The following is a 52,174-nucleotide window of genomic DNA, read 5'->3' as shown; positions in this document are numbered from 1 at the left end:
CCACGTGTTACTGAGCCGTACGCCACGAGCCTAAACTCGTTCGACTTGCATGGCTTAATCGAATCCCAATAGCAGTAGCATCTGCCAGGATCAAACAGAATTGAACACATAACAGAACATAATAAGTATAAAGTATTATGAAGTACGCTAAAAAATATAGACGAGAATACACAAACTAGTTTGTAACTAATTCACCACATCTACAAAACCAACATCATACTTGAGAAAATTCAAGTACTCACGAATGTATAGCTACGTGCGGAAAAGCAACCATCATAGTTAAAATTGTTCCATACAATAAAACTTAGGTCATCGCCATAAAACACATAGCACATCTAATAGGCAAAGAAATTTTATTAACAAAATCAATTAAAAAATATTGCAAAAAATATTAAAAAATTATAAAAATGAATATTAATAGTTATTATTTAAAAATAAACTTTTATAATCTTAAATTTATAAAAAAATAAAATTATATTAAATATTATAAAAAAAATTTTTTAAAACTTAAAAAAACAAAATAAAAAAAAGTTTTTGAAGAAATAAATAAATTAAAAAATAATTCTTAAGTATTGGGGCAATTTAGAGGCAAGTTTTATGTTCTCATATATAAATGTAACTGTTGACTATATATTAATCCAACTTTTTTCTTATGACAGAAATAATTCTAGTTAAACTTCTATGCATCTTAATACCATACTGTTCAACTATCTCAAAGCCCACTTCATCAACCATTGGTTTTAAATCTATAAAGTGAGGGCTCGCCATGCATAAATAGGCATCATCTTTCATGTTATCATATATTGCCTTATAGAATTCTTTGATAATATTCTCCCCATCAACATCACCGGTGGTGGTGGAAATTCCATAAGGGGGATCAGTAACAACTGCAGCCACTTTTTCATACATTTTAAGCTCGCGAACATCAAGATTAAATGTCCTATAATCTGTAATTCCATAGTGCTCCAAATTAATGGCTGTTCCATTTTTCATTTTCCAATAAATATCAGACCCGACAACCCTACATCCTATAAGTCCGGCCTCAATCAGTATTCCTCCGGTTCCGCAAAACGGATCAAGAACAAGTTGCCCCTCTTTAACCCTAGCTAGATTAACCATGCACCTTGCCAGTTTTGGGCTCATTGAACCTGGATAGAAAAACGGCCTTTTGTGAGGCTTTGTCTCTTCAAAATGTTTTTTGTTCAGTTTAATCCTTTCAATAGCCACATATACAATATCTTCAAATGCAACAACCCGAACTAAAGATTTTGGATTTTTAAGATTGACTTTAATGTTACTGCAGTTTTCTAAAATCAGAGAACCAATCTTTCGCTCTGTTGCAACGGTGTCTATTCTTGAATGGAATCTCTTAACCCTCACGGCAAAAGTCTCATCAATATACTCCGACCAGTCAATTGAGGATACATCCTCATCCAATCGGTCTATTGCTGAAGTAGTTATTATTTCATGAACTTCATGGGTATAACCTAACCTTTTAGTTAGAATCCTATAATAATCCCCACATTTTTTAAAGTCGATGCCCTTTAATAAAACTAATCCCTCTGTGATGATGTCGATATCTGCATCAATATTTTCACAGTCCATAACTGCCCTTAGTTCTGCTATAGGTAATTGAGGGTGTTCTTGAGATTGTATACATAATAATTCCATTATAGTCACCTAAAATCCAAAAATTTTTCCTACTTTCTTAAATAAAAATGATGGAATGACCTTAAAGACCAATCCCCTTTTGACTGATTCTTTTATTAGGACTGATTGGGTGTCCATATCCCCATATTCTGAAATTAGTTTTTCACCATCATTTTCCTTAAGTTTCATATATAAATAATCCAAATCATCGTTTGTCAACATCTGAAGCGTTTTTTGAACCTTGATTTGATAGCTGAACTCCTTTTGATATTTGTCTAGGAATTCTTCGTGATATTTTTCCAGAATCGAAAAATCATTTTTCTCGATTGCCTGAACTATATATTCGCTTGCAAATCTGCAGGCATCAAAAGCTATCATCAATCCTCCGCCGGATGTTGGCTTGACTTGTCCTGCCGCGTCTCCAATGAGAACCGCCCTTGATTTGGCCAATTTGTTATTTTTATTGAATATCGGTATAAAACCCTTATATTTTTCGATTATTTCAAATTTCAAATTGTTTTTATTTAAATAGTCCATTAATATATCAGCTTGTCTTTTGTGAGAATCTTTGGAAAACAAACCCGCTCTGTAGAGGTCTTCTCCGACAGGTATAAGCCATAAAAATCCTGGCAATGCTTCTTCTAAAAGGCAAGCATCAACATAATCCGAAATATTTTCACTGTCTTTTCTATATTCATAGATATCATTTGCGGATATTTTAACAAGCATCTGTGAAGCCGGATAATTGTCCTGGTCATTTCCAATATATTTAGATAAATCCGAGTTATACCCATCGCAGCCGACTATAACTTTTGATTTTATTTTTTCATTGTTCTGAAGTGTTGTCAAACCTTCATCAATGTTAAAGTCAACTGCCTTTTGAGTGATTAATTTGACGCCACTGCCAGTAGCTCGGTTTAATAAGAATTGATCATAGGCGACCCTATCTATGATATACGCCACATCACTATCCTTTTTGACATTTAAAATGTGATTTGGGGAATGCAGGAATGCACCTTTAACCTTATTTAGTATGATATCCTCTGGAAGTTCATTAAATTCATCAATATGATAACTTAAAATTCCCGCGCATTGCAAAGGAAATCCTATTTTTGTTTTTTTGTCAAGCAATACGACTGACAATCCTTTTAAAGACAAATAATAAGAAATTGTTGAACCAACAGGACCTGCACCTACTACACATACATCATAATCAAAATTCATTATATGACCTTATTTTTTAAACTTATCAAAATGTCTTCTGATGACCTTTTCACTTGAATCATCCATATCCATTGGTTCATCATGCACATCATTTTCAGCATTTTCATTATAATGAGCTTCGAAGCCGTTATTCCGATAGTGTTGTCCATCATTTCCGGAATATTCATCGGCTACCTGATTATAATAGCTATCATTTTGATAGGAATTTGAAGCCCCCTCAAATCTTATAGCATTATCATCATAAGGTTCATATTCATACCTGTTGTAGCGTTCATCATTGTAGCCTAAATCTTCTGGATAATACTCATATTCCCTTCTTAAATTATCCTTTTCATGGCCGATAGGAGTGATAGGTTCAAACTCATCATAATAATCATCTGCTCCCAAATAATCATCGCTTGATTGGAAATTTCTTTCAGCATAGTGATTGTTTCTGGGAAATCTGGCTTGCGGCTCACTGTACACACGGGAGTTAACCATATGTGAAAAAATAATCTCCTCAACTTGGGAAGGATTGCTTATATTGGTCAGTTCCATCTGATTATTGTCATAGGCACTGAACAGATATATTGATCCTATTCTAAATAATCTTGCAATAATGCTTTGAGAAGTATTTATATCCTGAATTCTGGCATAAGGCATATAATTTTTCTTGGTGGACAATACTCCTGATTTGATAATAACCCTAGTATCAGTTAAAGTATATTCCTTTGAATACCATCCCAAAAGTTGCCAAATTATGTAAATTACAATAATAAGAATGACGACAAAAAATGCTATTGCTACATATCTTGTTAATGGAAGGTCAATGCGAGATATCAAATAGACTTGCATTTCACCGACAAATTTGATTGCCATAGGCGAAAGCATTAAGACAATACCTAACAGAACAAGACCATAAATAGCTTTCTTACATCCGAAAAGCATATTCGGCTTTGTTTGATAAAGAATTCTCTCATTTCTTATATCATCATTTTTATCAAATAACATAATTTATATTATTAGAATTTCTTTTAAATAAAGTTTTACAAAAAAAGATTAAAAAAATAAGCCTCAGCTCGCCCATCATTCATCACTAATCAGAGCTCATAGGGTTCATCATTGGCTTATTTATATATTATAATTAACCGAACATTACTCCGGCTTCTGTTTTGAACAATTCGTCCTCTTTGGTTTTGCTCATTACCTTATCTATAGCATCCATAAAGTCTGCTACAGTAATCTTATCACGCTTGTCACGAATCGCAAACATACCCGCTTCAGTGCAAACAGCTTTTAAATCTGCTCCTGAAAGGCCATCAGTCAAATCGGCGAGAATTTCAATATCCGCTTCCTCATCCAATGACATGTTTCTGGTATGGATTTTGAGAATTTCTTTTCTTCCGTCAATATTTGGAAGAGGAACTTCGATGAATCTGTCGAAACGGCCTGGACGCAACAATGCAGGGTCGAGTATGTCCGGCCTATTGGTTGCTCCAATTATTCCAATGTCTCCCCTTGATTCAAAACCGTCAAGTTCCGCAAGCAATTGCATTAAAGTACGTTGAACTTCCCTGTCCCCGCTGGTGGAACTTTTAAGCCTTTTGGCTGCAACAGCATCAAGTTCATCTATGAATATGATAGCCGGAGCCTTTTCCTTAGCCAATTCAAATACTTCACGAACTAGCCTTGCACCTTCACCAATGTATTTTTTAACGAATTCGGATGCTACAATCTTAATGAAAGTTGCATTGGTTTCATTAGCCACAGCCTTTGCAAGCAAAGTTTTACCGGTTCCCGGAGGACCATATAGCAATATTCCCTTAGGCGGTTCAATACCAACCCTTTCAAATAATTCCGGTTCGGTCAATGGCAACTCGACAGTTTCCTTAACTTCAATAATTTGCTCTTCCAAACCACCGATTTTATCATATGTTATATCAGGTTTGGTTTCTATTTCCATTCCTGAAACATTTGCATCTTTTTCTGATGGCAAAACTTCCACAATACCAAAGGTTTGTTGGTTTAAGGCCACTCTAGAGCCAGGAACTAATAATTTTTCATCTAAGAATTTTGAATAGTTAACAAGAAAGCTTGGACCGGTACTGCTTTTTACAGTCATTCTATAATCATCTAAAACTTCAGTGATTGTTGCTAATACTAAAGGAGGAGATCTGAATCTATCCACCTCGGAACGTAGAGATTTAGTTTCTCTTTCTAATCTAATCTTTTCATTTTCAATTAGGACTTTATCCTTTTCTAATTTCCTAACTTTCCACATTAGGTTGCTTTTTGCTTTGGATTTTTCTTCTTTTAATTGAATAACCTCTTCTTTAAGAGATTCAACTTTTTCAATCAATTGTTCTTTTGAAGAGTTTTCCAAATCGTCAAAATTATCCATGTGAATCAACTCCAGTTAGTTTTGAATTTTACATTTTTGTTACTTTAATAACAATTAGTAACTTTAAATATTTAAATGTATTCATTTGTATTGAAACCAACAAATATTATTTAAAGTATTATATGTATATAATTAATTAATTGAATAAGGAAACCTGATTAATATGGAATGCGAAATTTGTGGTAAAGAAGTACCGGAACATAATCCAATCAGAGCAAAAATTGAAGGATCAGTTATGGTTGTATGTAAAGAGTGCTCAAAGCTTGGAACAATACAAAAAGCACCCCCTAAACCAAAATTTAGAAAACAAAGCAACCCTAAAAAGTCAAACAATACTAGAAATAGAAGTTATTCTAGAAATGATGAACCTAGCGAAGAATTGATTGAAGACTATGAAATAGCTATAAGAAACGCGAGAGAAGCAAGGGATTGGTCTAGAGAGGATTTAGGTAAAAAAATCAATGAAAGGGTTTCAGTCATTACCAGAATTGAAACCGGAAAAATGACACCTGACATCAAGCTTACAAAAAAACTAGAAAAAACCTTAAACATAAAATTGCTTGAAAAAGTTAATAATGTTGACTTAAATCAGTTTATTAATACCTCATCAGGTGAACGCACATTAGGAAATGTAATGAAAATCAAAAGGAAATAGCTATTTTTTTATATAGCTATTTAATTTCTCATTTTTTATATGTCTTTGCTTGCCTTTAATTGTATAATCAATCATCCCATCGTTTTTAGCCTTGTTAGAGCGATATCCTTGAAAATCAGGAGCATTCTCCAATAAATTTTCCAATTTAGCATATCCGTCGTATTCATCGCTTACTACTACAACATGGGCTGGAGGATGGATTTTTTTTACTTGAAGAATACTTAATGTAGTGTCTTCCTTTACAAAGAATGCTGTTGCAACATTAGATTTTGTTTTAAGCTTTGAGTTTAAAATACTTTCAACCAATGAATCCGCAAAGCTAGCATCAACAACTTTAGGCTTAGTATCCAAATTCAAATTGCCATGCTTTTCAATATCTGATATTGCACTAAGTAATTTTGAATTGTTTTCTCCCCTTACTAAAATTAATGCCATAATAATCCCCAATAAAAAAAATAGGTGAAAAGTCACCTGCTTTGGAAAGATTTTAATAACCTGCTTCTAAATACGACTAATAGAATCAGGATAATTCCAATTACTGTCTGTATACTTCCTAAAATGTTCAGGATATTTCCATCAATAGGCAAATCCCATGAAGGAGATGTTTTTTCACCAGGAAGTGCATTATAATAAACACCTACTGCCTTTGAACTTTGCTTTACATTCAAATCCTTAGATTCGACATGGTCAACACCTATCAGCAATCCATTGTCGATAGCTCTATTAATTGAACCGGCAATTGCAGATGAATCATAACCGTTTTTAGCAACAGACGCTTCAACAATTTCTTTTGTAGTTGATGCGACACCCGGCCTGTCGGTTCCATAAACGGAAACACTGACCGCGTCTGAACTAACAGTTAATGCATTTCCTAAAGCCTCATACGCATAAATTGTCTTTAATTCTCCGCCACAGACAGGACATCTGCTATATGCTTCAGATGACGGATATCCTCTTGACCAGCCACAATCCTGACAAGCTTTGGAATATTGCTCATTCATTGCATAACCAGTCTTGTTCATGTCTTGAGGAGTAAACATGTCACCGGTTGAAATTCCGGAAATTAGATTCACTCCACCTCCACCATATTTCTCACCTGATTCGTTTGCAACCTGACCTAATGCTTCAGATAAGATAGTGGTTGCAGGATAGCCATCCCTAATCATTTTTCCAATGTTCATGGCAACCTCTTTACGTGCACTGTCTGCGGTACCATACATCGGATTTCCGTTTGTATTTCTCAGGTGAATAATGGCTCCTTTTTGTCCAGGTTCTAAAGTAGCAACACCGCTACTGTATGGAGTAACCTTAATTTCATTGCTCGCATCATCAACTGTAATTACATAAGCATCAAATGATCCACCTATTGCGGCTCCAATATTGGGACCTCCAACAAGAAGACGAGCCCCCTCATATTGGGATGCAATGGATGCGGCAGAAGCCGCAGATACATTATTATTTAAACTAGCAATAGCATCAATAATGGAATCCAACCTGGTATCGGAACTACCGGTACCCCCTGATAGCACTGCAAACTGATTGTTCTTAGACATTACAAATGTTGATTGGAACATGTTCTCTGCAAAGGACATACTTCCTGCAGCAGCACCATTCGGGTCTTTACCAGATGGATCTGTAATGATTAAAATGTTACAGGTAGCTGCAACGCTACTCATTGTCATTAAAAATATAATTAAAAAAACTATTGAAACCTTAAGTTTATCCATTTATCCACCCACACCAGTAACTGATTTGTTTTCAAGCTCAACAGATGAAAAGTCTTCAATAACTGTTACAGTAACAACACCAGTATTTTTATCTACTTGCACATCAGCGGCAGTAATAGGTGTAATAGAAGTACCTGGAACTGTTGATTCCTTAGCGAATTCTTGTGCCGTTTGAATAGCATCTTGCAGCGAAACTTCTCTTATGGATGTTTTTAAGATATCTCCATAAATTACACTACCATCTCTAAATCCCGCTTGCATAACATTAGCTCTGATTGTATCTATAGGAACAATGTCATTTCCTTTAATAATTATTCCGGAAATAGGTATCCCATTATCCATTTCATCAGATGATGCGAATGCCACATAAGTGACTAAACGACCACAAACAATTAAAATAAACGCCAATAATAAAATAATTAATGTGTCTCTTCTAATTTTTATAAACATTTTTTATCCTCTTTGTCGAAAATTCAATTAAGATAAATTATACATTTATTATATTGAACTAATATGATATTTAAATTTATATAATATCTTTTAACAATGATTCGGCAGGGTCCATTCCTTGAGCCCCAATCAATAAAATAATATCTTTTTGACTGGCTTTTTTATAGGTTTCAGATAAACACTCTTTAAGATTGTCATAATGAACGAATTCAACATTATTCTCATTTAACGTATTGAAGAATACTTCTCTTTCTTCCGGCACAACAAAGTTCAAATCATTGACAACATCATTGCTTGAAGACAACACTAATTCAATTCTCTCATCCATTGATTCGACAAGTGCCTCTACATTTAACTTGTTTATTTCAACACCTCTTGAACCCCTTATGGAACATACGACATATAATGTCTGATTTTCAGGAAGTAATTTAATGGTTTCTCCAATAGTCGCTTTAATTCCATCAGGATTGTGCGCAAAATCATCAAAAATTAAAGGTTCTTCATTTAACTTGGCAAAACGCCTGTTTAATGCCTTATACGATTTGACGCCCTCTATTATATCCAACATGTTCACTCCAAGTGAAATACATGCCCCCATAGCAGATAAGATATTTTGAATAAAATGATAACCGCTAAATGGCAATTCATTATTTCTTAAGATAATGTCCCCACGATAAACAATGGATTCGCCGTCATAGTAAATCGAATTTTCCTCATCGATTTTTGACATTGATGTAAAAAATGGGTTTTGAGCATCCAATTTCATTACTAATTCATCATCATGATTCAATACGCAAATTCCATCACCAATTGCCTTCGGAACTGCTTTGATTTCATCATAAACATCTTCAATTGAGTTAACAAGACCAATATGATCCATTGCAATATTTGTTATAACTCCGACTTTAGGTTTTACTGCCTCACTCATCAATGCGGCATGATTTTCCATGAGATTGCCTAACCATCCCTGAACTTCAGATACTTCAATGACCAAATAATCCAGCTCGCCATTAGCCAATACCTCATCCGATATCAGTTTAGAAACCATCGGATCTATCAATGTATTGAATTCCGATTCACTGTCTGTATTTGTAAGTACGTGATATCCTGCAGTTTTTAAAATATGATAAATTAAATGAGATGTTGTAGACTTGCCGTTGGTTCCTGTGATTACAACATTAGTGGAATCTGGAGAATATTTTTCAATGGTATGTGAAAGTGCATATGCATTTGCCAGCTCTATCTTATCTGTGATTATCAACGGGAAATTCAATTTTTCGGCCATTTCAATTGCACCATCTTTTGGAGTTTGGGTAATTAAGCATGCTATATTCTTGTCAAAGGCTATTTCAACACCAATATCATTTACCCAATGCCTTATAACTATATCTCCGGTATGCGCCTCATTTAAAAATGTAAACTTGCCTGTGAATCCATCAATAGAGAAAAATTCATCATTGCCAATAAGTTTTCCATTAATAGATTTTGCCAAATCTTGTATACTCATATAATCACCCGAAAAAATAGAATTTAAAATATGTACATCTTAGCCAGAATGCCTATGATACATAACAATACTGTAAATCCCCAATAACTTAACACTATTCTTGTCTCAGACATCCCATAATGATTTAAAGTGTGATGCAGTGGTTCAACAGGCAATTTGATAATGTGTGCCCTGTGCAATAAGCTAACAACGACTGAAATAATAGGAACTCCCAATGCAAGAACGCCGAAGTATGGAATATCACCGACTACAACCGCAGCAGCATAACCTGTTCCCAAAACAAATGAACCTGTATCTCCCATAAATATTGAAGCGGGATACTTGTTGAAAACCAAAAATCCGAAACATAACCCAGATAATATTAAAAATGGAGGCATTATTGCAGTTGGTCCAAACAGATCTCCATATATACAGCATGCAATTGAAGCAATACCTACAATACCTGCAGCAAGACCATCCATACCATCAATTAAATTGACTGAATTTATACAGCCTAAAATGGCAATAATAACAACTGGAATAGCCAATATGCCTAATTGAAAACCTCCAATAGTTGTTACAACACCGGTCAATCCTAAAAATAATCCTAAAACAATTTGGCAAATAATTTTTTCAAGTTCACCAGGTTCAGTTTTGATTGGAACTTCACCAATGACTTCAACTTTGCCTGCATTAAGCAAATCATCCACTTCCGCTTTTGCTTTTGGGGTTGCAACACGAACCTCTTCACCAGGCTGAACATCCAATCTTCCAAGAGTTATGACATCATCAGAAGTATTTACAACAATTTTTTGAACTTCTTTGACTTTAAGACCGATTAAATCATCCACCAAGCCCACAATACCTCCTGTAAGCATAATGAATGAAACAATCAATATTGGTGTATTCTGATAATAAAGAGCTATGATTAAAGAAATTGTAAATAGGAAAGCAATACCTCCCATTGTAGGAGTACCGCTCTTATGTCTATGTTCACTTACTATAGGATTATCAGCAATCCTTGCTTTAATTAATATCCTTCTAATATAATATGTAAAGAATATTGTAGCACATAATGTTATTAAAAAAAGAATTAACATATCTGTATTATTCATCATACCACACAATAAATCTAGATTTCACTACTATTTTTATTGATAATAGTATATAATTATAACTTATAAGACAGACTACATCAATTTTTCAACTAATTTTTCAAGACCTTCTTTTGAAGAAGCTCTTGCAGTAACCCTCTGATAGCCTTCAGGACCATGGACAACAAAATCATTGGCTTCAAAAGACTTTATAGGTTCGTTTGGGGTAGGACCATTATAATTACCTATTGGAATTTCTGTAGAATAGTGATACTCTAGCCTGTCTGAAATATCCGACAGTGAAAATTCGCCAATTGCCATATTGACCAGTTCACATAACGAATTAATGCCACAAGTCGCTGTTGTTAGGTATCTTGTACCATTAGGCCTTGTATTTACCTCGATTGCATACAACTGGTCATTTTCTTTTGAAAACATGAAATCCATTTCAAAAATGCCGTCAGAAGCCAAATTCCTGGCAACCTTATATGCAGTGTGCTGAACCAAATTATTGTCCAAACCTTCAACCATGCACGGCCCAGTCTTGACCTTATTCAATGGATGTGTTCCCTCCAAAGTAGTTTCGCCTTTGTATATTGGAGGAAGAGCAACATATTGGCCGTCGAAACCCAACACCTCAATTGAAATTTCTGATCCTTCAACAAATTTCTCACACAGCGCCTGGTCAAATTCCTCAAAGTATTCGTTTACATCTTCAATTGACCTGGCTATTTTAATATCCTTTCCGCCTTGTCCTTCACCTTGCTTTAAAACAACAGGAAAGTCCAATTCAAGCTCATCAGGACTGTTTAAAATTTGATACTCAGGGGTGGCCACACCAATTTCCTCATAAAACTCCTTGGTTTTAATTTTATTTGATGTTAACTCAACTGCCCTCACGCCTGCAGCTATTACGGGAATTCCGTATTCCTCTTCAACTTCTTCTTTCATGTGGGCAACATCAATTAAAGGAGGGTCGATACCTATCAATGGAACTATGGCATTAACATTTTGCATTAACGCAACCTGTTTTGGTCCGTCCATGCCTCGAGGAACAATGAATACTTGATCGGGCAAATCCAAATTAATAGCTTCCTCATTAGATTCCGTAAGTACACTTTCTATTCCTTTACCTCTAACGTACCAGTCAATGTCATCGTATAATCTTGATCCAATAAACAATAATTTCATAGTATAATTCCTTTTAGTATATCAATAAATTCATAAGCGGTCTTTTCAACATTTTCCGTTAAGTTTTCGGAATAGTCCATTGATTCCGGTTCGATTCCAATGAAAATTATTCCAAAATCCGTATCTTTTTCCAGATACCTTACAAAGAATGATAATGACATGGAATGAGTTGAAATGCCTATGTTTGCAAAATCATATTTGTCCACTATCTTAATATCGCCCGGCTGACCTCCCATCAAACATGCATCGACAATTATCAAGTGTGTCGGCTTTTCTTTTCTGATTTTGCCTGTGAAGTTTTCAGGGACAGTTTCAGCATTAATGAACAGCAGCTTGTTTTTGTCTTCAATGTCTTCCTCTTTCAATTTTTTAATTATGAATGGCCCTACACCATCATCACATTTAAGCTCATTGCCTACTCCAAGTATGATTAATTTTTCACAATCCGTGAGAAAATCGTCTAATTGAGACTCAAAAGACATCATTCACCTTCAACATATTCAATTTTAATACTTTCAATCCCTTTTCCCATACTATATTTTAGTTTAACATTTATAAATTGATTGCTATTTACCGATTTCTCATCTAATGGGATTAATAAAGGTGGATTCAACATGGGAGTTGGTCCGCAGATCATATTATCGTTAAGTAGTGTAAATGTTGTGATTTTTACTCCATTCACTATTCCATCTTTACTGGCCTCAATTGAAATAACTTCTTCAAAATCAGGGTCAATATCGTCTGAAAAATTTAACTCAGAGTAAACTTGGGGATGTGAAAACACTTCGTAATTTGCATCATCCTCATCCCAGTGAATGTTATCCCTCTCCAGATTAACCAGTTCAATGGTGTTGATAATGCCTTTAGGAATTATTGTGCCGTTTTCCTTTAGGAAGTTTTTGGCATGATTTAGAACTGGAATCTGCTCTTCGTCAATCAATGCAGTGTCCATCATTTCACAAACTATCAAATCTGCCTTTTTTGTGAAATCGTAACTAAATACATCACGGTTAACCACTTCAATATTTGAAAAACCTGATAAATTTTCCCTGGCGCACTGCGATGCCTTAAAGCTTACTTCCAGTGAAATAATTTCTTCAAAATAAGGACTTAAAAAATAGGATAGAACTCCACTGCCGCATCCCAAATCATAAGCCAATTCTTTATTGGAATCATATTCCAGAATCGCATTATAAAATCCGGCCAATCTGTCTTTATCCTTCAATAAATCGGAATGGTAGGGAGTTGTTTTAAATTTCATGAAACAATGAAAAAAATTTAATGGGAATGTGAATGGCCGTGGTCATGTGAATGTCCAGGTTCACTAAATTCTTCCCCATTGGCTGTACTTGTGAGTTTTACGTGTTCAACACCTTTCAATCTCATGATTTTTTCAGTCAAATCACGAATCTCAGCAATATCCCCATTTACAACTACAATCTCCATGCAGTATTTGTCTGTCATGTGAATATGCATACTTGTGTTAATTTCATTTCTAAAGCTGTGTTGAATTTCCGCAAGGTTTTCCATGACTCCTGTATAATGGTGGTCATAGATAACAGTTACAATACCAATTCTGTGTCCTTCCATGGAATTCATCCATTGATATCTTACAATATAATCCTGAAGTGCATCACGAATCCCTTTTGAACGTGACTGGTATCCTCTCTCTTTTAGTACTTCATCAAAATCCGCCAATAATTTTTTAGGTAAAGACATGCTTATTCTCATCATAAAAAATCACATTAAAAGTTGAATTGTATACTTTAATATATAATTTTAAGATTATATAAATATTATGATTAAATAGAAAAAAAATATTACTAGATTATTATTAATATATAGTAAAAATATTATTCTACAAGCAAATAATACTCGCCGTCATCCTTATTAATGGATTTTAAAAGGCCTTTATTCTGTAGGGACAAAATAATGTGATACATTCTAAAATTAGACAATTTTAAATCACCATACAGGAGATGCCCTTCCAAGGTATATTTAGATATAAGATTCTTATCGTCGACCAGCTCTTGAATTAACTTATATGATTCCATTTCCTTCATGTTCAATTCCAACTCCTCAACATCCTTTTTGGAATTGACAGTGTTGATTTCCTTTTCATGTTCTGACAATGAAATCTTATTGTCAGAAAAAAGAATTAGCTCTTTATCCTTAAGCTCTTCTAAAATTTGGACCAGGTCATATTCGTGAAAACCCAAATCCTTTCTTAAGACATTGAGAGGAATGCCATCGGGATATTCTATGGCAAAAATCTTAATCTGGTTTAGAACAACCTCTTCATTTTTAGTAATGGTAATCATATAATCAGAATTTATATTTTATCTAATACTAATAGTTTTTGTTAGGACAATTGCAATTCGTTTTCCAGTGCTTTTGCCTCTTGCTTGTTTTTCTCGGCCACCTCTTCCGGTGTCAAATCGAAAGGCCTTGTGAAAAACAGGTCAATGTCATTGACTATCTGGCAAATGGACATGTGCACCAATTCCTTTAAAGCCAAGCTTTTCTGAACCCTGTTTAGTGATTCATCACCATAAATCATATCATAATCCTTTTTATAATCCTCACGGATTTTTACAGGATCCAAATCCGTTTGGAGCTGTTTTTCATCATATTCCTCTGTTAAAAGTAAAAACTTAATCAATTCCTCTTTTTCTTCCTGAAAATCATCTTCACTGGAGATAACTTCCCTATAATACGAACTGACTGACTGGAAAACATCCCTTGAAACATTGCCGTTTACAATATTGTCCATGAATAGCCCAAAAGAGCTTGAAATGTAATACTTGCCGTTTTCCTCTTTAGTCTCAAAAACCAGTTCGTTTTCTACATTCGCTACGTATTGAACAATTGTTATCTCTTTAGCCTTTTCGAATGATTTGGTGTTGAATTTGGAATTTTTTAGCTTATAATCTGCATTAATCTTTAAAGCATTTTCAATATTTTCAATCTCTTCTTTTGAAATCTCCATAAAATCTCCAGACATAATACTTCCCCCATATTATATAACATTTCATGATTAAAAAATTTTTATAAATAATAAACTTTAAAATAAAATCATGGAATCCGAAGACATACTTGTTGATTTAAAAGAGTTAACCCCACAAAAGGAAATAACAAAAAATGATTTAATGAAGATACTTAAAAAATATGCCAGAATAATTTCAGTTTATGATTTGATGATGGCATCAGCACGTATGAGAAAAGACGGTGAATTTGTTCATGCAAGCTACCGTGAAAAATACTTGGAAATCTATATAAAATACTTTTTATTGCGCATGAAGGAAGTTCTTGCAAATGATGACTACGATAATTCAGCTATTGACAAGCAGTCTTTTGATGAATCCATTCCAATACATGAGAGAACCTTTGAAAAAGAAAGGGAAGAAATTTTTGGAAGTTATGATGACAAATTTCCATTAATTTATGTGATTACCGCATTATATACAACATTCATCCTGGAAGAACCAATACATCCTGTTGGAAGTGAGTTTCCAGGCAATTTAAAAGTGGAAAAAAGAAACGGGAAATATTTATGTCCAGTTAAGGATAACCAAAAGGACAATGAAAACGCCGTTTGCCATTTGTGCCTTGCTGAGCAGACCCCTGACATCTAATGGTGTTGATTTTATGAATATTTGTCTTTATGGTTCCGGAAGTAGAAAAATAGATAAGGCCTACACCGATGAGGCATATGAATTAGGTTGTCAGATTGCAAAAAGAGGCCATACCTTAGTATTCGGCGGAGGAGATACCGGCATGATGGGTTCATGTGCAAAAGGAGTCCATGACAATGACGGATCATCAATAGGAATCGCTCCGGAATGGATTAACAATTTTGAACCGCTTTGCGATAAATGCAGCGAATTCATTTATGTCGATACAATGGATGAGAGAAAAAACAAGTTTCTGGAAAATTCCGATGCTTTTATAATTTCTCCTGGTGGAATCGGAACATTAGATGAATTTTTTGAAATAATAACCCTTAAAAAACTTAAACGGCATGATAAACCAATCATAGTCTTTAACATAGCCGGCTTTTTTAATAAGATGTTTGAAATGATTGATGAAATGGCTGAAAAGGGATTTCTATACAAGCAGGAGGAAACCTTTAAGATAGCCGAAAACATTGATGAGATATTTGATTATTTAGAATAAAGGAGCAGTAATATTGATAAGTGAAAGACAAGCCCTTGAAATTGCTGAGCGAATAGAAAACGCAGACAATATTGACATTAAGGAAACTATTGAGAAAGCCGCAACAGCAGGCTATTTGGGTGAAAAGCATTTTTATTGTACTGTAATTGAAGACGGCGGATTTACACATACAGTCCCGGAAATCTTAGGTGACAGATACAAATCAATCCCTATGGACAATCTATATTATGACATCATCTCAAAGGCACTTGACCACGACGGCATTTATATTTCACTTGCATATTCAAGCCCATATATCAGATTACCTGAAGAAGACTGCTCTGAAGTTTACGAATATGATGAATACGAATCAGACTTTAGTGAAATGGAAGAAGAGGATTTGTATTTGATGGAATATGGTTTGATTACTTCCGAAGAAGGAAAAATATTTAGAATATATGCTGAAGAGGGAATATCCGGCCATGAGCCAACAGAGGATGTCGGAATTATGGTCAATATAATAAATGGGGAATACAAGGCCTATTTTGCACTCAGGTCAACCGACAGATGCATGTCCAGCTTTATGGTGCTTCCATTCAATAATGAATATCCTAAGGAACATCCCCTATCCTTTAAAAATCCAATAAATAGAATGTTAATTGAAATGATTGATAAGGTAATCATATTAAAGAGTCAATGACCGGATCCGAATATTTCTTGATATAATTGACAATCGGCCCGACAATTATTGCCGTTATAAGTGTCCCTTCACGAACTCCGGCAAGATATCCTAAAAATGCAAAAGAAAGAATAATTGCAATTATCACCATTGCCGTGTCAACAAAAGGTTTTACCTTTGCAAATTCCTTATTTAAAAATTTTGAAATTGAATAGATGAATCCGTCTGCAGGCAAGTAAACTATTTCCGTTTTGATTTCAAGCAAAACGCCAAATGCGATTACAAAACAACTAATCAACAATACCGCAATTTGGGAAATGTAATCTTGAGGATTCACGAAAGCAACCAGCATCAATGAAAAATCGATGAAGGCGGAAAAAATTGTTCCCATAACAACCTGCAGGAGCTGTCTTTTTTCAAAATCGCTTCTTAGGATAATGATTTGTGAAATAATAAGAATCAGATTGAAAACAAATGTTACAGTCCCAACGCTTAAATGTGAAATCAGACTGCAAACATTTGGAATGCAAATTAGTGGAGCAGTTCCCAAGTTTGCCTTAATAGATAGTGAAGCACCCAAAGATATGAAAAACAGGGAAATTAGATAAATTGCAAATCTATTGAATTTCTTGAACTCCATAATAGAATATTTTTTAGATAAACTATTAAATTGTTTCTGAATCCAAATAATCCTAAATGCCTTAATCACAACTGTCAATAATATTGATTTTAGATGAAATTATCTAAAAGATATTATTGAAAAACCCCTAATGCTTAATCACATATATAATTTAAATGCTTTAGCAAGGTTAATGCAATAAAATTGATAGGGACACGCACATGTAAAAACTAAAAAAATATTATCGCCACAAAATTTTCAAAATAAAAAAAAGTTTAAAGGAGAAATAAAATCTCCTTTATGGTTTGACAAACATTATAGATGCAGTTGATCCTGCATATTTGCTGTTTCCACCGTAAGAAGCCGCAATGGATTGTATGCCAGAATCCAAATCTGCAATTGAAAATATGGCTTGGCCGTCCCTATTGGTTTTTACAGTAGTTTTTACACTTTTTACACTAAATACAACATTAGCACCGGTGATAACTTTACCAGCTTCAACATTGATTAATGTGGCAACAACTTCACCATTTTCTGCATCATAATCAAGGGAGATGCTAGTTGGCATTTTATCTTCTATTACCTTTATTGATGCTGTTGATTTGTAGTATTTGCTGTTTCCACCATATGAAACGGCTGCATTGAAAGTGCTTGAATTACCCTCAACTGCAAATCTTGCTTCACCTTGTTTATCGGTTTTTACAGTAGTTTTTACACCATTTAAATTAAATACAACATTACCTCCGCTAATAGCACTGCCAGTTTCGGAGTTAACTAAAACAGCGACTAATTCCTTAGCTGCACCGTCATAGAATAATGAAATACTGGTTGTTATTTTAGGTATAATTATGTCAACAGCAGTGCTGGCAGGGTCATACTTGCTGTTTCCATTATAAGAAACAGTTGCGGTATAAGCACCTGGAGCTAAATCGGAAATCTCTAATTTAGCTTGACCACTAGCATTAGTTTTAACAGTGTACTTTTGGCCATCAATTGTAACTCTTACAGTAGCACTTTTAATAGGCTGACCGGTAACCTCATTAATCAAGGTAGCAACTAAATCTCCAGTAACAGCATCATAAGCTGCAGAAATATTAGTGGCCATTTTATTTACAGTTATATCAACAGTTGTGCTAACAGGATTATACTTACTATTACCAAGATAATAAACAGTACCAGTGTAATTACCTGGAGCTAAATTAGCAGTGGAAAACTCAGCTTGACCATCCTCATTAGTTTTAGCAGAGTATTTTTGGTCATTAATTGTTAATCTTACAGTAGCACCTTTAATAGGCTGACCAGTTACATTATTGGTTAAACTGGCAACCAATTTCATAGTGTTTTCATCATAACTAGTGGATAAATCAGTGTTAATAGCAGATTTGATAGTTAAGACAGAAAGAACATTTTTGATTGAACCATAAGCGCTAGTTCCAGCATAAATAACATTCAAATCATTAATTTGATTTGCTTTAACCACATCAGTTACATCCCATTCATTGTATTGGAAATAATTACCGGACACATGAACATCAGCATCACCTAAAAACTCATCATTCAGCATATAGGTACCATCACCACTAGAAAGAACAAAATTATCCAAAGTAGCGGCATTTATACCAGTTACATCAGCTGTATCAAAAGTAACTGTAACGTTGGATTTACTCCACAATTGATCATCATTAATCCAATAACTAATCACATCACTATCGCCGTCATCATAAGCCAAAATCAATGAAATTAATTTAATCCTACCGTCAAAAGATTTATTTTCAATTTCAGAAGTATCAACATTAATTCTCAAATTAGTTCCATTTAAATTTCTTAACTTATTAGTTACATCATAATGTATCATATAATCTGAATAACATTTGGTAACATGGTTATTTACAGTGTAAACGGTTCCATCAGAACTGCCTTCCTCAATCCATAAATACTCAGAATACTGATACTCAGTATCATCTGCAGTAATGGATATATCGGCATTAGCGCCATAATTATTCTTTGCACTACCAGCATAAACATTCACATAAACATCAGCACTCTTAATAGATTTCGCATCAGAAGGAATATCATAACTAAGCTCACCAGTAGTATTCCAAGGATTTACAGCAACAACATCTACACCACCAGAAACAACGTTATCCACACTATTATCAATAGTCAAAACAGAAAGAACATTTTTGATTGAACCATAAGCACTAGTTCCAGCATAAATAACATTCAAATCAGTATTCTGATTTGCATCGATTACATCAGTTACGTCCCATTCATTGTATTGGAAATAATTACCGGACTCATGAACATCAGCATCGCCTAAATACTCATCATTCATCATGTATGTGCCGTCACCACTTGAAAGGACAACATTACTCAAGGTTGCACCATTAATATGAGTTACATCTTCAGTGCCAAAAGTAACTGTAACATTGGTTTTGCTCCACAATTGGTCATCATTAATCCAATAACTAATCACATCATCATCACCGTCATCATAAGCCAAAATCAATGAAATTAATTTAATTCTACCATCAAAAGATTTATTTTCAATTTCAGAAGTATCAACATTAATTCTCAAATTAGTTCCATTTAAATTTCTTAACTTATTAGTGATATCGTAATGAATCATATAATCTGAATAACATTTAGTAATATAATCATTTACAACATAAACGGTTCCATCAGAACTGCCTTCCTCAATCCATAAATACTCAGAATATTGATACTCAGTATCATCTGCAGTAATAGTGATATCCGCATTAGCACCATAAGTATTCTTAGCACTACCCGCATAAACATTCACATAAACATCAGCACTCTTAATAGATCTCGCATCAGAAGGAATGTCATAACTAAGCTCACCAGTAGTATTCCAAGGATTTACAGCAACAACATCAACACCACCAGAAACAGTGTTATCTTCAAGAATATTGTAAATAGTCAAAACAGATAAAACATTTTTAATTGAACCATAAGCACTAGTTCCAGCATAAATAACATTCAAATCAGTTTTTTGAGTCGGTTCAATAAGATTAGTTACATCCCATTCATTGTATTGGAAATAATTACCTGACACATGAACATCAGCATCACCTAAAAACTCATCATTCATCATGTATGTGCCGTCACCACTTGAAAGAACAAAATTAACCAAATTAGCTTCTGTCAACCAAAGTATATCCTCAGTGTCAAAGGTAACTGTGACATTAGATTTACTCCATAATTGATCATCATTAATCCAATAACCAATAAAATCATCATCACCATCATCATAAGTTAGAACCAATGCAATCAATTTAATTCTACCATCAAAAGATTTATTTTCAATTTCAGAAGTATCAACATTTATTCTTAAATTAGTTCCATTTAAATTTCTTAACTTATTAGTTACATCATAATGAATCATATAATCTGAATAACATTTAGTAATGTGATTATTTACAGTGTAAACGGTTCCATCAGAACTGCCCTCCTCAATCCACAAATATTCAGAATATTGGTAATCGGCATCATCAGTAGCAATGGTGATATCCGCATTAGCACCATAAGTATTCTTAGCACTACCCGCATAAACATTCACATAAACATCAGCACTCTTAATAGATTTCGCATCAGAAGGAATGTCATAACTAAGCTCACCAGTAGTATTCCAAGGATTTACAGCAACAACATCAACACCACCAGAAACAGTATTATCAAAAACGCTATTATCTATAGTTAAAACAGAAAGAACATTTTTAATTGAACCATAAGCACTAGTTCCAGCATAAATAACATTCAAATCAGTATTCTGATTTGCATCAATTATCTTAGTCACATCCCATTCATTGTATTGATAATAGTTGCCTGACTCATGAACATCAGCATCGCCTAAATACTCATCATTCACCATATATGTGCCGTCACCACTTGAAAGAACAACATTACTCAAAGTTGCACCATTAATATGGGTTACATCTTCAGTGCCAAAAGTAACTGTAACATTGGTTTTGCTCCACAATTGGTCATCATTAATCCAATAGCCAATTGAATCATCATCACCATCATCATAAGCCAAAATTAATGCAATCAATTTAATTCTACCATCAAATTGCATACCTTCCATTTCAAAAGTATCTACATTAATTTTTAAGTTATTTCCGTTTAAACCATCCAACATACTTGTTAAATCATAATGGATCATATAATCTGAATAACACTTGGTAGTGTGGTCATTTACTATATAAACGGTTCCATCACTGCTGCCCTCTTCAGTCCATAATGACTCAAAGTATGTGGTTTCAGAATTACCTGCTGTAATAGTGATGTTAGCATTAGCACCATAATTATTCTTAGCGCTACCACCATAAACATTCACATAAACATCCGCACTCTTAATTGATGTTGCATCAGATGGAATGTCATAACTAAGTTCACCGGTAGTATTCCAAGGATTAACAGTGACAAAATCTACGCCCCCTGAAACATAATCCGAATCGCCAAAAATGACAGTATCATTACTGGATGCAATTGCATCATCTACATCTTGAGCAGATATTGCACCAATTGAGAGAACAATCATGAAAAGTAAAATAGATATAAATAAAATTTTTTTATTTCCCATAATAATCCCATTTAGTAATACTTTTTAGTACAAAATTAAAACTTAAGTAATAAAAAAAATAAAAAATTTATTAAGTTAACTAGTACACTATTATATTAATGTAAAAATAATATAAATTTTTCTAAAAAAAATTTAAAAAAATGAAGATAATTTAAAGCTAATATATTTTTGAAAAAAGACATTTACTATTGATATTAGCTCCTCACTAATCTTCAACCATTATCAACTTGCCCGTTGAGGGGTCTTTATATACTTTGCCCATTTCCATATAACCCTGACCTGAACTATCAGAAGAATCTGGAGTCTCATTTAAAACTTGCCCTTCAGCTACTTCAGTTACATTTGGAGAAGATTCATCGAAGGTCTGTTGCTCATTACTTTGAAATACAACACTTTGCATATTCCAACTTATAACAACAAAAATCAACAAACCGACTGCTATTACAAGCATTGCATCAACAAGATTTGCAGTTCCTGCCATCGGGTCTTCTTCACCTTCCGAAAACCTTTTGCGACCTTTTTCACGAACCATAACAAAAACCTCTTATTGACTTAACTTATCAAGTAATGCATCTGCTAATGCATCTAGGTTAGACAAATACTCTTCATACCATCTACGTCTTACTTTAGATACAAAATAAGCTACTGCACCAGCACCAATACCAACAACAGTTGTATCAAATGCAACAATGATAGCACTAGCTAAAGTATTAACATCCCCTGCACCTAAAGCTGCAAGTCCCGGACCCATAGGTATCAATGTACCCATCAAACCTAAAGTTGGCCCAATACGTGTAACTACATCGGTTTTTTCAATTGTCTTTGCAAATTTATTCTCTTCAAATTCTATTAATTTTTTAGCTAATGCATGTCTAGAATCAACTGTTAAAGAACTTGAACGTAATATCTTAATTAATACTACCTTTTGGGAGTTGTAAATATTTGCTCTTTCAATAATGTTTTTTATTTCCTCTAGGGAATTCGCCTTAGAAATCGAATAAATCAATTGTTCAATCATATCAGGAGTGATTTTCTTTCTTGAAGTGTATTCTGAAATAAGTCCCCCAATAGCTAAAACAGCAAATACTGCAAAAATTACTAAAAATATAATTACAGGAATTTGCAAGCTTTGAGAAATCATATTTAAAGTAGAAGTTAATATGTCAGTTCCCGGAATTGCTGATACCATTAAATCACCTAATTAAAATTACTATTTCTCCTTGAGATTACCCCACCGATTGCAATAATTACAAGCATTACAATTAATGAACCAATAAGCTGATATGGGGAAGATATTGTTATTCCATCCATTGGATTTTGAATCATAGCAGTGATATTTGGTAAAAACAATGCTGACAATAGGAAATAAATTCCCAAAAAGAACATGAAATTACCTAAAACAATAGGATATGGTTTATTTATAAATTTAACAAGATAATTGGATGCAAAATATGTTAAAACAATAGTTAAAACTAATGCACCTGCTACAACTAAACTTAAATCCATAAGTCCCAACCCCACAGTTGGTGCTACAAGCATTATACTCACAATAATCGATCCAAAACAACATGGACATGGCGCTACAACCGCCATACAAGTAGCTGCAGTAGTATTTTTCTCAAACACTTTATATTCTCTTATTGTGAATATTCCTGCTAAAATCATGATTAAAGCCATGATTAAGAAAAATTCAAAATTATAAGTATAAATTAAGTCTGTAATCTGTTCTGTGAAATATGAAGAGATTTCCGTTAATATTAATACTCCTCCCCCATAACCAATCGAAACCAAAGCTAAATATTTCCTAGACATATTAGCAAGGCCTGTTGCAAGACCTAATTTTATTCCAAAAATTAAAACAGCAGATAAAATTCCCAACTGCCATAAAATATTAATTGCATCCATTTAAACACCTATAGTTTTTCTTTAAAAAGCTTATCTAAATCTTGATTTTTATCAATATCATTATTATCTCTAAAGTACCCTACTGCCACAACCATAATCAAGCATAAAATAGCTAAAACAGCTATAATTGATAAACCAACTTCACTTGCAGATTGGGAAGTGATTGGATTGATTTCAATTGATTTTTTAACATCCGCACCTTGAGATGATGAACTGCCCGCCTGTGCCACTTCATTTCCTTCACCAACATTTGAAAATGCGTCTCCTTGATTGTCACCATTTTGAACAACATCATCGCTTGTTGAAGTTGAATTTGATTTTATTGTTGAAGAGGATGTAGATCCCTCAACAGGATTTTGAGTTGAAGCCTCATTTTGGTTATCGCTAGATTGGGATTCTGGGACAACTGTTGATTGAGTATTATTTAAAAATACTGGGTTTTTTGTTGCATCATATAATTTAGGAAGCAATTGGGCTAAAATATCTGGATTTACATATTGCACAGCCCATTGCATCATTGCAAGATTACCGCAACTACAATCACAACATGCAACACCATTTTGAATAGTTGCCTGTGCCCAAGTATTTGCAATATCCCTGACTGTGGCATCACTTGCCTTCCAATATCCATCATGAATTGTTGTAAGCATTGTACCGCTCATAGATATAAGTGAATATGCATTATTTCCAGTCATTAACCAATCTTTAACTCCCAAACCATATTTATCATTGTAATAAGTATTATAAACCCTATTCCATAAATCATCTGTAACAGCAGAAGGCCTTGTAATTTGCCAGCCATGTAAATTACTTACAAATTTATTTGACATGTAACGAGCACCACTGTAACCTTCGTTCATCATTCCACTAATCCAATCTGGGTTATCATATCTTGCAGCAATCTCTTTATACATTACTTCTTCCAAAGAGGATATATATGCAGTATTTTTATTAGCATACATCAATACATTGAATTTCGGAGCGTTTCCTGAAATTTCCTCTACAGTCATTGACAAACCACCCCAATAATCAAAGAAGTCATCGTTGTCAAGTACTCCATACTGATTAGTGTTACGACTAGCTACGATTGTGTCGGAGTTTGATAGCGCTCTTAAGAAAACTAATGGATTTGTATCTCCCCAATAGTTTTTAGAATACATATTTCCCATTCTTCCAAGGTAGAAATCCGCAAGTTCACTTGTTTCATTCCAAGTCCATGACATGGATACCAATTTGGATATTCCAGCACCATAATCTCCATTTGGCGGTGCGAAAATTCTTGTTATTGCACATTCTCCAGCATAAGTTGCATTATATCCTACGCTTAAATAGTATAAAGTATCTTCAATCCAATGCTGCGCAACATAGTTTGAGTTTAATGGCTCATTTGAAACACCATAATAGTTTATGCTCCCCATAACTCCTTGAAGGGCTTCTTTTAATTCATCGCCATGTTCAGACTTCATCAATGTATTATTTCTAATTAATGTTAAGTATGACCTTGCCAAGGTTACCCTAAACGCATTGTCTAGGAGTACAGCTTGTGAAGAGTATAAATCCCTAAATAAACCACTAGTAATTACGGTTACATCTATTCTTTTATTTGACCATCCGTCCGGACGGGTTAAATCATTCAATTTAATTACTTCCGGCATTGCTCCAACTTTCTTACCAGTAGGATTTCCTTCATCATCATATCCGGCACTTGATGAATCTGTCCAAACCGGTTTCATTCCTAAAAGATAGAGAACTGTTGAAACTAATGCACCATCATCCCTTGCAGTCTCGACACACCAAATTCCCATTATAATTTTCTCTGTAGTATCATTCAAATCGGAAAGTGTCAATAAAGCCAGGTTTTTCGCATATTCCCATGCCTCTTTTGTTGGAAGCTCTGATGATTGATCCTGAAACATATTGGTTCCTGTTGGAAGAACAGATGGTTTGACAACAACTTCCCCACCTTCACCAATTGGAATATATCTACCATTCAAACCGTCCAACATTGCATTTAATTCATTTGAAACACTGAAATTTATTAAGTCAATGTAATTTTTAGCCAAATTAAGACAAGCCAGGAATGTTGGATTATTAAATTTATCATTTTGCGCAATTAAAACATTATTTACCGTATCCACATCCCAATAAATCAACGCTTTTGTAATATCATAAGATTTATTTAAAATGAATTCCCTCTCAAATGCGGATAAATCATTATAAGACTTTGAAAAGTAATAATCTGAAAGTTCCGTGAATAAATTTATAACTCCCCCGTTATTCTCCAAGACATAATCATACGATAACATTGCAGAAACCGTACTTGCCAAATCGTTTTCATTCCAGAATTCACCTAATGCATGAAGTCCTAAAGGATACAATGTAGATTGCATTTCAATCAAGAAATTATTAACTCTGTCTATAAGCAAATTGCTTGATAAGTTATTGACTTCATCTTTTGTAAGACCCATATTCATGGAATAGTCATTTTCCATAATCAAATCACGTAACTGATTAACAGTTTCATCATTAGGATTGTTTTTATAATCCTCGATTAAACTAGCTGCAACACTTAAATTAGCATATAACGGAGTGTATGACATTGGAGAAGTCAAATGCGAAATCATTACAGCAAAACCTCTTCTTTTTGCTTGAATAGCTTCTCCTAAACCATCAACAATATAGAAATACACTTGAGGAACATCTCCAACAACAACAGACCCATAATCAGTTGCAGACAATAAAATTTCTTTTCCCGGCAACCATTCGTGAGTAGCATGCCTTCCTACGAACATCATTGCATTAGGATAGTAAGTTTGCATATAATAATAAGCTGCTAAGTACTGATGAGTAGGTGCAACAGCTGTACAGTGATAGAGGTTTTCAATGTCAGATTCCCAACCTCTTTGAGGTTCCGGAGCTATAAATATATTTCCAAAAGTCAAACCAGGAATGACAAAATAATATGAACCATTACGATTTACAACCATTACATCGCCAGGACTATCTCCCCAACCATTAAGGCCGGAAATATTCAATTTCTTAAATTCATCAAAATATTGCAAAAATAAATTATAGTAATCAAAGTTCTTAGTTTGTGTAAAATTTTTTAATGCGGATACTATATTGGTTAAGACTCCTTTTGATTCCTCTGATTTTTCCTCAGGAAGCAATGCAGCTATCTGATTATACCAATCATCAATCGTATCACCAATTGTTACAGTATAATCAAGTTCAACCGCTCTTTTTGAAAGCTCCCCAATATATGCAACCGGCCCTTCACGAACTTGTATTTTAACAATTTCATCTAATGAATTAAACCAGGAGGTATATTCATCAACTGATAAAAGAGTAACACCTGATTGGTTAGCTAATTTTTCAAGCTCTCCTGGAGCCCAAGTAGCCACATTAATACCGCATTTTAGCATTAAATCTTCAAGTTCACTTACATTTAAAGGTAAATCGCCCACATAATAACCGGAATCCCTTAAAGTATAAAGAATGTTATAGATACTTTTAATGGTATCCAGGTAACTGGATCCAATATTTTGTTTGCCTGGAGGATAGTTATAATAAATTATTGAGATTAATTTATCTTCATTGAAGGTATATTTTAAGTCCACCCAAGAATCAATTCTATCCATTAATAAGTCAATATTCCTCTCATAAGGGATGTATGTTACAATTCTGGCTCCGGTTAAATTAGAAATATAGCTGGATTGGCCCCCGACATATGTTGCATCAATGATTCCTTGAGTTTCAGCTATTGTAATGTGCCACCATTTATCACTTTTTTCTGTTGTAAGGCCTGTTGAGCCCAACTCCCACATTTCATTTGAAACATAATCTGAGTGAACTGCCCTGAAAACTGGAACTCCAAGTTCTTCAAAAAAATCAACAGCCTTTGAGAAGTTTTCACCACCCACACCATAAGCAACCATGGAAATAATTCCGTCAATATAAACATCATAATTAGAAGAATTTAATAAAAATCCAGATATATCCTCACCGGCACTAGTCCAAGATTCAACCATAACCCTTAACTGTTCAGCAGATCCTCCTGCTGCATAAACCGGAATGACATTATATCCTTTTGATTCCAATGAACTGATTATGGAATTGACTGGGTGCAACTGTTGAGAAAGAATATACATGGTACTTTCCAAAATTCCAATAGTGCGTGTTCTGGATGAATCAAAATAAGTAGCGACATACTCATCTAAGGAATACCACCTATCACGATAAATACCATAGTTTTTAGTGCCTGTAAAATTCGGAAGATTATAGGAGAAATCATAACCCAAATAATTTAAAGTGAATAGAATTTGGTTTTTAAGGTTGTCCTTATCATTGATATCCTTGTAAAGGACTAACTGATTAAATATGTTGTTGAACTTAGCCCCATCATTGCTGATGTAATTGCTGATGTCCGTATAAGAGTTTCCCCTCTTTGTATTTTTAAAATAGTCTATTATCTCATTATTGGTGTAAGATAAAAATATTTTGTTATAATTTAAAGTATTGTTTCTAATCAGATTAAGAGAACTGGAACCTGAATTTAGATTTCCTGATGGAAGTTCCAATATTAAAAACAATTCCTTGTTGGATAGTTCAGGATATTTTCCTAAAAGATTTGTTAAAACGGAATCCACATCCGTACTTATCCATTCACCAATAAATGCATCGGAAGATGAAAATAAAGAATATAATTCTTCCTCATCCATATCTTTAACTTGTTCTCCACTTCTTAAAACAATATTGAAACCTGATAAGTTTTCAACATTATATATTTCATCACTTGCAGAGTCCAAAATATTAGTTCCGGGACTGTCTGAAATTATAAATAAGGTTTTATTACTGTCCAAATTAGCCATAGTCAAATTTTCGTGGATATTTTCGGTATTATTTGAATCATTAGTCGATGAAGCGAAACTGATTGGAACCAATAATAAAAAGAATAATAAAACGAAAATTAAAAACAACTTTTTATAATTTCTCACAAACATCCCCCTATATTTTTTAATATATATTATTTATTGAAAGGTTAATAATAAACTTTTATATTAAAAGTATTACTAATTCGTGAAAAATTCAATGAAAAGTATTACTGATTATTTGGAAATGTTAAGAAAGGATTATTAAATTAAAAAAAAAAGTTTAAAGGAGAAATAAAATCTCCTTTATGGTTTGACAAACATTATAGATGCAGTTGATCCTGCATATTTGCTGTTTCCGCCATAGGAGCTGCTGATTGACCATGTGCCAAGATCCAAATCTGCAACTGAAATTTTAGCCTGGCCAAACTTATCGGTTTTTATAGCTGTTTTTACGCCGTTTACTGTGAACACTACATTTGCGCCTTTAATGGCCTGGCCTGTTTGGTTGTTGGTTACTGTAGCCACCACTTCCTGGGTTTGCCTGTCATATGCATTGGAAATGACAGTCGGCATCTTGCCCTCAACGATTTTTATTGATGCAGTTGATTTGAGGTATTTGCTGTTTCCCCCATAGGATATAGCTGCATTGAAATTGTTTGAATCTGCATCACCGATTGAAAGTTTTGCCTGGCCTTGTTTGGTTTTTACTGTTGTTTTTACACCGTTTATGGTGAATACTACATTAGCTCCTGTAATGCCGTTTCCTGTTTCAGCATTAATCAAATTGACAACCAATTCCCCGGCTGCATTGTCATAGTATAGTGAAATGCTAGTTTCAATCTTATTTACAACAATATTAACGGTTGTGCTAGCAGGGCCATATTTAGAATTTCCATTATATGAAACGGATGCAGTGTAAGTGCCCGGAGTTAAAGTGGAAATATCAAGCTTTGCCTGACCATCCGAATTGGTTTTAACTGTGTATTTTTCGTCATTAATGGCAAATCTTAAATTGGCACCTCCGATGCCGATGCCTGCAGCATCATTAATCAAACAGGCGACAAGTTCACCATCTCCAGTATAAACAATGGAAACATCTGATGCATTAATATAAGTGTCTGCCTTATTGATTTTTAATGTAGCATTAACCGAATCAACATCCCATTCCTGATTTTCAACACTAAAATCAGCAATATAATCTCCAACATCCAGATTTACAATCCATCCGTCACCACTTAAGCAATAATAAGTACCAACTAAAGCGTTATTTTTGTAAACCCTAATTGTAACAGTAGCGTTTGATATTGGAATCTCATCAACAGTCAGATTAACAGTCAATTTCTCGCCTGATTTATATGATGATGCGAAATCAGAAACGCTCAAAACAGGTTTGGACATATTAGTTCTGTAAGTATTGTCCCCATCTATACCTGCAGTGTTTTCATTGAAAATGCAAGCTTTAGCAGAACCTCCATAAATAGCACCGCCATAATTTTCCGCATAATTGCCTATGAAAGTACATTTGCAGGCATTGCCCTCATGCAAGGCACCGCCATATACTGCAGAGTTACCTGTGAAAATACAATTGCTAGCATTAGCGCCACCATAAATAGCGCCACCACCATATTCTGCATAATTACCTGTAAAAGTACAATTCACAACAGACCCCTCATAGGACAATATAGCACCACCAATTTCGGCAGAGTTATTAACGAAAGTACAATTCACAAAAGAGCCAGTATATGATAAAATAGCACCTCCTTCCTCGTGTGCATAGTTATCAATAAAAATACAGTTGACAGCAGTCCCCTCATAGATAGCACCCCCATCACGTGCCGAATTACCTGTGAAAGTACAGTTGACAGCATCACCTAAGTATATTGCGCCACCATCACGTGCTGAGTTATCCACAAAAGTACAATTTATGCTGGTAGAATATCCATAGATTGCACCGCCATCATAGGTTCTTTTGCCGTTTGCAAAAATAATATCCTGCAATATCACATCACTATTTAATATTCTAAAAATACCAGCATTGCTGTTCCCATCAATTGTGTAACCGTTACCATGAATAGTTACTGCCCGATTAATAGTAATTCCCTCTTTAAAATTGGAATCGGTACTTGAATCAAATGTATAATTATATTCCAGATAAATATCCTTATTAGTGTTTCCATTAATGGCTTTATTTAAATCAGTGAAGGTTTTTGGAGCTACTTTTAAAACATTACCATTAGCCTCACTGATTATGTCATCATTTTGATTTTCAAGACGAACTGAATCATCTGTAACATCATCTACTGCACTAACGCCTGAAATCGTTAACAAAAATGCAAGAATCAGTGTTAGAATCAAAATCCTTTTTTTGTTTAGCAAAACATTTTCCTCCATTGAAAAAAATTCTATTAACTACTATATATCTATGGAAAGTTTACATATAAATTATTTCATTTAATTACAGTTCGATAAAAAACAATGTTTAGATTAGAAATTTCAATTGAAATTAATTGAAAAAATAAAAAAAGTTAAAGGAGAGAGTGGAATTCTCCTTTATATTTTAACGAAGCTTATTCTTGCAACTGATCCGGCATATTTGCTGTTTCCGCCGTATGAGCTGCTTATATAGTATTCATCTGGAATCAAATCTGCAACTGACAGTTTAACCTGGCCGAGTTTATCAGTTTTTAAAGCTGTTTTCACGCCATTGAAGTTGAACACTACAGTTGCTCCTTTGATGGCCTGACCGGTTTCCCTGTTGATTAAAGTAGCCACTACTTCCTGTGTTTCTTTACAATAGAAATTGGAAATAACGGTTGGTATTTTATCAGCTACAATCTTTATTGATGCATATGATTTGAAGTATTTGTTGTTTCCACCATATGAAAGGCTAGCATTATTAGCGCTAGGCTCACCAATATATAACCTTGCCTGACCTAACTTATCGGATTTTGCAGAAGTTTTCACACCATTATAATTGAATACAATTGTAGCACCTTTGATGGCCTGGCCGGTTTCACTGTTGATTAATGTAGCAACCAATTCCTGAGTTGACTCATCATAATATATAGAAATACTAGTCATGATTTTAGTTATGGTGAAATCAACAGTAATATTGGATGGATCATATTTGCTGTTACCGAGATAATAGACTGTGGCCTCATAGGTGCCTAATGCCAAGTCTGCAACTGAAACTTTTGCCTGACCGTTAGCATCACTCTTAACAGTGGATTTCACGCCATTAACCTCAAACCTTACATTAGCATTCTTGATAGCCTGACCGGTAGCGCCATTGGTCAAAGTAGCAACAAGTTCCCTAGCACCGTTATTGAAATCAAGTGAAAGTATAGAATCTGCCTTAACGACAATGTCAACACTTGCACTGGAAGGACTATACTTGCTGTTGCCCTCATAAGAAACAGTGACTGTGTAAGCTCCTGCATCCAAACTTGCTGTTGAAAATTTAGCCTTGCCGCTTGCATCACTCTTAACAGTGTATCTCACATCATTAATGATAAACCTTACATTAGCGCTCTTAATTGCCTGACCGGTAGCACCATTAGTTAAAGTAGCAACAACATCACTACCATCATAAACAGCAGAAATATCAGTAGGCACCTTATTAACAATATCAAAAATTCTTATAAAGTAATCCTTATCTTCCAAAGAAATATCATCATTTTCTATGAAATACTCAACAAATATGAAATGATTACCCTGTTCGAGTTCACCTATATACAAAGCATGCCATTCTTCATCTAATAAATTTTCAAATTCATCATCACAAAGGGAAATAACCGGTGTATCATTATATAACATATCATCAGGATGATATGCATCAACATAAACGTTTAAAGTATATCCCCAAAGGTGACCGCATTTAGGCCATGGCGCCTTGAAGTTAAGATAATATTCACCATTAACTTCATCGATGTAGGCATCTATATTTCCGGAATTGTCCAATATTTCAAATGTATCTTCAGCAACAGCCACACCACCAACTTCAAGCCTTGCCTGATATTGGCCTGGCAATAAGCATCCGTAAATATCTGCATAACCTTCCTCATATTCAAAGGACACTCCTTCAAAATAAATTCTTCCTGTAGCTGCTTTTTTACCGTTAAGATATAAAATTATTTCACTATCGGAAATTGGAGTGCCAAGATATGTGTCCATAAATCCTTCCAACATGTAGATAGCATCTTTAAATTCAAATGTATTTCCAGTTACATTAACATAAATCTCATTATTGGCAGTTCTTGTAATGTCCATTGCATTGACAGTCATTTCCACATCATAATAGCCAGATTCAGTTATATTTAAGTCATTTAACTTAATATAATAGCCATCTCCTCTGAAAAATGGAGTGTAACCGATATCAGATAAAGTTTCATCGAATACCTGTGTTCCGTTTACCTTAATTATCACATTTCCCACACTGTTTTCAGGAAGAGCAATTGCGAATACAGGGTCTGTGATTTGCTCAGTATCTGTGAAAGTGCGAATTGCAAATGGAACAACATTAAATGTGCTGGTATATATTGCCTCGTCTGTTCTAGGCAAATTAGTGAATTTAACTGATACCTCATATTCTCCAAGTTCTGAAATTCCTAAATCCTCCAAATACAAGAAATAGTTCTCCTCATCTTCCTTATACTGGTCCATTTCAGATATTTTAAATGCTTTGTCTGCAAAGAAAGCACCATCTTTTCTAATGGAAATTGTAAATAAATCATCAGCCGGCGGGAAGAATGAAAAAGTGATTGCCGGTTCTGATTCTGTGAAAGGAGAAAGTTCCCCGCAGCTGATATATGGACTATTGGTAAAAATGACTTCACCATGGGCATAATACTCTGTTTCATCACCTTCATCCATTATGATAACAGTGACTTCACAGTTAACATTACCTCCAATGTCCCACATTCTATCATCGATTCCTAAATCTGTTGTATTCCAGTAGTAAACATCCATCTCCTCATCGATAGAAACATCATCTTTGTTCCATTCAGTTCTAATGATGTCACCCCAGAAATCAACTTCAATAGCAAAAACAGCGACATTGTCAACAATATAAGAATCCTGATGTACAGGAATTCCCAAAGCTATGCCGTGGTCGGCAACATTAGCTCCCCAAAATTCAACATCAAAGTCATTTTCGCCTAATGGCAACAATTCTATGTATCCTTCATCAGCGTGATTATAGAAACAACGTTCTTCGCTTACTGATCCCTCTTCTTCAATGTCGTCATTTACCCAAAATCTAAACTCAATAAATGTTTCATCATCAATTCCTTCAAAATAGTTTAAATCTTCTAATCTAACTTCCCATGGCATACTGTAAGAAGTTACAGTCTCAGGAATATTTATTTCATAAATATCCTCCCCCCTCATCACATGCACATACAAAGTACCAGGATAACAAATAGTTCCCCCATCATCGCAAGGAATATCAAGAAGGGCAACTATAGGATTTGGGTCATCAGGATCATTTAATTCTATATGCTCATTAACATCCAAAGACGGGAATTCATCCAATGTTTCAAACATAATATTACCATTTTCCCTCTTTGACAATCTGAAGTCACTCTGTATGTAATACCCATAAGCATCCTCAAAAGTGAAACGGAAAATTTGACCGTCATCAATTTCATCGAAGTTTAAAAGATTTGCTGGGAGATAATACCCAATACCGTCTCCATCGCCTCTGTTATCTTTAATGTTTTCATAATTATCATAATCTATAACAACTGAATTGACTTCCTCCCAGCCATCATCATCGATTAGTTTACTTACAGTTACGTTACCTTTGGAATTCTCATCCTGAAGAATCAAGGCCACACCTAATTCACCATCTTTAGGATTAACTGGGCCAGGGGCCAATCTAAAATCGGCATTGGTTTCAGTAACATTCACATCACCAATATAAGTTGTACTGTTGGAAACAGGATTAGAATCCATCGCATCTTGTGATAGCATATCCATATCACTAGATGCACTTACAGTACCAACCGTTAAGATTGCTAGCAATATAAGACTTACTTTCATAATCTTTTTAAATTTCATAATTTACCCCTCAATAAACAAAATTGATTGATTATACGTTCAAATAAGATATTTTGTATAAAAAATCTTATTTGCTTTAATTTTTATTGAAAGATATATTTATATATGCTCATTTTATCGAATGTAAATATTATTTTATAAAATAATTAAAAGAAAATATATCATTTTTAAAAAAATTACTGAACAATATTCAAATGATATGCTGATATCACATTGATAAAAAAAAGATGAAAAAATATTGTTTAGTGAGAAAACTCAAAAATTGCAAAAAAATAGAAGATAAATAATAAAATAGAGAAATGAAAAAATAAGAAAAGAATCTTATTTTTTAATAGAAGCTATTGCGCTTTGTGCACCTTGTCTTACATAACCTGATTCATCATCAAGCAATTTTTCAAGGGCAGGAATAGCTCTTTCATCATTCAAGTTACCTAAAGACCAGGCAGCTGCACCTCTAACTCTCCAATCCTCATCATTTAAAGTTTCCATTAAAGGTTCTACTGCAGGTTCACCCATACGACTTAATGCAGTTGAAGCTTCTCTTCTAACTAGTTTATTGTTGTCTTTTAAGGTTTCAATTAAAGCAGGAATAGCTTTTGGATCGCCAATACCCCCTAATAAAGTAGCGGCATGTAATCTGATTTGTTTTTTTCTGTTAGATAAAGCATCAATTAAAGGGTCTAATGCTTCATCAGCTCTTAATTCCAATTCACCCATAACATCTTCAACAACAAAATCATCTTTGTCGTTTAATAACAAAATTAACTCATCGATACTTCTTTCCATTTCAATCCCTCAAAATCATATAGAAATCTATTACTAAATATGTAATTAATATAATATTATACTTTGTTTTATAAAAATATTTCGATAGTATACGAACAAAATTTTTCTGATTACCATTAAATAGAATAAAATCAATATTATAAATATACGAACAAATTGTATTAAGTGAATAATAATGTATAATATTGCAATAATAAGTGGCGATGGAATAGGTAAGGAAGTAATGAATGCCTGCGAATATCTGCTCGATAAACTGGATTTGGAATTTAGTTTCAAATATGGAGAAGCAGGTTTTGAGTGTTTCAACAATACCGGAACGACACTGCCCGAAGAAACAATAAAAATTGCTAACGATAGCGATGCAGTATTGTTTGGAGCATCAACATCCACACCAGGCCAGCCTAGCCCAATCATCAATTTAAGAAAAGAACTTAACGTTTACGCCAATATCAGACCTATAAAATCATACAAAGGCGTCAACTGCATTCGCAACGATATTGATTTTGTAATAGTGCGCGAAAACACCGAAGGGCTTTATTCCCAGGTGGAATACGGTGATGAAAATCAGATGATAGCAGAACGCCACATTACAAGAAAGGCTTCCGAAAGGATTTCAAAGGCTGCTTTTAACTTATGCATCAAAAGAGGCGAAAGCAAAGTTACATGTGTCCACAAAAGCAACGTGTTAAAAAAGACTGATGGTGTGTTTAAAGAAAGTTTCTATAAAATAGCTAAGGAATATCCGCAGATTACTGCTGAAGATTATTATGTGGATGCAATGGCGATGTATCTGATTACCCAACCACAAAACTTTGACGTTATAGTCTCAAGCAACCTTTTTGGAGACATACTCTCTGATGAAAGCGCCGGTTTGGTAGGCGGTTTGGGCCTTGCCCCATCCGGAAATATCGGAGACCACAACGGATTGTTCGAACCTGTTCACGGATCTGCGCCCGACATTGCCGGAAAACATATTGCAAACCCATGTTCCATGATACTGTCCGCTTCAATGATGCTTGATTATTTGGGCGAATGGGAACTGTCAAATGACATTAAATATGCTGTTGAAAAAGTAATAGCAGATTGCAAAATAAGAACTCCTGATTTGGGAGGAGATGCAAGCACAATAGATGTTACAAAAGCTATTGTAAAGGAGTTAATATAAATGCTTAACATTACAACATTTCTCGATGCAAATTCAAAAAGACTGGACAAAGACGTATTATATAATCCGAATACAGGCAACAAATTCAATTCCAGCGAAATATTATCTATAGTCTCTGAAATCGGAAGAAATTTAAAGGATTTGGGAATTGAAAAAGGAGACAGAGTTTTGATTTATTTAAACAATTCCGAAGAATACCTGTTTTCACTTTTTGCAATATGGAGAATCGGTGCAATAGCGATTCCAGCCAATAGAATTTTTACTGCAGCAGAGCTTGAATATATTATAAGCGATTCAAAAGCGAAATTGATGATTACCGATGATGATGCCAAAGACATAATCGACATTGAAACATATGTTCCGCAAAATACCTCACAATTTAAAGATTGCGATGTTTTGCCTGCTGAAAACACCGATTGGGATGACTTATGCCAACTTCAATACACTTCAGGAACAACAGGCAAACCAAAAGGGGCAATGCTTACCCACGGAAATTACTTCACCGCAATCCACAACGAATGTGACGTGTTGACCCTTAAGCAGGATGATGTGTATTTGGGAATTTATCCGATGGCACATGTCGGCCTTTCATGGTCCATTGCTGCCCTTAGAGCTGCAGCATATTACATTTTAATAGAGCAGTTTAACTTAGACGAATATTTGGATTTATGTGAAAGCGAAGAGGTTACTGTCCTGACTGGAATGCCCCCAGTAATACATTCCCTAACTACAATGGATAAAAGACACCAGCTAAAGACCGTTCGCGAAATCATCTCCGGTGGAGGGCCACTGCATAAAAAAATCTGGAAGGATTTCCACGAAACTTATGGAATCCCAATCATCAATGCATACGGACTGTCCGAAACAATAGTAATCGGAACCGGGACAGTAATCAGACCTGAAGACTACAGGGAAGCCGACAGGTTTGAAAGTGTTGGCCACCCAGTCTGTTTTTCAGAAGTGAAAATTGTCGATGAAGATGATTCAAACAAGATTTTGCCCCCATATGAACAGGGCGAGATTGCACTCAGAGGTCCTGCAATAGCTAAAGGATATTGGGGAAATGAAGAAAAAACAAAAGCAACATTTCTTGATGACGGTTGGTTTTTAACAGGAGATATCGGATACCTTGATGAGGACAATCGTTTATTCATTACTGACAGAAAAAAAGACATGATAGTAATGAGCGGATGGAAAATTTATCCAACAGAAGTTGAAGAGGTCTTAATCAAATATCCTGCAGTAAAAGAAATTGCCATCTTTAGTGTAAATGACTGTCACAGAGGAGAAATTCCCGTGGCTGCAGTCGTTTGGGAAAATGAAAAAGATGCTGATGGTTTAATTAGATATGCAAGTGAAAACCTCTCAAGATATAAGGTTCCGCGTGAAATCTATGATTTGGACGAACTTCCAAGAGTAAACGGTTGGAAACTGCTTAGACGTGAATTGCGTCAAATGTTTAAAAACGATTAACTTATTACATTAACGATTTAAATTAATTTATTTAATGGAACCCGTTCAATCTATTCAAGGCATTGTTCCTACTCACGTAGGTTTAAAACCCCTTTTTTGCTGACTATTCTATCAATTCCAGAGTTTTTAATCATTCTAAAGCATATTGGACAAGGTTCTGCATCCAATATTTCCACCCAAGCCCCATCATCATACTTTTCTCCAGCAAGGTAAATGGTTGACCCAAGCATCTCATTTCGGCTTGCACTAATCATGGCATTTTGCTCGGCATGAACTGAAAAACAGTCATTGTAGTTTCCTGAATTGGATGGAAGGTTCATCCTTTGACAGTCCCCTCTATCACAACAGTTTTCCTCCCCTCTAGGATTTCCATTATAACCGGTACTTATTATTTCATCATTATTAACTATTACTGCACCATAGCGTCTTTTTAAGCAAGTGCTTCTTTTTGATACTGCAAGGGCAATTGCAGTATAATACTCATTCTTACTCATACGATTTGCATTATTTTCAATTATTGACTCTCCATCTGCCATATTATCTCCCTTCATTAACACTGACTTTTTAAGAATTAAACTAAATCTTACAATTCTTTTAAAAAAAATGAATTCAATCTATCTTAGATTCAATGTCCGTTGACTCCAACTTCATAATCACAGGCCTTAAACCGTCATTACATGATACGATTGCAACACCTGGAGTTTTAATCCAATCCTGATAATACCAAACTTCATCCGCACCATGAGCTAAGGCAAAAACATACTGATAAATCGCTTTCCAGGCTTCATCACAAAATCCATCTGGTTTTGCATAATCTGCATAGTAAACTTCACCTTCATTCATCAATGGGCATGTCGACAAACCTTCCACACCATATTCCTTTGCAATGTCATCTTGTAAAGTTGTCTTTAGGATTGTGATTTTTACTTTTTTCATAATTTAATATTTTATATTGAAACCCTATTAATATTTTTTAACCTGAGCAATATTTCTGCCGGAAAATAAATTTAAGTTAAATATAATCCTTAAATATTTTAATTTTAAAATATTATTCCATGAGAGATTTATCCAGTTTAGTTGAAAATAGGGTTATAATCAAGGATAAGCTAACTGCTTATGGTTTCAATCAGGATTATGTTTATGAAAAACTCCTTACTAACCCCAATTTTAAAGCAGTGATATCATATGAGAATGATGCCTTAACAGCTAGAGTAATAGACCTGGAATTGAATGAAGATTATGTTTTAGTTGATGTAAAAACAGCAATCGGCAGGTTTGCAGCAGAATTAAAAGTAGAATATGAAAGCATAATTGATGACATCATTGACAAATGCACCCGGTCTGATGTTTTTAAATTTTCCCAATCCAAAAGATTAATGGAAACTGTTGAAAATAAATACAAATCCAATTTGGAGTTCTTGTGGGAGAAATTTCCAAAGGATGCAATCTATAGAAACAATAATAACAACAAATGGTTTGCCCTTCTTGTAGTGCTTGAAAAATCAAAAATAGGTATTGAAGGAGAAGGAGAAATTGAAATAGTCGTTTTAAAACATGACAACGTTTCTAACGTTGTTGATGGGGAGTCAATTTTGGAAGGTTATCACATGAACAAGAAGCACTGGATAACCGTTCCTCTAGATGATAGAATCAGTGATGATGAATTGTTCAAGCTAGTTGACAATAGCTACAGCTTAATCTCATCCTGATTATTTATAAATCATGGTTCCGATGCCATCAGTAGTAAAGATTTCCAAAAGCAAGGAGTGTTTTTTGCGCCCATCGATAATGTGACAGGACTTAACACCATCTTCAATGGCTTTGACACAGGTTTCTATTTTTGGAATCATTCCACCGGAAATAATACCTTCCTCAATTAAACCTGGAACCTCCTCGACTCTAATTTTTTGAATCAGGGAATCAGGATCTGAAGGGTCTCTTAAAACGCCCGGAACATCAGTCAAAATGATTAACTTTTCAGCACCCATAGCGCTTGCAACTTCTCCTGCTGCAGTATCCGCATTTAAATTCAGACTGGTTCCATCTTCTGAAATACCTACTGGAGAAATGACCGGAATATAATCATTTTCTATAAACATATCCAATAAATCAGTATTAATGCAATCAACTTCACCGACCAAACCTAAGTCAACAACTTCCTCATCGATTTTTTTCGCTTCCTTTTTATGGGCGAATATTAAACTTGAATCTTTTCCGGATAAGCTTATTGCATCACCATCATGTTTAATAATTTCAGATACTATATCGGTTGATATTTTTCCAACGAGCACCATTTCAATTATTTCCATGGTTTCCTCATCGGTTACACGAAGCCCCTTGATAAATTTAGGTTCTTTTCCTAATTTATCCATTGATCTGGATATTTCAGGACCTCCACCATGAACAATGATAGGTTTCATACCTACATATTTGAGTAAAACAGTATCACGAGCTGTAGATGACTTTGCCTCATCATCCACCATGGCATGACCGCCATATTTAATTAATATTTTTTCATTATGAAACTTCTTGATATAAGGTAAAGCTTCAATTAAAACATCTATATCTTTCATCTAATCACTACAATAAATATTTTATTTAATCATTTATAAAAGTAAGCATATGGATGAACTTGAAAAATATCTTCTTGGGCTTGGCGTTAGCAAAGTCGGTTATGCTGATGTTAACGGTTTAGCTAGCGAGTTTGTTGATTTGCCTAATGGAATCAGTCTTGTTTTAAAATTGCCTAAAGAGACAATACAATTAGTTGAAAATGAGAATTATCCAGAATATTGGAAAAGTTTTCACACTAGAATCGCTGAATTGACAAAAATAGCACTTAAAGGAGAAAAGTTTATCAAATCCAAAGGTTATAATGCATTTGCCCTTACGATGCAAAGGAATGAATGTGATATGGAAAAGCTATTGAGCATATTGCCCTACAAGACAATAGCTACCAAATCAGGTCTCGGTTGGATTGGACGGTCTGCATTGTTTGTAACACCTGAATACGGCTCTGCAGTTGTGCTTGGAGCAATATTGACTGATATGCCCCTTGAGCTCGGAACTCCAATTACAGATTCCCAGTGTGATGACTGTGAGAATTGTCAGAATGCCTGTCCAGTAGGTGCAATCAATCCCCAAAAGTGGAATGACAGACTTAACAGAAAAGACATAATTGATATTGAAGCCTGCAGCGAGTATATCATTGACCAATACAAAAATGGATTAGGATGTACAAAGTGCATGTGCGAATGTAAGCTCACACAAGAGTATATTAATCAAGAAAAGATTTAAAACAATAAATTTCACACAATAAAAATCAATTTTATTAAAAAAAATAGAAAAAATGAGTAATTAAATACCCATTTTAAATTTAAACCTGTATTCCTGGTTTACAATTTCCATTCCTTCGAATGAACCATCCAAAATATCTGCAACTTTCTGCAAATCACTTGCAGTTATTTCACTACCGTTAGCTATCGGTGAGAAAAAGGTAATCTCATCATCAGTTATGAGGTAGTTTAGAAGTTTTGTGTTTTCTTTTTGGTATTTTTCTACAATAGCTAAGATTTCTTCTTCAACAGATTTATCAAGGTTTGTCATTTTTATCACCTTTAAAGGTAATTAACCCAGATACTATTTATACTTTGCTACATCATAGATTCGAATAAATCTGCAACATCTTCCAGCAAGTCTGGAATTTCTAGTTTTTGAGTGCAGATTTCCACACAGGATTCACAGTAAGTGCATGCGGATGCAGGGGCATTGACTGCAGCTGTGGTTCCATAAATTGCATATAATGAAGGCAAAGAATACATTTTTTCACTGTTGTACAACTCAAAATAATCTGGAATTGGAATTCCTTCAGGACACTCCTTAAGACAATATCCGCAATAGCTACATGGAATTGCAATCAGTTCCTTGATTTTTTCAGCCATAGCCAATGCAAATTCAATCTCTTCATCGTTTAATGGATTGAATGGTTTGAAAATTTCACAGTTTTCCTTCATTTGGTCAATATTTCCCATACCGCTTAAAATGACTTTTACATTCTTTGGAGTAGCCGCAAAACGAAGCGCCCACTCAACCAAACTCATATTAGGATTGAATGTCTCGAATTCCTCTTTAATATTATCCGGCAAATTAAATAATGTTCCTCCTTTAATAGGTTCCATAACAATTACATCAACGCCATATTTTTCGCATACCTCATAGCACTTTCTTGATTCAGTAAGTTGGCTTTCCCAATCTAGATAATTAAGTTGCAATTGAACAACATCCAGCATATCACCATATTTTTCAAGAATTTTTTCTAGCAGATCGGCCCTGTCATGATAACTGATACCGATTTCACGGGCAATACCATCTTCCTTCATCTTTTTGATATACTCGAATGTATTGCATTTCTCTGCAATTGCCAAAAACGCTTCATTGATATTGTGAATCAGAAACACATCGAAGTACTCGACACCCAATCTTTCAAGCATCTCATCAACATATTTCTGATTATCCTCTTCACTTAAAAGCAACCAGGTCGGCATCTTATCAGCTATTTTAAATGAATCTCTCGGATATTTTTTTACCAAGTATTCCCTAAGTCCAATTTCTGAAGAACCGTCATGATATGCATATGAAGTATCAAAGTAGTTGAAACCCTGACTCATATAATAGTCAATCATTTCCTGATAATTACTTTTATCAACTGAACTTTGGTCGTTTTCATCGACCAAATCCAGCCTCATCGCTCCAAAACCAAACATTACATCATCTGCCATTATTAAGTCTCCTCTCCAATAATAATTGAATTAAAATTTATTGAGAAAAATATTTAAATGTTGCTATTTACAACAAATATTCCGGTTAAAAAACACCATAAAATTAAAGTATAAACAGACAATCTTTCAAAAACCGGCATGTAAATGCTTCCCATATTGAAAAACAACACCCAAAATGCGATTAAACCGACGATGCCTAAAATTAAAGTGATTAACTGATATTTTTCAAATTTGGCCATGGATCTTGAAATTAAAACCAACAGAATGTTTCCACCCAAAATCGCCATTACCGCACCCAACGTGTGATAACCTGATGTTAGTGGATTTCCACCATGTATCAAACCGACGATAATGACGCCTAATGAAGTAATTACCGTGAAAATATAAAAAATGAGTTTAGTTTTAACAATATAATCTTTAAATTTATAAAAAGAGCCGAATAACAAAGTTATGCCTATTAAAATAAATCCGGAATTCATCATCCAGAACAGTGGCGAATTGCCGTTTGGAATCCCGAGCTCTGAAATGGTATGGAAAATATATGTATTCATTAAAAAAGCTTTAAAAAAAGTTGCGGAAATGGCTTCGGCTAACAAATAGTACAGGCTACCCGCAATTAAAACAGTCCCAGCAACTTTATTTCTCATAATCTAAATTCCAAATTTTTTATCAAAGTACTTTTCCCTTAAATCAAAGTTAATTTCTTCAATATCTGCACCGGCCATTGCCTTTTGTAAAATCTTATAGCAGGTCTTTTTAGGTACAGTAATATTTTTAATATGTGATTTGGCCCAAATCCTGTCAAATCTTTTCTTTAAGCTTCCAAAGTCCAATTTTTCTGTAACATTTTTCAAGTTGATTATATTTGCATAATTAACAATGTCATATTTGGCATAGCTTTGGGAATCCAACATTATCGGATTTAAACCTAAAATATAACGCTGCAAATCATAATCCAAGAATGATTCATAATCACCATCATATGCATAAACATGAGCTTTTGCGGATAACGCGTCGATGAATATCAAAAACTGATTGTTCATCAGTGCATAGGACAATATTTCATCACAGAACTTATGTGCTGTTTGAATTGAACCGTTACCGGCCTCTTTTACATAATTTTCATAATCTTCAAACCTGAATGCAACAAGTGCAAACATGTACAGGTCTATCCATTCATTTTCAGCCAAAAATTCCTTTGCTTTGTCAGTTAATTCATAATCTCCAGAAAGTGAACCCTCATTTAAAACCGGCATTATCCTTTCAACAAGTTCCTGTTTTTTACCGGAAACCTTCAGGCCGTTTTCTTTTAAGAGCTCTTTTAAATCAGCGACTTTATACTTTTTGGATATTTCCTCTGCGGTCAAGGCTCCCCCTTCACCTTCAAGGTAACCTTCAGCGACTAAATAATCTATACAATCCTGTCCGGATTCAAAAGTTCCGAAATTACCCTCGTTTAGAATATCTTCAAGTTCATAACCACTGTTTAAAAAATTTAAAACATTAAACACTTCTAATTTTTGTTCACTCACTTAAACACCCTTTATACTTGGTTAACAATACTTCAAAGTTACCAAATGTTATACATAAGCTTCCAATCAGGAAAGCATATAAATTTGAAATGAACATCAACATTATAGCTATTCCTATAATTGTAGCCATTGACATTAGTATAATATCTTTTTTAGTTAATTTAATATTTTGCCTATAATATTGCTTATTTGCCATGATTGACAGATAGAAAACAATCAATGATGCAATCATCAATCCGCTTGAAAATGCAGGATTCACCTCTCCACTGTGAATCAACTCTAAAGCAACGGTTACCAAATTAATGCTTATTACAATGAAATAATGGCTAAACATTAATCTTAAAGATCTATCGACCCTGTGATGCTGCATCAACCTGTGTATTTGAATTACATATGACCCAAACATTGTCAGAACAATGAGAAATACCAAAATCGGAACAAAATTAAAGTTGGATGTATCAAAGAAATGTGTCAGTCCAACAATAGCTTCACCGAAAGTGATGATTGTCAACAGTTCAAAGCGTTCAACAAGATGCGGAAAACTGATAATGCTTTCATCAAACTTGCCTCTGATGAAAAATGGTAGAAATGCACCTGTCAAAACAGCCACCACATTAATCCAAATTACATATTGGGACATATTGAAAAATATTGACAATAAAGCTATTACATAAATTGTACAAACGACTGCTAGAATTGTAATGGAATTACCTGCCGCACCTGCCATTGATTTTTCCCTGTAAGCCTGAATTGAATATAGCACAACAACCGTCAAAAGCAAAATCAGCATCGCAAGATCAAACGGGAAAGCCATTGATGCCCAATCATGAGAAATCGTATTTGCCATGTAAATTACAGCAATCATGTTTACGCAGGCAAGCATATAGTCATACCACTTCCACTCACCATACCTATTGACATAGTTTGTAAAGTAAAGCCAAGCCTGCAATATTACAAAGGAAGTGATTAAATATGCGAAAAAATTATACGGAGGAACAATTCCACCAATTGGCTCCGAAATCAGAGCTGTCAATTTGGATATCGCATATACAAAAATCAAATCGTAAAATAATTCTATTAGTTCAACAGGTTTTACCTTTACTTCCATTTCAATTACCAACAAACAGCCTATATAGAATTATTTATTTTAAATTATTTTTAAAAATGTTGGTTATGACAACAAAAATAAATGGATAGAAGCATTTTATGCGTTCTATCAAATGTGAAGCTGGCTACCTTGGCCTATGTGTTAATTTCAATTTCCTTAAATGTATAGAAATCATAGAATTTAGCCATTACAATTAATTTGCCATCAGTTAGAGGCATAAATTCGGCATATAATTCATTTAAAGTTTTTTCCTGAATTAAAACATTCAAATTAGGCATAATGACAAATGAAAGGAAGTCCATATCATAAAGCTCACCATCAAAAAGATTTCCGTTATTAAGATAGAAAGCCACATCCTCCACTATAATAGGTTTGCTCCCATTATAATCAACATAAACATCCAATTTTAATTTTAAAGGATTGGAGTCAACTTCATGATAGTTTGGTATAAACAACGGCATCCACTCAATTAACTAATCATTGTTTGAGGTCGGATTGATTCCACCCCAAAAGTTATTGTTGACTTTTGGATAACGACCGCAGTTATATACAGTTTGGCCTTCACTATCCGCATCATTTCCTATGAAGATATTGTTGAGCAAAGTCAATTTGGAGTCTTTAGAATCCAGATAGATTGCTCCACCCTCATCACCGCAGTGATTACTTATAAAGGCACATTGTTCAAATGAAACAGTACATGCAGAATTGATATATATTGCACCTCCATCGCTTGATTTTGAAGATGCTTCATTATCCCTGAATGTCTGATGCTTGATATTTGAGCTGAATTTATCAACAAAAATTGCTCCACCATGACCTTTTTCACGCAATTGTATAAGAAATATTATTATGGATTGCATGCCTCATCAGCAGCACCCATCACAACACGGATTTCATCACCAATATTGATTTCTGATATCTTTTTTGGAGATTCATTTTTAGCATTATAGTAAGCTTGAGCAAAATTCATGGTTATATAAAATACTTCCTTAAAATCCAGAATGAAATCATCACCATCGATTTTATTTAAAATATCAATTAATTCCACTGCAATTTCACTAGTCTCTAAATTATTGCCAAATTCGGCACCAACATTGATTAGCATATTTACACCTACACTAATATTTAAAATTCATAGTTAATAAAATTAGATAATATGCAAACCTGTCCAAAATGCAAAAGGTTATTGAAAAAAGTATTTCACGGCGAACCAACTGACGAACTGGCTATTGAATCATTGAATAGAGAAATAATCATAGGCAACTGTTGTGAAAGTGATTATAATTACTATTGTGAGTATTGTGATGAGTTCTTCCAATTATAGGCCCAAAACATCCTTATCGGGATTTGCATTCTTAAACAGGTTTATTTTAACATCCCTTTTCCATGTGAATTTCAACAAACCGGCATGAATTATCTTTAAATCCTCATCTGAAAAGCCATCCAGATAGTAGATTTTACCTCTTTTGCCCACATTCATCATGAATCTAATCATGTGCCTGTACACCATGACTGAAAAAGGCTTATACACAATTATATCATCGGTGATATATTCCAACAGCATTTCAAGTTCAAAAACATCTGGAGTAATCACTTCAACATCATAATTTGGGAATTTCTCTTTAATAATTGACCCATAATCCACATAATCACCATTAATAAATATCAGATTAACCAATATTAATATTATGGCTAATAAAAATGTGGAGTTAATGAGGGGAGAACCTGAAAATGCTGTTAAAAAATTAGCTATCCCAATCATGATTTCGATGATTCTGACTGCAATGTATAACATCGTTGATGGAATATGGGTAGCTGGGCTAGGACCGACAGCTATTGCAGGAATTGGATTTGTAACACCAATATTTATGGTATTGAATGGAGCGAGTGTAGGGCTTGGAAACGGTGCAACAAGCAGCATTTCAAGATTTATAGGGGCAAAAAATCATGAAATGGCAAATAAATCTGCAACACAATCACTGTTTATCTTTTTGATTGCTTCAATCATTCTTACAATAATATTCATCATAATACAAGAGCCACTGCTTAGAAGCTATGGAGCAACAGGGCAAACTCTAAAAGAAGCTGTGGCTTATGCAACACCACTGTTTTTAGGTTTGATTGCATTTATGTATTCAAATGGTTGCAGCGGCATTCTTCGTGGTGAAGGAGATATGAAAAGGGCAATGTATGTCGTTGTTGCAACCGTGATTTTAAATGCGTCACTTGATCCGATATTCATTTATGTCATGGGTTTCGGTTCAGCAGGAGCATCCCTTGCAACAATTGTAAGCTCAGCTATCGCCGCCATAATAATGCTATACTGGATTTTAATTAAAAAGGACACCTACGTTAATGTCAGCCTTAAAAACTTCAAGTTCAACTCAAAGCTGACAAAAGACATCCTTAAAGTGGGTATTCCATCCGCACTGGATATGTTAATCATGGCAATTGCAATGTCAATATATCTTATTTTGATTTCGCAGGTTGGAGGAGACTATGGAATTGCAACCTTCACAACCGGTCAGAGATTATACCTATTTGCCATAATGCCCCTTACAGCTATCGGTTCTGCTGTTATTGCAGTATCCGGAAGTGCATTTGGTGCTAAAAATGGAGATTACCTCTCAAGAACACACAAATACGGAGCAAAATCCGGTTTGGCATTAGGAACCGTTCTGACTTTAATATTAGTAATATTTGCTACTCCTCTGGCTACAATTTTCGCATATACTCCCGAAACTGCCAATTTGGTTCCTGGAATTGCCGAGTATCTTCGAATTGCATGTCCTGCTTTAATTTTAACAGGTATCGGACTTCCGTCAAGCTTTTTCTATCAGGGCATCGGAAAAGGAACATACAGTCTGATGTTTACAATATTAAGGGAAATCATCTTTGTAGTTCCATTGATGTTAGTGTTTGTATTTGTATTAAACTTAAATTTAGTGGGCATCTGGCTCGGTTTATGTATCGGAAGAGCCATAGCAAGTGTTATTAACTATGTATTTGCCAGATACGAAATTAAAAGGATAAGGACCAGATTTGGAAATTAAGAGTTAAACACTCTTAAACTTTTTTTTATAATTAAAAATTATTTAAACACCACAATATTAATTTAACCTAATGAAATTGCTTTAAAAAATAACATACTAATTTATAACTCTTTAATTCATATATAAGTATTACAAAAATAATACAGGCTAAAAATATGAATGAAAAAGATTTCAATATAAGAACAAAAGTTATACGAGAGACATTTAATGACACAAGAGCAATAAAATGTGCTACACCAGAAAATATTAGAGAAGTTGATGAAGATATTTACCCAGGAGGAGATATTTTTACAACTGAAGATGGGGATTTTATTGATCTGGAATTTCAGATGGATGATTTCAATGAAGATGAACTTGTAAAGTATGTTGAGCTGGCAGAAGCATTATACAAAAAAAATCAAAGGCACGTTTCGATTTATATAATCTGCACAAATGATGTGAATGTATGTGTAAAAGAGTGTGAAATCAAATCAGAAGCAGATTTTACCATCAAACTAGCTTGCATCCAGGAAGACCCCTGTAAACTGGTTCTCAATGTAATTAAAGATAAAATAAAAAATGGGGATTTGCTTAATGGGGATGATATATTTGCACTGTCTCTTCTTCCAATGATGTGCAACCCAAAAGAGAGAAATTACTATAGAAAAGAATATTTTAGGATAATGAACAGAATATCCTAAACTATTTATTCCATTTTAAATGGTTTTCCAAATTTAGAGATGGGGTCCCTGTCAAAGCCTCTTTTAAGTCATCCAAAGAATTTATTTCACAAAACTCGATTTCATCAATTGACTCTTCAAAAAACTTTGGAGCTTTAATCTGTAAACAATATTAATCACGAATATCCCCAAGTATTGCATTTGCTAATTTTAAATCATAATGGCATGTAATTTTAATATTTGTCACTTCACCATCGACTAAATGTACATCTTCATCCTTAAGTGTGAAGATTTTGCATGCATCTGTAAGCATATTACTTTCTTCTTCTGTTAAACTATTGATTAAGTTAAAAAGTTTCCTTTATATTGAAGCTCTGTGGCGTTTGGTCTTAGCAATAATAATCCCCCACAGGGATACTTCCTATAGTCTCACCATTAATACTTTCAACAATGGTGTCCGTAGCCGGAACAACGGTATCACATGCCCCATATTTTATTGCAGCATTGATTTTATCTTCAATAATTCTATGAGTTACAAATGGGCGCACAGAATCGTGTGTAAGTATTATATAATCATTATCGATTCCAAAATTTTCATCGATGTATGAAATGCTGTTCATTATAGTATCGTTTCTGGTTTGAGCTCCTTTTATTACAACAACATTGTCTGAATTCGGAATATGTTCATCGATTAGATAAATAGTATGGTTGATAAAATTTTTGGTGTCAAAACAAGATTTCATCGATATTCTTGTTAATTGCAAATTTTTCAATTGTATGGACTATAACAGGTTTGTTGCCCAAATTCAAAAATTGTTTAGGATTATCTGTGCCCCCTACTTGATCCGATTCCACCTGCCAAAATAGCTGCAAAAATCATCTGAATTACTCATTTATAAACATTATCATATAGTGAGATTTGCCGTTAGGATAATCCGCACCCAATTCCTCATTTAAATAAATCCTTTTAAGATTATGTTTAGCAAATAATTCTTCCAATCTCTCTGGAGAAATTTTAATATCCACAGGAGGTCCATGCGGAATCTCAATTGGGTTAAAATCAACGATTGCAATTTTACCGTCATCCCTGATTAATCTTTTAAGTTCTTCAACAACAACATCCTCATTTTGAGATGATTTGAATCCATGGAACACATTAACCATCAATATAACGTCAACAGACGAATCTTCGACCTCAGGAATGCCTTCAGTAATATCCGCTACAACATTAATTAAGTTTTCAACGTTATTCTCATTTTTATATTCCTTTAAGCCTTCCATAGACTCATCATGAATATCCACTGCATAAACAACACCCTCAGGAAGAAATTCTTCAATTGCCTTAATGGAAATATATCCATCCCCGCAACCTGCATCCATAAAAGTCTCGTTACCTTTAAAACTTAATTCGCTTAAGATTTCATTAGAATCTAAAAATTTTGCACTTGATTTTCCATGATGCTTATGTCCCATATACATCACCAATATTTCTAAATAACACTCTTTAAAAAATACTATTTAAAATTTTAAAAAAAAAAGAGTCTGTAAAATTTTATAGGCTTCTTTCAAATTTAATTTTTTACACTTGAAATTTCACTTCGATGAAAATTCGTTCTAATTTTCCGTTAATTTCAAAATAAATAGTTAAAAAATAGTAAATTACTTAAATAAGTGAGGACAAATAATATTTTATGACCAAACAAAACAAACTTGTCCTCAATAGTAATATAGACTTCATACAACTTAAACTTTTTGATTTTTCTGAGGAAAAAATTGATCATGAAAAAATCATTTCAGAAAGACTCAATAAAAACCCAAAAATTGAAAATTCAAGTCAAAAACTACTTTTAGATGAAAACAACACCTTTAAATATGATAATCCAATTTGCCCAGTTTGTGGAAGCCACAAAATAATCAAAAAAGGCACAATAACAAAAAATAAACAAAATATCAATGGAAACATCACAGAATTCAGAGAACAGCAATATCAATGCAAAAAATGCAACAAAAAATTCGGAATAAGCAACAATCCACTAATAAAAAACAACAAACACTATTTACAAGAAATAATTGATAAAATCCCTGAAATAATGAAAATTGGATACCAATCACTACGTAAAATAAGCAAATACTTCCAAATATTTCTTGGAATTCGAATACCTCACCAAACAATCCGAAATTGGTCCAACAAAAATCACGAAGAAACCATACACAACGAAGAATTCGAATATTCTGGCTACTATTTATACGATGAGCAATTTTTAAGACTTAATGGAGTCAGACACTATAGATTAACTTTATATGATGCCATACTTAATGTTCCAGTCTCAGAACGAATCGTACGTCGCAGAATACCTAAAAACACGAAAAAATTTATCCTAGATTCAACGGCAAATAAACCATTTATTTGCTTAACAACAGATTTATTCCCAATGTATCGTAATGTAGCAGATGAGATAGGAGTAAAACATCAATTATGCACATTTCATCTATTTCAAGCAATCAATCACAAATTAAAAGTATACTGTAGACGAAACAAGATTAATGGAAAAGCAAAAGACTATATTTACGAAAATGCACAAGAATTAAAAAATTGCTTCAGACAAAATTCAAAACAAGAAGCAATCGAGCAATTTAAACAATATATAAAGAATTACAGAGCCATTCCAGTTGTATTAAAAGATTTCATAGGAAAACACATCATTAGACACTTTCACAGATACGTAAAACACATAGATGATGAAAATATAGAAAAAACATCCAATAAAGTCGAAAATTACTACAGACAAACCAATCCCGAAATAATAAAGAAATTATACAAAACTAAAAATGGAATTCTGACATTTTTAGACTTCCAAATGCAAAATT

Annotated in this window: 51 protein-coding genes and 1 rRNA gene; 12 read left to right on the top strand and 40 right to left on the bottom strand. The window is 34.1% G+C overall.

The annotated features are described in order from the left end of the window. The 5 genes from IJI93_RS02210 to IJI93_RS02190 all read right to left on the bottom strand — a co-directional run. Positions 1-101, bottom strand: a 16S ribosomal RNA gene (locus IJI93_RS02210); the annotation flags it as partial. Positions 102-633: 532 nt separating this feature from the next. After that, positions 634-1,671, bottom strand: coding sequence for a TIGR01177 family methyltransferase (locus IJI93_RS02205; RefSeq protein WP_292819249.1), 1,038 nt, complete (start codon positions 1,669-1,671; stop codon positions 634-636). Between the two features lie 9 nt (positions 1,672-1,680). Next, positions 1,681-2,874, bottom strand: coding sequence for an NAD(P)/FAD-dependent oxidoreductase (locus IJI93_RS02200; protein ID WP_292819247.1), 1,194 nt, complete (start codon positions 2,872-2,874; stop codon positions 1,681-1,683). 9 nt (positions 2,875-2,883) lie between these two features. Then, positions 2,884-3,864 carry a PH domain-containing protein gene (locus tag IJI93_RS02195; RefSeq protein WP_292819244.1) on the bottom strand — a complete coding sequence of 327 codons (981 nt, stop codon included), beginning with the start codon at positions 3,862-3,864 and terminating at the stop codon, positions 2,884-2,886. A gap of 133 nt (positions 3,865-3,997) precedes the next feature. Beyond that, complete coding sequence (locus IJI93_RS02190) at positions 3,998-5,254, bottom strand: proteasome-activating nucleotidase (RefSeq protein WP_394355672.1); 1,257 nt, start codon at positions 5,252-5,254, stop codon at positions 3,998-4,000. A 163-nt stretch (positions 5,255-5,417) separates the two neighbouring features. On the opposite strand from IJI93_RS02190, the gene IJI93_RS02185 reads away from it, so the two are divergent. After that, entirely contained in the window at positions 5,418-5,909 is a 492-nt protein-coding gene (locus IJI93_RS02185; RefSeq protein ID WP_292819241.1) for a multiprotein bridging factor aMBF1, read from the top strand. On the opposite strand, the gene IJI93_RS02180 is transcribed toward IJI93_RS02185, so the two are convergent. From IJI93_RS02180 to IJI93_RS02130, 11 genes are all read right to left on the bottom strand, one after another. Beyond that, on the bottom strand, positions 5,910-6,344 hold the full coding sequence (locus tag IJI93_RS02180; protein WP_292819238.1) for a DUF356 domain-containing protein: 435 nt from the start codon (positions 6,342-6,344) through the stop codon (positions 5,910-5,912). Between the two features lie 32 nt (positions 6,345-6,376). Further along, a complete protein-coding gene (locus IJI93_RS02175; protein WP_292819235.1) occupies positions 6,377-7,636 on the bottom strand; it encodes a hypothetical protein in 1,260 nt (419 codons plus the stop codon). After that, complete coding sequence (locus tag IJI93_RS02170) at positions 7,637-8,086, bottom strand: hypothetical protein (protein WP_292819232.1); 450 nt, start codon at positions 8,084-8,086, stop codon at positions 7,637-7,639. A gap of 76 nt (positions 8,087-8,162) precedes the next feature. After that, positions 8,163-9,593, bottom strand: coding sequence for a Mur ligase family protein (locus tag IJI93_RS02165; RefSeq protein ID WP_292819228.1), 1,431 nt, complete (start codon positions 9,591-9,593; stop codon positions 8,163-8,165). A gap of 23 nt (positions 9,594-9,616) precedes the next feature. Next, the gene (locus IJI93_RS02160) at positions 9,617-10,699 is read right to left on the bottom strand and encodes a glycosyltransferase family 4 protein (RefSeq protein WP_292819226.1); all 1,083 of its coding nucleotides are present in this window, start codon (positions 10,697-10,699) and stop codon (positions 9,617-9,619) included. A gap of 63 nt (positions 10,700-10,762) precedes the next feature. Continuing rightward, positions 10,763-11,857 (bottom strand): acetyl-CoA carboxylase biotin carboxylase subunit family protein, encoded by a 1,095-nt coding sequence (locus tag IJI93_RS02155; protein ID WP_292819223.1) that lies wholly within the window; start codon positions 11,855-11,857, stop codon positions 10,763-10,765. Next, positions 11,854-12,339 (bottom strand): hydrogenase maturation peptidase HycI, encoded by a 486-nt coding sequence (gene hycI, locus IJI93_RS02150; protein ID WP_292819220.1) that lies wholly within the window; start codon positions 12,337-12,339, stop codon positions 11,854-11,856. The genes IJI93_RS02155 and hycI overlap by 4 nt, the downstream gene beginning before the upstream one ends. Then, on the bottom strand, positions 12,339-13,118 hold the full coding sequence (locus IJI93_RS02145; protein WP_292819213.1) for a methyltransferase domain-containing protein: 780 nt from the start codon (positions 13,116-13,118) through the stop codon (positions 12,339-12,341). Before IJI93_RS02145 ends, hycI begins: the two co-directional genes overlap by 1 nt. A gap of 17 nt (positions 13,119-13,135) precedes the next feature. Next, positions 13,136-13,591, bottom strand: coding sequence for a nickel-responsive transcriptional regulator NikR (nikR, locus tag IJI93_RS02140; RefSeq protein WP_292819210.1), 456 nt, complete (start codon positions 13,589-13,591; stop codon positions 13,136-13,138). A gap of 119 nt (positions 13,592-13,710) precedes the next feature. Beyond that, on the bottom strand, positions 13,711-14,178 hold the full coding sequence (locus tag IJI93_RS02135) for a hypothetical protein (protein WP_292819207.1): 468 nt from the start codon (positions 14,176-14,178) through the stop codon (positions 13,711-13,713). Positions 14,179-14,219: 41 nt separating this feature from the next. After that, positions 14,220-14,861, bottom strand: a complete 642-nt coding sequence (locus IJI93_RS02130; RefSeq protein ID WP_292819204.1) for a hypothetical protein — start codon at positions 14,859-14,861, stop codon at positions 14,220-14,222. Positions 14,862-14,934: 73 nt separating this feature from the next. Here IJI93_RS02130 and IJI93_RS02125 point away from each other — a divergent pair, with 73 nt between their 5' ends. The 3 genes from IJI93_RS02125 to IJI93_RS02115 are packed head-to-tail and all read left to right on the top strand — an operon-like array spanning position 14,935 to position 16,712. Continuing rightward, positions 14,935-15,492, top strand: a complete 558-nt coding sequence (locus tag IJI93_RS02125) for a DUF2115 domain-containing protein (protein WP_292819201.1) — start codon at positions 14,935-14,937, stop codon at positions 15,490-15,492. Between the two features lie 13 nt (positions 15,493-15,505). Next, entirely contained in the window at positions 15,506-16,033 is a 528-nt protein-coding gene (locus tag IJI93_RS02120; protein WP_292819198.1) for a TIGR00730 family Rossman fold protein, read from the top strand. A gap of 13 nt (positions 16,034-16,046) precedes the next feature. Next, a complete protein-coding gene (locus tag IJI93_RS02115) occupies positions 16,047-16,712 on the top strand; it encodes a hypothetical protein (RefSeq protein ID WP_292819195.1) in 666 nt (221 codons plus the stop codon). Here the strand turns inward: IJI93_RS02115 and IJI93_RS02110 are convergent. The 9 genes from IJI93_RS02110 to IJI93_RS02070 all read right to left on the bottom strand — a co-directional run bounded on the left by IJI93_RS02110 (position 16,693) and on the right by IJI93_RS02070 (position 35,538). Continuing rightward, positions 16,693-17,331: a YitT family protein gene (locus IJI93_RS02110; RefSeq protein WP_292819192.1), complete on the bottom strand. Its 639-nt coding sequence runs from the start codon at positions 17,329-17,331 to the stop codon at positions 16,693-16,695. The two genes, IJI93_RS02115 and IJI93_RS02110, sit on opposite strands and share 20 nt — an antisense overlap. 277 nt (positions 17,332-17,608) lie before the next feature. Continuing rightward, positions 17,609-21,913, bottom strand: a complete 4,305-nt coding sequence (locus IJI93_RS02105; protein ID WP_292819188.1) for a DUF3344 domain-containing protein — start codon at positions 21,911-21,913, stop codon at positions 17,609-17,611. A gap of 205 nt (positions 21,914-22,118) precedes the next feature. Further along, complete coding sequence (locus tag IJI93_RS02100) at positions 22,119-22,445, bottom strand: DUF2149 domain-containing protein (protein WP_292819185.1); 327 nt, start codon at positions 22,443-22,445, stop codon at positions 22,119-22,121. A gap of 12 nt (positions 22,446-22,457) precedes the next feature. Further along, complete coding sequence (locus IJI93_RS02095) at positions 22,458-23,102, bottom strand: MotA/TolQ/ExbB proton channel family protein (RefSeq protein WP_292819181.1); 645 nt, start codon at positions 23,100-23,102, stop codon at positions 22,458-22,460. Between the two features lie 8 nt (positions 23,103-23,110). Next, on the bottom strand, positions 23,111-23,818 hold the full coding sequence (locus IJI93_RS02090) for a DUF2162 domain-containing protein (protein WP_292819179.1): 708 nt from the start codon (positions 23,816-23,818) through the stop codon (positions 23,111-23,113). A gap of 8 nt (positions 23,819-23,826) precedes the next feature. Continuing rightward, complete coding sequence (locus IJI93_RS02085; RefSeq protein ID WP_292819176.1) at positions 23,827-28,815, bottom strand: cobaltochelatase subunit CobN; 4,989 nt, start codon at positions 28,813-28,815, stop codon at positions 23,827-23,829. A gap of 180 nt (positions 28,816-28,995) precedes the next feature. Then, positions 28,996-31,083: a pectate lyase-like adhesive domain-containing protein gene (locus IJI93_RS02080; RefSeq protein ID WP_292819173.1), complete on the bottom strand. Its 2,088-nt coding sequence runs from the start codon at positions 31,081-31,083 to the stop codon at positions 28,996-28,998. A 159-nt stretch (positions 31,084-31,242) separates the two neighbouring features. Beyond that, positions 31,243-34,752: an Ig-like domain-containing protein gene (locus IJI93_RS02075; protein ID WP_292819171.1), complete on the bottom strand. Its 3,510-nt coding sequence runs from the start codon at positions 34,750-34,752 to the stop codon at positions 31,243-31,245. A gap of 321 nt (positions 34,753-35,073) precedes the next feature. Further along, entirely contained in the window at positions 35,074-35,538 is a 465-nt protein-coding gene (locus tag IJI93_RS02070) for a HEAT repeat domain-containing protein (RefSeq protein WP_292819168.1), read from the bottom strand. A 175-nt stretch (positions 35,539-35,713) separates the two neighbouring features. On the opposite strand from IJI93_RS02070, the gene aksF reads away from it, so the two are divergent. Together aksF and IJI93_RS02060 are read left to right on the top strand one after the other, a co-directional pair. Further along, on the top strand, positions 35,714-36,703 hold the full coding sequence (aksF, locus tag IJI93_RS02065) for a homoisocitrate dehydrogenase (protein WP_292819165.1): 990 nt from the start codon (positions 35,714-35,716) through the stop codon (positions 36,701-36,703). Then, entirely contained in the window at positions 36,704-38,176 is a 1,473-nt protein-coding gene (locus tag IJI93_RS02060; RefSeq protein WP_292819162.1) for a class I adenylate-forming enzyme family protein, read from the top strand. A 68-nt stretch (positions 38,177-38,244) separates the two neighbouring features. On the opposite strand, the gene IJI93_RS02055 is transcribed toward IJI93_RS02060, so the two are convergent. Both IJI93_RS02055 and IJI93_RS02050 read right to left on the bottom strand, forming a co-directional pair. Beyond that, positions 38,245-38,712 (bottom strand): dCMP deaminase family protein, encoded by a 468-nt coding sequence (locus IJI93_RS02055; RefSeq protein ID WP_292819159.1) that lies wholly within the window; start codon positions 38,710-38,712, stop codon positions 38,245-38,247. Between the two features lie 73 nt (positions 38,713-38,785). Next, entirely contained in the window at positions 38,786-39,112 is a 327-nt protein-coding gene (locus IJI93_RS02050; RefSeq protein WP_292819156.1) for a TIGR04076 family protein, read from the bottom strand. Positions 39,113-39,231: 119 nt separating this feature from the next. Here IJI93_RS02050 and IJI93_RS02045 point away from each other — a divergent pair, with 119 nt between their 5' ends. Then, positions 39,232-39,885 carry an MmcQ/YjbR family DNA-binding protein gene (locus IJI93_RS02045; RefSeq protein WP_292819153.1) on the top strand — a complete coding sequence of 218 codons (654 nt, stop codon included), beginning with the start codon at positions 39,232-39,234 and terminating at the stop codon, positions 39,883-39,885. Here the strand turns inward: IJI93_RS02045 and argB are convergent, their stop codons facing one another. Beyond that, positions 39,886-40,749, bottom strand: a complete 864-nt coding sequence (gene argB / locus IJI93_RS02040) for an acetylglutamate kinase (protein ID WP_292819150.1) — start codon at positions 40,747-40,749, stop codon at positions 39,886-39,888. Between the two features lie 49 nt (positions 40,750-40,798). Between argB and IJI93_RS02035 the strand changes: the two genes are divergently transcribed. Further along, positions 40,799-41,473 carry a reductive dehalogenase domain-containing protein gene (locus IJI93_RS02035; protein ID WP_292819147.1) on the top strand — a complete coding sequence of 225 codons (675 nt, stop codon included), beginning with the start codon at positions 40,799-40,801 and terminating at the stop codon, positions 41,471-41,473. Positions 41,474-41,533: 60 nt separating this feature from the next. Here IJI93_RS02035 and IJI93_RS02030 read toward each other — a convergent pair whose 3' ends face one another. The 8 genes from IJI93_RS02030 to IJI93_RS01995 all read right to left on the bottom strand — a co-directional run bounded on the left by IJI93_RS02030 (position 41,534) and on the right by IJI93_RS01995 (position 46,699). Then, complete coding sequence (locus IJI93_RS02030) at positions 41,534-41,782, bottom strand: hypothetical protein (protein ID WP_292819144.1); 249 nt, start codon at positions 41,780-41,782, stop codon at positions 41,534-41,536. 47 nt (positions 41,783-41,829) lie between these two features. Further along, the gene (locus IJI93_RS02025) at positions 41,830-42,954 is read right to left on the bottom strand and encodes an aldo/keto reductase (RefSeq protein ID WP_292819141.1); all 1,125 of its coding nucleotides are present in this window, start codon (positions 42,952-42,954) and stop codon (positions 41,830-41,832) included. Positions 42,955-43,007: 53 nt separating this feature from the next. Beyond that, positions 43,008-43,601, bottom strand: coding sequence for a DUF998 domain-containing protein (locus IJI93_RS02020; RefSeq protein WP_292819138.1), 594 nt, complete (start codon positions 43,599-43,601; stop codon positions 43,008-43,010). 3 nt (positions 43,602-43,604) lie between these two features. Next, on the bottom strand, positions 43,605-44,486 hold the full coding sequence (locus IJI93_RS02015; protein ID WP_292819135.1) for an SAP domain-containing protein: 882 nt from the start codon (positions 44,484-44,486) through the stop codon (positions 43,605-43,607). Further along, positions 44,479-45,594, bottom strand: a complete 1,116-nt coding sequence (locus IJI93_RS02010) for a low temperature requirement protein A (RefSeq protein ID WP_292819132.1) — start codon at positions 45,592-45,594, stop codon at positions 44,479-44,481. The genes IJI93_RS02015 and IJI93_RS02010 overlap by 8 nt, the downstream gene beginning before the upstream one ends. Positions 45,595-45,728: 134 nt before the next feature. Further along, positions 45,729-46,055 carry a hypothetical protein gene (locus IJI93_RS02005; RefSeq protein ID WP_292819129.1) on the bottom strand — a complete coding sequence of 109 codons (327 nt, stop codon included), beginning with the start codon at positions 46,053-46,055 and terminating at the stop codon, positions 45,729-45,731. 12 nt (positions 46,056-46,067) lie between these two features. Further along, the gene (locus IJI93_RS02000; protein ID WP_292819126.1) at positions 46,068-46,454 is read right to left on the bottom strand and encodes a hypothetical protein; all 387 of its coding nucleotides are present in this window, start codon (positions 46,452-46,454) and stop codon (positions 46,068-46,070) included. Then, positions 46,442-46,699 (bottom strand): hypothetical protein, encoded by a 258-nt coding sequence (locus tag IJI93_RS01995; protein ID WP_292819123.1) that lies wholly within the window; start codon positions 46,697-46,699, stop codon positions 46,442-46,444. The genes IJI93_RS02000 and IJI93_RS01995 overlap by 13 nt, the downstream gene beginning before the upstream one ends. Before the next feature lie 51 nt (positions 46,700-46,750). Here IJI93_RS01995 and IJI93_RS01990 point away from each other — a divergent pair, with 51 nt between their 5' ends. After that, positions 46,751-46,918: a hypothetical protein gene (locus IJI93_RS01990; protein ID WP_292819120.1), complete on the top strand. Its 168-nt coding sequence runs from the start codon at positions 46,751-46,753 to the stop codon at positions 46,916-46,918. Here the strand turns inward: IJI93_RS01990 and IJI93_RS01985 are convergent. After that, positions 46,913-47,239, bottom strand: coding sequence for a hypothetical protein (locus IJI93_RS01985; protein WP_292819117.1), 327 nt, complete (start codon positions 47,237-47,239; stop codon positions 46,913-46,915). The genes IJI93_RS01990 and IJI93_RS01985 overlap by 6 nt on opposite strands. Positions 47,240-47,282: 43 nt before the next feature. Between IJI93_RS01985 and IJI93_RS01980 the strand changes: the two genes are divergently transcribed. Beyond that, entirely contained in the window at positions 47,283-48,647 is a 1,365-nt protein-coding gene (locus IJI93_RS01980; RefSeq protein WP_292819114.1) for an MATE family efflux transporter, read from the top strand. A gap of 155 nt (positions 48,648-48,802) precedes the next feature. Continuing rightward, entirely contained in the window at positions 48,803-49,327 is a 525-nt protein-coding gene (locus tag IJI93_RS01975) for a hypothetical protein (RefSeq protein WP_292819111.1), read from the top strand. 151 nt (positions 49,328-49,478) lie between these two features. On the opposite strand, the gene IJI93_RS01970 is transcribed toward IJI93_RS01975, so the two are convergent. From IJI93_RS01970 to IJI93_RS01960, 3 genes are all read right to left on the bottom strand, one after another. Further along, positions 49,479-49,649, bottom strand: a complete 171-nt coding sequence (locus IJI93_RS01970) for a 2-C-methyl-D-erythritol 4-phosphate cytidylyltransferase (protein ID WP_292819252.1) — start codon at positions 49,647-49,649, stop codon at positions 49,479-49,481. 46 nt (positions 49,650-49,695) lie between these two features. Beyond that, positions 49,696-50,049: a 2-C-methyl-D-erythritol 4-phosphate cytidylyltransferase gene (locus tag IJI93_RS01965; RefSeq protein WP_292819108.1), complete on the bottom strand. Its 354-nt coding sequence runs from the start codon at positions 50,047-50,049 to the stop codon at positions 49,696-49,698. A gap of 142 nt (positions 50,050-50,191) precedes the next feature. Further along, a complete protein-coding gene (locus IJI93_RS01960) occupies positions 50,192-50,779 on the bottom strand; it encodes a class I SAM-dependent methyltransferase (RefSeq protein WP_292819105.1) in 588 nt (195 codons plus the stop codon). A 218-nt stretch (positions 50,780-50,997) separates the two neighbouring features. On the opposite strand from IJI93_RS01960, the gene IJI93_RS01955 reads away from it, so the two are divergent. After that, positions 50,998-52,174: hypothetical protein (locus tag IJI93_RS01955; RefSeq protein ID WP_292819102.1), on the top strand; the 1,177-nt coding region annotated here is incomplete at its 3' end.

Origin of the sequence: Methanobrevibacter sp., assembly GCF_017431965.1 — an archaeon.
GTDB lineage: Archaea > Methanobacteriota > Methanobacteria > Methanobacteriales > Methanobacteriaceae > Methanocatella.
The sequence above is the reverse complement of the archived record's forward strand: the minus strand, read 5'-3'. Positions and strand labels throughout refer to the sequence as shown.

Excerpts from the sequence above, each read along its gene's own strand:
- IJI93_RS02200 (WP_292819247.1), bottom strand. The coding sequence starts at position 2,874 with ATGAATTTTGATTATGATGTATGTGTAGTAGGTGCAGGTCCTGTTGGT.
- IJI93_RS02105 (WP_292819188.1), bottom strand. The coding sequence starts at position 21,913 with ATGGGAAATAAAAAAATTTTATTTATATCTATTTTACTTTTCATGATT.
- IJI93_RS02185 (WP_292819241.1), top strand. The coding sequence starts at position 5,418 with ATGGAATGCGAAATTTGTGGTAAAGAAGTACCGGAACATAATCCAATC.
- IJI93_RS02120 (WP_292819198.1), top strand. The coding sequence starts at position 15,506 with ATGAATATTTGTCTTTATGGTTCCGGAAGTAGAAAAATAGATAAGGCC.
- IJI93_RS02030 (WP_292819144.1), bottom strand. The coding sequence starts at position 41,782 with ATGACAAACCTTGATAAATCTGTTGAAGAAGAAATCTTAGCTATTGTA.
- IJI93_RS01990 (WP_292819120.1), top strand. The coding sequence starts at position 46,751 with ATGCAAACCTGTCCAAAATGCAAAAGGTTATTGAAAAAAGTATTTCAC.
- IJI93_RS02130 (WP_292819204.1), bottom strand. The coding sequence starts at position 14,861 with ATGTCTGGAGATTTTATGGAGATTTCAAAAGAAGAGATTGAAAATATT.
- IJI93_RS01995 (WP_292819123.1), bottom strand. The coding sequence starts at position 46,699 with ATGCTAATCAATGTTGGTGCCGAATTTGGCAATAATTTAGAGACTAGT.
- aksF (WP_292819165.1), top strand. The coding sequence starts at position 35,714 with ATGTATAATATTGCAATAATAAGTGGCGATGGAATAGGTAAGGAAGTA.
- IJI93_RS01980 (WP_292819114.1), top strand. The coding sequence starts at position 47,283 with ATGGCTAATAAAAATGTGGAGTTAATGAGGGGAGAACCTGAAAATGCT.
- IJI93_RS02205 (WP_292819249.1), bottom strand. The coding sequence starts at position 1,671 with ATGGAATTATTATGTATACAATCTCAAGAACACCCTCAATTACCTATA.
- nikR (WP_292819210.1), bottom strand. The coding sequence starts at position 13,591 with ATGATGAGAATAAGCATGTCTTTACCTAAAAAATTATTGGCGGATTTT.
- IJI93_RS02070 (WP_292819168.1), bottom strand. The coding sequence starts at position 35,538 with ATGGAAAGAAGTATCGATGAGTTAATTTTGTTATTAAACGACAAAGAT.
- IJI93_RS02110 (WP_292819192.1), bottom strand. The coding sequence starts at position 17,331 with ATGGAGTTCAAGAAATTCAATAGATTTGCAATTTATCTAATTTCCCTG.
- IJI93_RS01975 (WP_292819111.1), top strand. The coding sequence starts at position 48,803 with ATGAATGAAAAAGATTTCAATATAAGAACAAAAGTTATACGAGAGACA.
- IJI93_RS02035 (WP_292819147.1), top strand. The coding sequence starts at position 40,799 with ATGGATGAACTTGAAAAATATCTTCTTGGGCTTGGCGTTAGCAAAGTC.
- IJI93_RS02080 (WP_292819173.1), bottom strand. The coding sequence starts at position 31,083 with ATGGAGGAAAATGTTTTGCTAAACAAAAAAAGGATTTTGATTCTAACA.
- IJI93_RS02000 (WP_292819126.1), bottom strand. The coding sequence starts at position 46,454 with ATGCAATCCATAATAATATTTCTTATACAATTGCGTGAAAAAGGTCAT.
- IJI93_RS02055 (WP_292819159.1), bottom strand. The coding sequence starts at position 38,712 with ATGGCAGATGGAGAGTCAATAATTGAAAATAATGCAAATCGTATGAGT.
- hycI (WP_292819220.1), bottom strand. The coding sequence starts at position 12,339 with ATGTCTTTTGAGTCTCAATTAGACGATTTTCTCACGGATTGTGAAAAA.
- IJI93_RS02175 (WP_292819235.1), bottom strand. The coding sequence starts at position 7,636 with ATGGATAAACTTAAGGTTTCAATAGTTTTTTTAATTATATTTTTAATG.
- IJI93_RS02190 (WP_394355672.1), bottom strand. The coding sequence starts at position 5,254 with ATGGATAATTTTGACGATTTGGAAAACTCTTCAAAAGAACAATTGATT.
- IJI93_RS02180 (WP_292819238.1), bottom strand. The coding sequence starts at position 6,344 with ATGGCATTAATTTTAGTAAGGGGAGAAAACAATTCAAAATTACTTAGT.
- IJI93_RS02060 (WP_292819162.1), top strand. The coding sequence starts at position 36,704 with ATGCTTAACATTACAACATTTCTCGATGCAAATTCAAAAAGACTGGAC.
- IJI93_RS02100 (WP_292819185.1), bottom strand. The coding sequence starts at position 22,445 with ATGGTTCGTGAAAAAGGTCGCAAAAGGTTTTCGGAAGGTGAAGAAGAC.
- IJI93_RS02075 (WP_292819171.1), bottom strand. The coding sequence starts at position 34,752 with ATGAAATTTAAAAAGATTATGAAAGTAAGTCTTATATTGCTAGCAATC.
- IJI93_RS02020 (WP_292819138.1), bottom strand. The coding sequence starts at position 43,601 with ATGAGAAATAAAGTTGCTGGGACTGTTTTAATTGCGGGTAGCCTGTAC.
- IJI93_RS02025 (WP_292819141.1), bottom strand. The coding sequence starts at position 42,954 with ATGGCAGATGATGTAATGTTTGGTTTTGGAGCGATGAGGCTGGATTTG.
- IJI93_RS02125 (WP_292819201.1), top strand. The coding sequence starts at position 14,935 with ATGGAATCCGAAGACATACTTGTTGATTTAAAAGAGTTAACCCCACAA.
- IJI93_RS02145 (WP_292819213.1), bottom strand. The coding sequence starts at position 13,118 with ATGAAATTTAAAACAACTCCCTACCATTCCGATTTATTGAAGGATAAA.
- IJI93_RS02135 (WP_292819207.1), bottom strand. The coding sequence starts at position 14,178 with ATGATTACCATTACTAAAAATGAAGAGGTTGTTCTAAACCAGATTAAG.
- IJI93_RS01965 (WP_292819108.1), bottom strand. The coding sequence starts at position 50,049 with ATGAAATCTTGTTTTGACACCAAAAATTTTATCAACCATACTATTTAT.
- IJI93_RS02195 (WP_292819244.1), bottom strand. The coding sequence starts at position 3,864 with ATGTTATTTGATAAAAATGATGATATAAGAAATGAGAGAATTCTTTAT.
- IJI93_RS01960 (WP_292819105.1), bottom strand. The coding sequence starts at position 50,779 with ATGGGACATAAGCATCATGGAAAATCAAGTGCAAAATTTTTAGATTCT.
- IJI93_RS02090 (WP_292819179.1), bottom strand. The coding sequence starts at position 23,818 with ATGGATGCAATTAATATTTTATGGCAGTTGGGAATTTTATCTGCTGTT.
- IJI93_RS02170 (WP_292819232.1), bottom strand. The coding sequence starts at position 8,086 with ATGTTTATAAAAATTAGAAGAGACACATTAATTATTTTATTATTGGCG.
- IJI93_RS02155 (WP_292819223.1), bottom strand. The coding sequence starts at position 11,857 with ATGAAATTATTGTTTATTGGATCAAGATTATACGATGACATTGACTGG.
- IJI93_RS02045 (WP_292819153.1), top strand. The coding sequence starts at position 39,232 with ATGAGAGATTTATCCAGTTTAGTTGAAAATAGGGTTATAATCAAGGAT.
- IJI93_RS02050 (WP_292819156.1), bottom strand. The coding sequence starts at position 39,112 with ATGAAAAAAGTAAAAATCACAATCCTAAAGACAACTTTACAAGATGAC.
- IJI93_RS02095 (WP_292819181.1), bottom strand. The coding sequence starts at position 23,102 with ATGGTATCAGCAATTCCGGGAACTGACATATTAACTTCTACTTTAAAT.
- IJI93_RS02010 (WP_292819132.1), bottom strand. The coding sequence starts at position 45,594 with ATGGAAGTAAAGGTAAAACCTGTTGAACTAATAGAATTATTTTACGAT.
- IJI93_RS02005 (WP_292819129.1), bottom strand. The coding sequence starts at position 46,055 with ATGCCGTTGTTTATACCAAACTATCATGAAGTTGACTCCAATCCTTTA.
- IJI93_RS02165 (WP_292819228.1), bottom strand. The coding sequence starts at position 9,593 with ATGAGTATACAAGATTTGGCAAAATCTATTAATGGAAAACTTATTGGC.
- argB (WP_292819150.1), bottom strand. The coding sequence starts at position 40,749 with ATGAAAGATATAGATGTTTTAATTGAAGCTTTACCTTATATCAAGAAG.